Genomic DNA, 57,421 nt, shown 5'->3' on the forward strand with positions numbered 1-57,421 from the left:
TCCCCGGTGCCGAAGGCGCCGTGGTCGACGAACGAACACATCGGGGAATGCCCGAACACCCGCTTATACGTTTTCTGGGCCTGTTCTTTGGCCGATCCGGCGGTCACGGTCGTGGCATCGAGATCAACGATCACCAGCCCGCCATCGATGCTGCCCGCGGTGCCCTCCAACGGGCGGGCAATGCCCCACACCCGTTCCCGCGCCGCGGCGCGAGCCGCGCTGATCGCGGTACTGACCGCCTCGACATCGGTAGCCAGCCTGCTGATCACCCGCGAGATCGTCGGATCAGAGGCCACCTGCCCGTACAACTGTGGCTGAGCCCGGACTGTGGCCACATCGGCCACACAGTCACCACCGGTCGCCAAGGTGAGCGCCAGATCCAGCACGATCTTGGCCGGATCATGGACCGTCGCCGCGGTCCGCCACGGCGCCATCGCCGCGGTCAGCTCGGCTCCCAGGCCCGAGACCTGCACGGTTTTCGTCAGCAACACCCCGCCCGAGGTTGTCAGCACCGACTCAGTGCGCGTGGGGTCCACCGTCAACTCGGGATACACGTTATTCTTCACCTGCGAGGTGCCTTTCTTCTTGTGACTATTTGTTTGTGGTGAATCAATAATCACAAGGCAGACAGGCACTTTCGCGTATCACACGCCGAACACCAGCAAACTCCGTGAAATATCCAGGCTCAGGGGGCGGTGGGGGCCGCGCCCTCCGCAAGCTCCAGACGCTCCTCAGCTCAGGGGTCGGTGGGGCGCCCTTCACTCACGCCAGTCAGGGTACAAAGGGGCGCACTTCGCTCACGCCAGTGCGGCGTCGATCACTCTGTCGGCGCGCGGAATTGAGCACGCTTCCAGTCGCCGTTGATCTCATCGCGTTCGCGGACGGCGTCCCGGAACCCGACGGTCGCGGCCCGCTGCTGGAAGGCGTAGCCCTCGCGGGTGTGGCGGGAGATGCCGTCGAAGACCGTGCTGATCATCCCCGAATTCGCGACGCCCTGAGCCAGGAGCGCACTGTTGAGCGCCAATTTGGCCATCACGAGCTGATTGATCGGCATGCGGGCGATCCGCTCGAGCAATGCCTCCGTCCGGTCGTCGAGTTCGTCGGCCGGGGGCGCCTCGACGGCCAGCCCCCACTCGTGCGCCTGTTTTCCCGACAGGCAATCGCCGGCGAACAGCAGCCGTTTGGCGCGCTGATCGCCGAGCCGATGGGCCCACATCCCCGCGGCGGGGATGCCCCACACCCGGGTCGGCGGATAGCCGATCTTGGTGTCGTCGGCGCAGATGATCTGGTCGGCGTAGAGGGCGATGTCCGTGCCGCCGGCGACGGCGAACCCGTGCAGCTTGGCGACCGTCGGCTTGTTCGCGTGGAGCAGGCTGGCGAAACCGCGGTTGAACCTGCTCATCATCGCGTAGTCGATCATGGGATCCCAGGTGCGGCCCGGGTCGTGATTGCGTGCCTGCACAACGGGATCGAGGACAGTGCCGGTCCGTGGGTTGACGGCATGGGGATCGACGGCCTCGGACGGGTCGCCGCCGTTCTCGGCGAAGATCGACAGGTCGTATCCGCCGCAGAAACCCTTGCCCCGCCCGGATACGACGATCACGTGGACACCGGGGTCGAGGTCGGCGCGCTCCACCGCGTGCGACAGTTCGACGGGGGTGTCGACGGTGATCGCGTTGCCCTGATCCGGCCGGTTGAAGGTGATACGGGCGATCCGGCCGGTGACCTCGTAGGTGAGCGTGCGGTAGTCGACATCCGGCTCACGTCCGGCGCGGCCGGTGAACAACGAGTCCGGACCGCCGCGCAGGTCGTCGCGCCACGCGGCCGGCGGCGAGCCGGACGACCTCATCCACGGACGTTGTCCTGCACGGTCTTCGGCGTCACCCGTTCGATGATCGACGCCGTGTCGATCCCCGACGGCAGCGTGCCGAACACGTCCCCCCGGTCGTTGCCGAGCCGACTCGCGGCGAACGCATCGGCGACCGCCGGATGGCCGTACCGCACCAGCAGGGAGGCCTGGAGGAGCTGGGCCATGCGGCCGACGACCCGCCGGGCCCGGTACTGCATCGCGTCCAGGTCGCCCAGCTCCCGTCGGAGTTCGTCGGCCGCGGCGTCGAGGTGCCGGTCCGCCCCTGCCGCACTGTCGATCTCGTCGAGGAACACGGTCACCGTGTCGGGCTGTTTGGCCATCGCCCGCAACACATCGAGCGCAGCCACATTCCCCGACCCCTCCCAGATCGACATGAGCGGCGACTCCCGGAAGAGCCTCGGCATCCGTGACTCCTCCACATATCCGTTGCCGCCCAGGCACTCCAGCGATTCGGCGGCATGGATCGGGGCGCGTTTGCACACGTAGTACTTGCTGACCGCGAGCGAGATCCGCCGCAGCGCATCCGCCCGAGTGTCGCCTGCGGTCGCCTTGTCGGTCAGTTCCGCGAGCCACAGTGCCGTCATCGTGGCTCCTTCCGACTCGACCGCGAGATCGGCGAGCACGTTGCGCATCAGCGGTTGGTCGACGAGCGCGGCGCCGAAGGCCCGGCGGTGGGTGGCGTGATGGGCGGCCTGGGCGACGCCGACCCGCATGCCGGTCGCCGAGCCGAGGGTGCAGTCCAGGCGGGTCATGTTCACCATCTCGATGATCGTCGCCACCCCGCGGCCCTCGTCACCGACGAGCCACCCGACCGTGTCGTCGTACTCGACTTCGCTGCTCGCGTTGGAGTGGTTGCCCAGCTTGGCCTTCAGCCGCTGCAGCATAAAGGTATTGCGGGATCCGTCGGGCAGCACCCGCGGCACGAAGAAGCACGACAGACCTCCCGGCGCCTGCGCCAGCACCAGGAACACATCGCACATGGGTGCGGAGGTGAACCATTTGTGGCCGGTGATGCGGTACGTCCCGTCCGGTTGGACGACGGCTGTCGTGGTGTTCGCGCGAACGTCGGAGCCGCCCTGCTTCTCGGTCATCGACATTCCGGCGGTCAGCCCCGCTTTCGACAGCGGCGCCCGGAGACCGGGATCGTAGGTCGTCGAGACGAGCAGCGGCTCGTACAGCCCGGCGAGTTCGGGGTTGGCCCGCAGTGCCGGCACCACCCCGTAGGTCATCGACAACGGGCAGCCGTGCCCGGCGTCCACCGAACCCCACACGCTCGACTTCACCGCACGCTCGAAGTGCGCCGTCGGGCTCGGGTCCGACCATGCGGTACCACCGAGACCGAAACCGATACCCGTCCGCATGAGGTGGTGATAGGCGGGGTCGTAGGTGACCTCGTCCACCCGGTTGCCGTAGCGGTCGTGGGTCCGCAGTTCCGGCGGGTGGGACTCGGCGAGGTCGCCCCATCCGAGCGCTTCCGCACCACCGGCGAGACGGCCGATACGGTGCAGGTCGTCGAGCATGTGGTCGGCGCCCGCGCGGTGAACCGCCTCGGAGATGGCCGGATTGTCTGCGGCGTCGAAGTCGACGAGTTCGGGGACCTGATTGGTGACGACGTGGGTGGACATGGCGGAACCCGCTTCCTGGTGGAGGTCGTGATCCACGGTATTACATAATTCTGCTGTGCGCCAGAGTTTTGTAATATCCGTCGTGGCCGTCGAGCCGATCCCGCCCGATAGCATCGACGCCGTGCCCGGACGCGTGGACATTCCCAAGCTCACGGCGCGATCGGTCATCCTCAGCGCCCTCCTCGGCCTCGACTCCCCCGAGGCGTCGATCAACGGGCTCCTGGCCACGGCCACCGAGCTCGGGCTCCGCGAATCGACCGTGCGGGTGGCGCTGACGCGTCTGGTCGCGGCGGGAGACCTGGAACGCATCGACGGCAGATGCCGACTCTCGCCCCGCCTGGTCGAACGACAGCAGCGCCAGGATCGGGCGCTCCATCCGGCACGACGGGACTGGGACGGCAGCTGGGATCTCGCGATCGTGACGATCGGTTCGGAGAGCTCGACCGAACGGGCGCTGCTGCGCGACACGCTGCGGAAGGCCCGGCTCGGCGAGATCCGGGAGGGCGTCTGGGCCCGCCCGGCCAACCTCGACATCGAGCTCCCACCCGAACTGCGCCGTCGTCTGAGCCTCTTCCGCGCGGCTCCCGAGGAGGCGTCGACCGAACTGGCCGCACGACTGTTCACCCCGTCGACCTGGGCGGGGGCCGCAGACGAATTGCTCGACGCACTCGCCGCCGCGGCGACGGTCGCCGATCGATTCGAGGTCGCCGCTGCCATCGTGCGGCACATCCTCCGCGACCCGCTCCTGCCCGCGGAACTCCTCCCCGACGCCTGGCCCGGGGATCGGCTCCGCGAGGGTTACGAGGGCTTTCGCAGCGAGCTCACCGGACTCACCGCCCGGCACCTGTCACCCGACGGGGAGTGAGGAACCGGTCTCCGAACCCGACCGGCGCGGTCATGCGCTGCATCGGCCCGGTCCGGCCATCGGCGCACGAGGGTGTGCCCCGTCCGATCCGTTAGGCATGATGGATCCCGATGAACGCGCCCGACCCCGACCACAGCCACCCCGCCGACGCCGACGCACCGGCCAGCGGACCCCGCCGACCAGGCGCTTTCGCCCGCAACCCGGTCTTCGTGGTCCTGGGCGCGATCGTCGTCGGCGCACTCGTGGCCGGCGGGATCGCCTTCGCTGCGGGGGTCTTCGACGACAGCGGCAGCGTCGGCGGCAGCAACATCGGCGAGGGTGAGCGGTTGGTCGAGAACGCCTTCACCAAGTCGGTCGCGGGCGACTGTCTGGATTGGCCGGCCGGCAACCCCGGCCAGCCGGTCGATGTGCCGTGCGAGCAGAAACACCGCTTCGAGGTCGCGGGAGCCATCGACACCGCATTGATCCCCGGCGCGGAGTTCGGCGAAGACGCTCTCTGGCCCGGCGCCGAGCGGTTCGCGACGATCCGCGACGAACAGTGTCCGGTGATGGTGGACCAGTATCTCGCCGGGCGCCTCGACCCGCAGGGCCGCTTCGCCGTCGGGATGATGTACCCCTCCCAGGTGCAGTGGGACAAGGGCGCGCGTCAGCTGCGATGCGGGGTCCAGGAGAACGGCGCCGACGGCGCCCCGGTCCAGTTCTCCGGCCGGGTCGCCGACCAGAACCAGTCGTACGTCTGGCCCGAGGGCACCTGCGTCGGGATCGATCCCGAAACCCGCACCCCGACCGGTTTCGCGGTGAGTTGTGCTGAGCCGCATGCCTTCCAGACGACCGGGATCGTCGATCTGTCGGTCCGCTTCGGCGACCGGATGTCGAACAGGCCGTGGCCGCCGACCGGTGCGCAGAACAGCTACCTCGGCTCGATCTGCCCGGTGCAGGCCGAACGGTTCGTGGGCGGGCGCAAGCAGCTCGACGCGACCACGCTCAACGTCCAGTGGTCGGTGCTCAGCGAGCCGAGTTGGCTCGCCGGAAGCCGCAAGGTGGTGTGCTACCTCGGGCTACCCGACAAGCGCGGCGGCTTCGCGACCCTGGTGGGCGACGCCAAGGGCGGCGCGCTGCTGATCAACGGGCGCGCGCCGGTCGCACCCCCGGAGGCGCCCCCGGGCCGGGCCCTGCCGACGCCGGTGCCGCTCCCGCCGGGCATCGCGCCCAACCCCGCCGAAGCACCGGCCCCGGCGGGCTGACCCGATGGCCGTGTACATGTCCGACGACGAGTTCGACGGGCTGGTGTCCGACGCGCTGGACACCATCCCCGGCGAACTGACCGACGCGATGAACAACGTCGTGATCCTCGTCGAACCGCACAACCCGGAAGAACCCGGCATCCTCGGGCTGTATCACGGTGTGGCACTCACGATGCGGACCACCGACTACGGCGGATTCCTGCCCGACACCATCACCATCTACCGCGACCCCATCCTCGCGATGTGCCACTCGCGGGAGGAGGTCGTCCACGAGGTGGCGGTCACCGTCGTCCACGAGATCGCACACCACTTCGGCATCGACGACGAGTGGCTGCACGCCAACGGCTGGGGCTAGTGGTGTGGCCGGCGCCCCGATGCCGCCGACTCGATGTTTGACCTGCGGCGGAACGCGGTACGAGGGGTAGCAGATCGAGCAGCCCTCTATCTCAGGAGTACGTCCATGTCCTCAGACGCCATCGTCATCCTCCGGGACGACCACAAGCAGATCCGCAAACTGTTCCGTGACTTCAGGTCGCAGGGCGACAACGCCGTGAAAACCAAGGGCAAGATTGTCGACAAGATCATCGAGGCCCTCACCGTGCACACCTACATCGAGAACGAGGTGATGTACCCCGAGATCCGCAAGCGGGTCCCCGATCTCGAGGACGACATCCTCGAGTCCTACGAGGAGCACCACGTCGCCGACGTGCTCGTCGTCGAGTTGGCCGCTCTCTCACCGGACAACGAGCGGTTCGACGCCAAGACCACCGTCCTGATCGAGAACGTGGAGCACCACATCGAGGAGGAAGAGGACGAGTGGTTCCCGAAGGTCCGAGAGGCGCTGAGCCGCAAGGAACTCCGGGAGATCGGTGAGGAGATGCTGCGTCGCCGGGAGAAGGCTCCCCGACGCCCGTCGCAACCCTCGGCGCTGAAGAAGACGGTCGACGCCATCATCAAGTAACCCTTCGTGACGCTCGCAAGCTCGCTCCTCAGGGAACGGGGTGACGCTCGCAAGCTCGCTCCTCAGGGAACGGGGTGACGCTCGCAAGCTCGCTCCTCAGGGAACGGAGGGACGCCGTCAGCCCATCGGTTCGTCGACGAGCGGCTCGTCGGCGATCTCGAACGGGGCCGTCGTGGCGCCCCATCGCGTGCACACCCAGATGCCGTCGGAGTACTCGAGTTCGATGGAACCGGTGTTGCCGAGGTGGGTCGCCGCGGCGAACCGGGAGTCGATCCCGGCGAGCCGGGCGGCGATCAGGCGGATGGCCGCACCGTGACTCACCAGGAACACATCGCGCTGGTCCGGTCCGGTGAGGTACATGTCGGCGAGGTCCTCGACCGTCGGCAGGTACCGGTCGTAGACCATCGCGAGGGATTCGCCACCGGGGATGCGTGCGTCGAGGTCGCCGGCGTGCCAGCGGTGCATGATGTCCTGGAAGACCTCATGCGATTCGCGGTCGGAGCGGTCCTCGAGCTCGCCGGCCTGGACCTCGTGCACGCCGTCGATCGCCGCGGTCTCCACATCCCACACCGACCCGATCAGCTCGGCGGTCTGCCGGGCGCGGAGCGCGCGTGAACTGAGCAGCACCGCGTGCTGTTCCGGCACGTTCTCGAGACCGAACCGAACACCCTGTCGCGCACCGAAATCGGTGAGTGCGGCACCGGGCAGAGCGGTGTCGAGGCGACGCATGACGTTCGAGGTGGTCTCACCGTGACGGACCAGATGCAGCCGCGCCATCACTTCCCTCCCCGACGCATCGAGTCGACCCATGCAAGCGACTCGGTGTGGTCCGGCGGCGCGGAGCCGGTGGTGCGCACCGCGGGCCACGAGCCGAGGAACACCACCCGCTCGCATCGGCGGTGAAGGGCGGCAAGGGCTTCGGCGACGGCCGCATCGTCGATGTGTCCGACCGCGTCCAGGAAGAACCGGTACCGGCCGGTGATGCTGCGGCCCTGGGCCTCGTCACGCTGTGGGCGCGACTCGATCCGTGTGAGGTCGATTCCACGCGAAGCGAATTCGTTCATCGCCGCCATCAGGCTGCCCGGTTCGTTCGACAGCTCGAGGATGACCGAGGTCCTGTCGGCGCCGGTGCGGGGCAGCGGAACCCCGGGCCGGCCGAGCAGGAGGAACCGCGTGGTCGCCTCCCGCGCGTCGGCGACGCCGTCGGCGAGCACCACGAGTCCGGACAGGCGCGCCGCGAGCCCCGTGGTGACCGCGGCGTCCGCTTTCCCGGCTGCGACGTCCTGCGCGGCAGCGGCATTGGAGCTCGCGATCACGAACTCGGCGTTGCGGAAGAGCTCGCCGATCGACTGACGCACCTGCGCGGAGGCAACCGGGTAGGCGGCGATCGTGCGGACATCGGCCGCGGCCATCGGCGCGGTTGCGGCGATCGCGAACGAGATGTCGAGCACCGTCTCGGCGAAGGCCTGCACCCGACCGTCGGCGCCGTCGGCCATGGGCGGTACCAGCGCGTCCATCGTCGCCGGCACCGAACCCTCCAGCGAACTCTCGATCGGCACACAGCCGTAGTCGGCATCTCCGGTGCGGATCATGGCGATGGTGGCGGCCGGGCTCGACGCGGCGACCCGGTCGACCCCGCCCGACAGGTCGAGGCCGGCCGCGGACTGCTGTTCGGCGAGGACCGCGTCGAGCGCCATCTCGGTGAAGGTTCCGGGCGGGCCGAAGTAGGCGATCACAGGCACCACACGAGCCTAGTGGAACAGGCCTGCCGAGACCCTTTCGCGCATGTGTCCCAGGCTCTACGCAGGGGTGTCGAAACCATTGACGCGTACGCTCCCGGTATTTAGGTTAGGGTTACCTTTCATACGACCCGCGCCCCGCGACGCCGACCGGAGAGACTGTCATGACGAGAACGACGACCGACCGCCCCACGGATGCCGAGATGATCCAGACGGCTTGTCGTCGCGGCGGTTCCGCCATCCTGGCCGTCGAGGGTGCGGACGCCACCCCGATCGACGTCGTGCACCTCTTCGAGTCCCAGGCCTTCGTCCTCGTCCCCACCGACGGCGACGCGATGCGGACCGTCGACGGCGCCGAGGGCGTGCCCGCCATGCTCGAGGTCACCGACTGGGCACCCATCGACTTGCGTGAACGCGTGCGTTCGGTGATCTGGCTGAACGGCACGTTGCACGAGGTCCCGCGCAACCTGGAACGCGACCTGGCCATCGAGATCGCGGGCGAACACCCCGACGACGGTCTCCTCGACATCGGACACGGCGCGTCGATGATGCGCCTGCAGGTCGACACCGCGGTCATCGCGTCCTCGGACGGCGCGGCGTCGGTGTCGGCCACCGAGCTCGCCGACGCCGACCCCGACCCCTTCTGGGAGCACGAGGGCAGCTGGCTCGAACATCTCGACAGCGACCACGCCGACATCGTCGGACAACTGGTCCGCAAGCTTCCCGTCGAGCTGCGCACCGGACGGGTGCGGCCGCTCGGCCTCGATCGCTTCGGCATCCGGTTCCGCATCGAGGGACTCGACAGCGACTCCGACGTCCGCCTCCCGTTCGCGCGGCCGGTCTCCGACGTGTTCGAACTGTCCCGCGCGCTGCGGAATCTCGCGGGCTGCCCGTTCCTGAACTCGATGCCCGACTGACCCGGCTTCCGTAGCAACGCCGCCCGCGGATCACGCATCCGCACCACGGATCGCGGGGTCCTAGGCTGACCGGCATGGCCTTGCGCGAGTACCTCACACCGTCGCCCCACGGCATCCCGGTCGTCACCGACCGGACCGAACGACGCGGCATCATCGTCGAACTGGTCATCGTCGGTGTCCTCACATTCGCGTTCTCGGCGCTGTCCGCGGCACTCGCACTGCTCGAGGCGCAGCTCGCCGGCGGTATCGGCGAGACCACGGTCGCACTCAATCCCAGCCGCTCCGACCTCGGTCTCATCGACGCCGTCCGGCAGATCATGGGCGGCCTCCGACTGTTCGCCATCGCCGCCTTGGGGATATATCTGCTGTGGCGCAGCGGGATCGGACTGTCGCGCGTCGGCCTGGGTCGGTGGACCCCGCGCCGCGACATCCCCTCGGGACTGGTTCTCGCCGCCGTCATCGGTCTGCCCGGCCTGGGACTCGTCGCCGTGGCCCGGGCCCTGGGCCTCAATGCGAGCCTGGTGCCCAGCCAGGCCGACACCTGGTGGGAGTGGCCGGTTCTGGTGCTCATCGCGATCGGCAACGCCGCCGCCGAGGAGATCGTGGTGGTCGCGTACTTCATCACCCGGTTGCGACAACTCGGCGTGTCCGACAACGCGTCGCTCGCCGCCAGCGCGATCCTCCGCGGCGGCTATCACCTGTACCAGGGCTTCGGCGGCGGACTCGGGAATCTGGTCATGGGCGTGGTCTACGGGCGCTTCTTCCAGGTCACCGGCCGCATCTGGCCCCCCGTGATCGCCCACGCGGTCATCGATGTGGTCGCCTTCATCGGCTACGGACTGCTCCGCGACCATCTGTCCTGGGTCGGCTGAGAACCGAGACATCGTCGACCGTGCGGCCTTGCCCGTCGACTGTGCACTCCGACCGTGCGCCCCTACCGGCCACCATTGAACGGGGTGAGATGATTCGCTAGATTCGTCTCATGACCGTCGATGCGCCGTCCGACCCGACCGCCGAGCCGGCGAGCCTCCCTTTCCCGCGACGCCATCGAGCCGCCGAGTCCCGCGGCCGGCGCATCGGCAGACTGCTCAAGGTCTACAACCACCTCCGTGAACCCGGCGACGCCGAGCTCGCGGAGCTCGGGCGTCGGCTGCGCACACGGGACGAACCCGCCGCGGCGCTGGTTCGGGCCATGCGCCTCCCGCGGGACGCCGACGGCCGGGTCACGATGCGCCAGTTCGAGCGGGCCCTCGCCGGCGACATGCCCTCCGATGCGCCCGACGCCCTGCGCGACTTCTTCGCACTCGTCGAGAAGACACCGGACTGGGTCGATCCCGCTCTCTGCGACCGCGGCGCCGCCGTCTATCGGCGGTTCGGCCAGAACGCCAACGACGTCCTGCTCCAGCTCTCCCTGATCGGCGGCTACCGCTTCGGCGGTCCCGCCGACCTGCTGGTCGCGACCGGCGGCCTCACCGGGAACACGGTCATCCGACGACTCGGCGAGACGCAGACCTGGGCCATCGCGGTCGGCGAACCGGGCGGGATGGCACGCGACGGCGACGGCTGGCGACTCACCGTCCATGTGCGCCTCATGCACGCCCTGGTCAACGAGCGGTACGAGCACAACGGCCGCTGGGACATCGACCAGTGGGGTCTGCCGATCAACCAGTCCGACCTCGCCGCGACGCTGAACCTCTTCAGCGGCGCACTGATGATGGGGGTCCGCGCCCTCGGCGTCCCGGTGAGTCGTGACGACTCCCGCGCCCTCATGCACCTCTGGAAGTACGTCGGTTGGCTGATCGGCGTCGACGACGACTGGCTCTTCGACTCCGAACGCGACCAGCATCAGCTGAGTTATGCGGTCTTACTGGCGCAGCACGACGTGACCGACGCCGGCGCGGCCCTCACGACAGCGATCGTCGACGCCCAGAGCCGCTTGCACTACCGGTTGTTCCCCCGCCTCGCCGCGCGCTACACCCGCGCCCGCCTGCTGAGCATGCTGCAGGGCTTTCTCGGCGTGCGCGGCATGCGCGACCTCGGTCTCCGCCCCGCGGTGCCGTGGGCGTTCGGTCTCGCGTGGGTCCGCAACACTGTTGTCTACCAGGTCATCGCACGAACACCGGCCGGTCCGCGCTATCTGGAATGGACCGGCACCCGTTCCCGACGCCGCGCACTCTTCCGCCACTTCGGCCCGGACGCCCCCGAGATCGGATCGCTCGCGGAGCGTTGAGAAGCCGTATGACGCCGCGTCCGGATTCCGGGCTCGAGATCCCACGTTTTCCCAGGCCTCAGCCTGCACCCCTGTCCTAGCGGCGTTCGCCCCACCCGGACGCGAAGTGCCCCAACGGAAATTCACTGTCGCGCCACGGGTCCGGCGCCTACGGTTGACCGATGTCGACGACCGGGATGATCCGCGAATGGCACCACGACGAGGGCTGGGGTGTCATCGAGTCACCAGCGTTGTCCGGCACCGTCCACGTGTCCACCTTCGTCGTCCGTGTTCGGGCCGTTCAGAATCTCGACGAGCTGTCCCTGCCGGGCTTGCGTCCGGGGACCGTCGTCGACTTCGACCATGCGATAGCTGTGCCAGCGGAAAGCGGATGCCGATATGTGGCGCTCTCGGTCTGGCCGACCGAGGTGGCCCGGCCGGATCCGAAGCACAATGGCGTGTTCCGAACTGCACTGTGGCACAGCGTCGGTGACGCCGGACCGGACGGATTCACGACTATCGAGGAGACCGCCCTCACCGACACACCTACGTCACCGCCGGCTGCCCTCGGCCCGAACACCACCGGGACCGTTCGGTCGTGGAACGGCGAAGAGGGCTGGGGCGTACTCGCTTCCGACGCCACCCCGGGCGGGGCGTGGGCGTTCTACAGCGAGATCGTCGGTACCGGTTTCCGGGACCTGGTGCCGGGGCAGATCGTCGAATTCCAGTACGAGCGAGCGAGTCAGGACGGATACGACTACCGCGCGAACAACATCCGCGTCAGGTGAGGCGCCCGGGGCTGTGGTCGTCGTCGATGTCGTCGTCGTTGACCCGGCGCCCACCCGACCCGGTCACACGTGCGAGGAGATAGAGCACGAGTCCGACGACGATCAGGATGCCCGCGCGCAACCAGGTCGATGCGCTCTGCTGCGTCATCAGGACGATGCAGGAGATCACCGCGAGCACGGGCAGGATCGTCGGCGCCCGGAAGTGGTCGGTGTCCGTGCGGTCGCGGCGCAGGACGAGGACGGCGACGTTGGTGCTGACGAACACGAACAGCAGCAGGAGCACCACCGTCTCGGCGAGTGCCGCGACGGTCCCGGTTGCCGAGAGGATCATCGCGACGGCGGTGGTGGCGACAATCGCCGTCCACGGCGTCCGACGACCGGGCAGCACCTTCGCCAGCGCACCCGGCAGCAACCCGTCGCGGGCCATGCCGAAGGTCAGGCGCGACGCCATGATCATCGTGAGCAGCGCGCCGTTCGCGACGGCGATGAGCGCGATCAGGGAGAACAGCTGGTCAGGGATCCCGACATCGGCGATCGAGACGACCTCGAGCAACGGGCCCGACGACTCCACCAGGCGCTCCGGTGGCGCGACGACCGACACGGCGAGACCGACGAGGACGTAGACGACGCCGGCGGCGATCAGCGCACCGAACAGCGCCTTCGGATAGACCCGCCGCACGTCACGGACTTCTTCGGCCATGTTCGCGGAGGTCTCGAACCCGACGAACGAGTAGTAGGCGAGCAACGCCGCGCCCAGCACGGCGAGAGCCGGGGTCGTCTCGTCGGTGAACTCCAGCACCCGCTGCGGCTCACCGTCACCGCGACCCAGCACGATCCCGGCCAACACGACGACGAGCACGAGTCCGGAGACCTCCACCACGGTCATCACCACGTTGGCCCGCAGGGACTCGGTGATCCCGCGGGCGTTCAGCGCCGCGACGGCGAGCAGGAACACCAGCGCCGCCGCGGTGGTGGGCACGTCCAGAAAGACCTGCAGGTAGTCGCCAGCGAAGGCGAGCGCCAACCCGGCGGCGCTCGTCACACCGGCCGCCAGCATGCAGAACCCCACCAGGAACGAGATGAGCGGATGACGGTACGCGTGCCGCGCGAACACCGCCGCGCCGCCGGCCCGCGGGTACTTGGTGACGAGCTCCGCATACGACGCCGCGGTCAGCATCGCCAGCGCGAGGGCGAGCGCCAACGGCACCCAGATCGCTCCCCCGACCTCACCGGCGACCTCCCCGACGAGCGCATAGATGCCCGCACCGAGGACATCGCCCAGGATGAACAGGAACAGGAGTTTGCCGGTGATGGCGCGACGCAGCGGGGTGTGTCCGCCGTCGGCCCGGGCGTCATCGTTCCCGGCTTCCTGCGCCGTGGCGTCGGCGATGTGTTTGTCGGTCATGGCGTGTCCTGTACCCCGTTCGGTCCGGAACGAGACCTCATGGGGGCGGTTCGACGCCACGTCGGCAACCAATCGACCGACATCCGTCGCCACCGCCCATGCGTACATTGGTTGGGATGAACGAGCAGGACCCGCCGATCCTCCGGCGAGGTCGCCCTGGACCGCCGATGCCGCCCGGGCGGCCAGCGGGCCCGTCTCCGCGCCCGGGGCCACCACCCGGACAAGGCCACCGCCCGCCTCCCGGTGCCGTCGGCCCGTCCGCTCATCCGCAGGCCATGCCGCGGATCCCCGCCCGCGGTCCCGACCCGCGTCGGGCTCCGGGCCCCGGCCCCATCGGTCGGCCCCCGCATCCGTCCCCGGCCGATCGGCCGTCACCGGCGGCGCGGCCCGCTCCCGGCGGGTATGCGCCCACCCAGAAGCCGGAGCCGATCCCCGACGATCGGTCTCTTGGGCCTCGTCCGCCGCGTGGCGACCGCGACCGCGACCGGGCCGTCGGACGTCCGCCCGCGCCGCCGCGTCCGCCCGGTCCTCGCCGGCCCCGGCGCACGGGGCGCCGCGCGGTCCGGGTGGGCAAGATCCTCATGATCCTGCTGCTCGTCGTCGTCCTCGGGTCCGTCGGACTGCTGTTCTACTACGACTCCAGACTCGACCGCATCGACGCGCTGCGGGCCTATGCCGGACGCCCGTCGGACACCCCCGGTACCAACTGGCTCATCGTCGGCACCGACTCGCGCTCCGATCTCACCGAGGAACAACGCCGGGCACTCGCCACCGGTGACGCCGACGGATCCCGCACCGACACGATCATGCTCGTCCACAACCCGCCCGGTGGCGGCAAGGCGATCGTGGTGAGCATCCCGCGCGACCTGTACGTGGAGGTCCCAGGCCAGGGCAGTCTGAAGATCAACTCCTCGTTCAGCATCGGCGGTCCGGCGCTGCTCGTGCAGACCGTGGAGAACCTCACCGGAATCCACATCGACCATTTCGCCGAGATCGGTTTCGGCGGATTCGACACCCTCGTCGACTCGGTCGGCGGCGTCGACATGTGTATCGACCAACCGCTCAACGACCCCAAAGCCGGTCTGCGCCTGGCGGAGGGCTGTCACCGCCTCGACGGCCGGCAGGCTCTCGGGCTGGTCCGGACGCGCGCATTCCCGCGCGCCGACCTCGAACGAGTGGTCAATCAGCGGAAGTTCCTCGCCGCACTGGTGTCTCGGGCGACCAGTCCGTCGGTCCTGCTCAACCCGTTCCGCGTCTTCGGGTTCGTCGGCGGTGCCATCGACGCACTCACCGTCGATGAGCGAGATCACATCTGGAATCTCGCATCCCTCATGTTCGCGCTACGCGACCCCATCACGACGACGACGCCGGCCGGCGAGAGCACATTCACCGACGAAGGACTGGCGCTGCCCGTCAACGAGCAGACCGAGGAGTTCTTCGGCTATCTCCGCGCAGGTCAGCCCGTCCCCGACGAGCTTCTCGTCGACGCCGGCGGGCAGTCGTGACAGGGTCGCCGAACGCAGGCCAGACTTGCCTTACTTAGCCTGAACTTGCTGGTGAGAGCCATTTTTCGGCTCTACGATGGGTCGCATGTCCGAACACACCAAATTCCATCAACTGCTGCACGAGCAGATCAGCAACGAGTTCTACGCCTCGCAGCAGTACATCGCGGTCGCCACCTATTTCGACAACCACGACATGCCCCAGCTGGCAAAGCTCTTCTACCGCCAGGCCGTCGAAGAGCGCAATCACGCGATGATGATCGTGCAGTACTTCCTCGACCGCGACATGGAGGTCGAGATCCCCGGCATCCCGGCACCGAACAACCGGTTCGAGGACTACCGTGCGCCCATCGATCTCGCTCTCGCACAGGAGAAGACGGTGACCCAGCAGGTCGTCGACCTGGCGAAGTCGGCCCGCGACACCGGCGACTACCTCGGCGAGCAGTTCGTGCAGTGGTTCCTCAAGGAACAGGTCGAGGAGGTCGCGACCATGACGACCCTGCAGACCATCGCCGAACGCTGCAACGGGAACCTCTTCGACCTGGAGAACTTCGTCGAACGAGAGTTCAACGGCGAGAAGACATCCGACGCCACCGCACCGGTCGCGGCCGGCGGGAACATCTGACGGAGTTCCATCCGCCCCAATCCGAAAGAGCCGCGAAACCCCCGCTCCAGATCCGAGAGAACGACATAACCCTCGCTCCCTGAGGTGCGAGGAGCGCAAGCGACGAGCCACGAAGGGCTGGCGACGGACGTCACCACGCCCTTCGTGGCTCGCTTCGCTCGCACCTCAGGGAGCTGAAGAAGGTTCGCTTCGCTCGCACCTCAGGGAGCAGAAGAAGGCTCTCAGGGAGCAGAAACAGCGCGGTTACGGACCACGCCGGTCAGCGCAGCGTGACCTGGCGACCGCGAATGCCGTTGCGGGAGCTGCGCTGTTCGATCGTCAGCGGCGAGGTGTCGGCGAGTGCTTCGCCGAGGCGGCGATCGAGCTCGTTGAGACCGGCGTACCACTCTTCGTGGTGCATCTCGTTGTCGAGGTCGAAGACCGGCACGAGCAATCCGTGGGTGCGGAACGATCCGGCGAACCGCGAACCCTCGCCCATGGTCAGATGACCGGCGGCGTGGAGCCGGGCCATCGCCGACATCAGGTCGTCCTCCGGCTCAGGTCGGATCCAGCGCAGGTGCGCACGTTCGCCCGCATCGACCCACCAGGGCGCACCGGCGCCGCTGTCGACCTCGAGCCGCGCGGTCGGCAGCACCGAGTCGTTGGCGCGCTCGAACATGGCCGTGATCTCCGCCGGGACCTCGGTGCCCTCCACGAACCACCAGCCGAAGTCCTGGTGCACCGTGATGTCCAGAGTCGCGTCGGTCTTCACGACCTCGTCGAGACTGGGGGCCTCGTCGGCAGCTTCGAGGTCGAACTCACTGCCGGCGTCGGCGTGAGCGGCCCACGCGATGGCCGCGGCGAGTTCGACGGTCAGCGCCGAGCGATCGGGGTCGGTCTGCAGACCCACGAAACCCTCTGTCGCACCGTCGAGGTCGCGCGCGAGAGCAGGCACCGCGCCCGGCAGGATCGTCACGATCGAGACGTCGTTGCGGGAACCGGCCGGCTCGGTGAGCTCCAACCGCGCAGTCGCCGAGGCGACGAAGGTCCGCAGCGCGACGAAATCGCATTCGGACGCGAACCCGGCGAAGGGCCGGGGCGGCGGCGCCAGAGCTGCGGCCTGGCGTGCCTTACGTGCTGCGACGCGCTCGGCGCGATTGCTTCCCGGACGTGGTCCACTACCCCGTTTGCTCTTCTTGCCCATCGGTCCACTCTCTCACGTCGGCCCGCGGCGCCCGACAGGTCGTGCGGGCGGCAGCTCAGTCGACGGTGACCAGCCAGTCGCGCACCTTCGCCGGGTGGTTGGTGGCCAGCCATCGCACACCGAGATCGGCACACAGCTGGACGTCGACCTGCTCGTCGACGGTCCAGCAGTAGGTGACCCGACCGGCTGCGGCGGCGCGATCGACCAGGTCCGGGTACTGCCGCAGGGTCATCACCGACGGCCCGATGCCGGTCGCCCCGACGGCGGTCGCGGCGCCCCCACCCAGGACCCGGGCGGTGTCACCGAGCAGGATCGTCGGCAGCATCGGGGCGTGGCGTCGGATCCGCCAGACCCCGGCCGACGAGAACGAGATGACCACGGCGCGGCTGTGATCGGCCGACGGCGGCGTCGCTACCCCGAACTCGTGCAGCATCTCGAGGAGCTTCTGCTCGACGAGACTGCCGAACCGCACCGGATGCTTGGTCTCGATGAACAGGCGGACGGGTCGGCGCCAGTCCAGGGTCAGCGTGAGCAGCTCCCGCAGCGTCAGGATCGACGCGGGTCCACCAGCCGCATGCCAGCTCCCGAAGTCGAGCTCGCGCAGTTCGGCGAGCGTCATCTCGCTGACGATCCCCGAGCCGTCGGACGTCCGGTCGACGGTCCGGTCGTGCACGCACACGAGTTCGTGGTCGGCGGTCAACCGGACATCGCACTCGAGGCCGTCCGCACCCTGTGCGAGAGCCAGCTCGTAGGCGGCCAGGGTGTGTTCCGGACAGTCGCCCGACGCCCCGCGGTGCGCCACCACTGCCGGCTTGCCCGATCGGGAGACCTTTTCGGCCGCGCCCACGTTCACCCCTGAGTTCATCCGACCGCCACCCACCGTCTCGTCGGGACCGGGGCCGCCGCGGCGGCGGCGAACAGTGTCCGCACCCGGCGTGCCATCCAGAAGGCGAAGGCAGCCGAGACCGCTGCGCTGACGATGACCATCACCATCGCGTTCGCCCCGGTCTGCAGCGAGTCCGAGCGCCACGCGACGAGCCGGGCGATGATCGCCGCCCCGGCCGCCGCATTCACCACCACCCAGGCGACCCACAACTTGCGGAGTCGTCGGCCGACGAGGTCGGCATCGAGCGCGGGGTCCTGGCCGACCCGATGCACAGCGACCTCCTGCACCACCAGCGGCGCACCGATGAGGTTGACCAGCGGCAGGCCGGCGAGCGCGGCGACCCAACCGGGCCGGCGCGGGTCGACGAGACCGGCCGCGGCGTAGGTGTCCGCGCGCAACTCCAGGACCCAGCGCATGAAAGCCAGCGTCGCCAGGACGAATCCGAGGAATGCGACCACACCGACGAAGACGGTCAGCCAGTCGGACGCGACGATGAGGAATTCGGGCAGCGGACGGTCGCGGTTGACGACCAGCAGGAGGTAGCGCACGAGATGGACCAGTGCGGACGCGGCCAGCGCAGAGCCCGCCACGTTCAGGGCGAACTGCAGTCGGACACGCGAACTCTCGAGTTTCTGGTGCGCGGTGTCGACCTCCGCCGGTTCGTCATGCAGACCCCAGGTGGGTATGTAGACGTACCGGGGAATCAGTCGGGGGCCACGTCGGCCCGAGGGGCCGCGGCGAGCGGGAATCGCCTCGGGTGGGCGGCGGGCCACCCACCGGACGTTGCGACTGCGGTAGAGACGTCCGGCGGACACCGGGGCCGGGCCGGGACGAGACGGGACGTGCGGCGGGCGCACCGCGCCGGGCGCCGGCGATCGTGCCGGCGTCTGCCGGGCGGCCAGCGCCCGCGCGGCATCCTCGACGACGCTCAGCGGTCCGCCGCATCGGGGGCAGTGTTCACGGCCGGGACGGTGCGGTGCCTGGATTTGACACCGCGGGCACAGGTCGATCATCGGCCGGCGTCGCCCTCGGGTCGTGGATCACCGATCTCGACGGGCTTGCCGTGTTCCTGCCAGGCGAGCATGCCGCCGCGGACGCAGATCCCGTCGTAACCGACCTGCGCGAGGTACTGCAGCACGCGCATCGATCGGCCGCTGGAATGGCAGACCACGTACAGATCGTGATCGGGGTCGAGTTCGGCAAGGCGGCCGGGCACCTCGGCCAGCGGGATGTGCACGGCGCCCCGGATGTGACCGGACGCCCATTCGTCGTCCTCACGGACGTCGAGCATCACCGCGTCGGTCTGCCCGGTGAAGTCATCCGGAAGGTCGGTCACCGGCACCTGAGTGATGTCGCCCATGCTCACGTTTTCCATGGTGGCACAGAGACGGGCCGGGCGCGGCGGCAGCTCGACCGGACCACTGCCCGCGCGCCCCGCTGTCATCACCGAGACGGGTGTGGAGCAACGCGCTATGTAGACCTACATAAATTTATCCACATGTACGTCCTGGACATTTGTCCCTCGTTCGCGCACTGACCGTCTACTTGGGGATGAGACTGTGGAATTGTGGAAAAACGCTGGCCACCGGCCCGCGGCTTGTGACCGCGATCACTCGTTTAGCCGAATGTGCGCGTAGGAAATTCACGAAAGTGCACACGCCGGAACGTCGTGAACTCTTCCTTCGATGAACAGCACCTGTGGATAACGTGGGGACAATTCACAAGCAAAACCATGTGAACGGGCTGTGATCGGGCCTTTCAGTCCCGGTGGAGCAGCGACAGCCGCAACGACGGGGCGCGGTCGAATGCAGCCAGAATGCCGGTCGTCACGCTCTCCGCAAATCCGGCAACCGATGTCTGGCTTCCCACGAGTCTCATGAGCAGCGGCTTCGGCGTCTCCACGACGGTGATCTCGGCGTCGGGGTACCGCTCGGCGACGACCGAGCGCATCACGCCGATCCCGTCGACGACCCCGAGTTCCGCGGCGCGGTGACCGATCCACACGTCGCCGTTGAAGAGTTCCGCGTCGGAAGCGGTCAGCTTTTTACCGCGGCGCTGCCTGACCCACGCGATGAACGCCTCGTGCAGCTGTGCCTGCAATTCCTTCAGCCATTCGACGTCCTCGGGCTGTTCGGGCGAGAAGGTGTCGAGTCGCGCCTTGTTCTCGCCGGTCGTGTACAGCCTGCGCTGCACACCGAAGCGGTCGAGCACCGCCGAGAAACCGAAGCCCGACGACACGACCCCGATCGAGCCGACGATGGAGGTGTGGGCGGCGAAGATCTCGTCGGCCGCGCAGGCGATCCAGTAGCCGCCGGAGGCCGCGACGTCCTCACAGAACGCGAGGACCGGCACGCCCTTCTCCGCCGACAGCTGGCGGATGCGTTCGGCGATGTACTCCGACTGTGCCGGCGAGCCACCGGGCGAGTTGATGACGACCACGACGGCCCGCAATCGCTCCGTGGCGAATGCCTTCTTCAGAACCGGCTCGACGGACTCGGTGTTGACGCCGTGCTTGCCCATCCCCGCGATCCCGATCGGGCCGTCGAGACGGACGACCGCGACCTGCTCGGTCCGCGCCTTCGAGAATTTCTTCCCCACCGCCCCCAGCGGTCCTGCAGTCATCTGTCCGAGTGTAACGACGGCGACCCGCCTGCTGTTTTCCCACGCGCCGCGACAGTCCGCGACGTGGGACGCACCGTAGAATCTGCCGGGTGCAGGTGCGGTGGCTCAGCGCATTCCTCGACTTCCCCGCGGAGGTGTTCGGCAGCGAGGTGACCTTCTGGCGCGCGATCTCGGGCAGCACGGTCTCCCCGCCGCGGGGTGAGCACCGCGAGTTCGCCTCGCTGGAGCCCTTCTACGGCGACCCGCATCTGCGAGTCCAGCGGATCGACGACGGACCGGGTGGAGTCCACCTCGACATCCACACCGACGACCCGCACGCCGCCACCGCCGAGGCACAGGCACTCGGTGCGACCCTCGTCGTCGACGCCGGGACTCACCTCACCCTCCGGTCACCCGCCGGTTTCGTGTTCTGCCTCGTGCCGTGGGAGGGCGAATCGAAGCGGTCGCGGCCCATCCGTTGGCCCGGCGACACCATCAGCATCATCGACCAGCTGTGCATCGACATCCCCGCCGGCATGTTCGACGCCGAGGTCGACTTCTGGACCGGGTTCACCGGCTGGCCGACGAAGCCCCGGGGTCGGCCCGAGCTGGTCGCGCTTCGCCGCGACCCCGCGGTGACCCTAGGAATCCTGTTGCAGCGCAAGCAGGATGAGTCAGACAACGATGTGGCGACAGCGCACCTCGACATCGCCACGAATTCCGTCCCCGACGAGGTCGCACGGCACGAGGACTGGGGCGCCCGCGCGATCGAGCACTTCCCGCACTGGACGACGATGGCGGATCCGGTCGGTCGCCGCTACTGCATCACCTCGCGGAACCCGCGCACCGGCGATTGAGTCGCGGGCTCCTTCGATCCGGTCCGCAGACGTAGTGTGTCGTTGCGCTCGGCGCCACGATGTGCGACATCTGCCGGGCCCTGCCGCTCCGAGCTTCAGGTATCGACCAGGAATTCACGGAGCCGATCGACCTCGGCGTCGACCTCGCGCCGTTCGGCGGCGGTCACCGGACGCAGGTACTCGACCGCCGGAACGTCCTTGGCGTCGAGAGACCATGTCCCCGCGAGGAATCCGTCGAGGAACACGAATCCGGGCGACCGGCCATTGGGAGTCACGGTGCGCCGGTACATCTCCGGGTCGGCGACCCGGATTCGGTCGGCCTGGGCGCCGATCACGTGGTCGAAGGGGGCGATCAGCCGGGCCGGCGCCGGCGCATCCGGGTCGGCGAGGGCGAGACCGTCGAGGTCGTAGAGAACCTCGCCGTTCGGGCCGTCGAGCCGGACGAGCTCCCAGTCGGCCTCCAGCTTTTCGACGAGGGGTCGCAACCGGGTGAGCCCGGACCACGTCTGGATGGCCTTCACGGTTGCCGGGCCGAACCCGCGCAGATACATCCGGACGAGATCGGCACGGGCTTCGTCGTCGACGACGGCCGGCACGCCCGGGCCGGCCCACTCGTCGAACAGGCGGTACGTCGGAGCGCCCCGCCCGCGCCACAAACCACGCGGGGGGACCTGGACCAGTGGCAGCCCGCACCGTGCGATGGCGGTCAGGGTCGACGCATCTTCCGCCGGATGGCGGGCAACCAGTTCGCTCCCGAGGTCGGCGACGGCGAGTTCGCGACCCGCCAGAATCTCGGCGGCGGACCGCACGACCTGCGTCGGGTCGGCGTTCACCAGTCGCTGGGCGTGGATGTCGGTGAGTCCACGCCGCAGCGTGGGCTCGGCGAGTGGACGAATCCAGCGTGCGTCCTCGGCGTCGATCAGGAAGATCGTCGCGCGCAGCAGCGTCATGCGCACGACCTCGCGGTCGGTGAGCAGATCGTCCAGCTCGAGGGGATCGAAATCCGCGATCCGCGACCACAATCCGAAGAACGCCGCCCGCGGGTCCTGGGACTGCAGTCCGACGCAGCGGTCCAGAACCTCGATGGCGTCCTCCGCGACGCGGGTGAGCAGGTGCTGACGCTGCAGCAGGGTGCGATTCCACTGCCGCAGCGAGATCCGTTCGGTCACCGCGTGTCTCGTCGGGTCTGCGACCTGTGGGTACGGCGGCGCACCGCGACGTCAGGCCGGGTAGGCGACACCGGTCGCGGCATGGCAGCGGTATCCATGCGGATTCTTCGCCAGATACTGCTGGTGGTAGTCCTCGGCGTAGTAGAACCGTCCGTCGCCCGCCTGCGCCAGCGGTTTGATCTCGGTGGCGATCGCACCCTCGCCCGCAGCGTCGAGTGCGGTCTGGAAGGTTGCGGCGGTGCTGCGGACGACGTCAAGGTCCGCGTCGGTCAGGGCGTACACGGCTGACCGGTACTGGGTGCCGATGTCGTTGCCCTGACGCATCTCCTGCGTCGGGTCATGCGACTCCCAGAAGACCTTCAGCAGGCCTTCGAGATCGACGACGGCCGGATCGAAGACCACCAGCGCCGACTCGGTGTGACCGGTCCGCGCGGTGCAGGTCTCCTCATAGGTCGGGTTGGGCGTGTAACCGCCCGCGTATCCGACGGCAGTCGTGTACACACCGGGGACCTGCCAGAAGATCTCCTCGATCCCCCAGAAGCAGCCACCGGCCAGGACGATCGCGTCGAGGCCGTCGTCGAAGCGTCCGATGCCGTGTACGTGGGAGCCGTCGGCCTCGGCCCGACCCCGCATCGGCGTTCCGAGAACGAGGTGCTCGCCCGGGACCGTGATCTCGGACGAGCGGCCGGGCAGTGCAGCGTCGGCGGCGACGAGATCCTGTTTGCGTGAACCGGCGGCGAAGAGCTGGTCGAGCCATGACATGCGCCAAGTCTACGCGCGGTGGGATACGGCCCGGCGACGACGAGTTGAGCTGACCGTTCGAGTCTGTTTATGATGGCGGTCACATCCGTGGCACTGTGATACCGATCACTCGTACGCCATCGCGGCCCGTCCGCCAGCAGGGATGTGCAGCCGTTCCAGGGACGAGAGGCGACGATGGCGACGCACGCGACCGGAGATCTCCGACGCGCCCCCGGGCTCGGTCGGACCGCTCCAGGCGCCAACTACGACGTCGCGAGGAGTTGCCGCACAAGCGCCCTGACCATTCTCGCGCTCATCGCGGTCTTCATCCTGCTCATCCTCATCTGAACCCAGCCGCCTCGATGCGGCCTGGTCAACTCTCAGCCGACGCACTCTCGCGTCGTTGACATCTCAACCGCACTTGATGTTTCTTGGCGCGGGATTGTTGCAATCACCCATGCTCTGGGGAAGGCTGGAAGCATTCGCGTGGCGCCCGGCGGAGTCGTCGGAGCCATGCGTGGACAGGGAAACGAGTAGCACCTCAGAGAGGAACATCGTGGCTGAATACACCTTGCCGGATCTCGATTACGACTACGCGGCACTGGAACCGCACATCTCCGGCAGGATCATGGAGCTCCATCACAGCAAGCACCACGCCACCTACGTCAAGGGCGCGAACGACACCCTGGAGAAGCTGGCCGCGGCCCGCGACGACGACAGCATCGCCGGCAAGGTCTACGGACTCTCCGCCACCCTGTCGTTCCACCTGGGCGGTCACACCAACCACTCCATCTTCTGGAAGAACCTGTCGCCCAACGGCGGTGGCGAGCCCGACGGCGACCTCGCGGCCGCCCTCACCGAACAGTTCGGTGGCTTCGACAAGTTCAAGGCCCACTTCACCGCCGCCGCCACCACCCTGCAGGGTTCGGGCTGGGCGATCCTGGGTTACGACACCATCGGCGGCAAGCTCGTCATCCTGCAGCTGACCGACCAGAGCGGCAACATCCCTGCCGCGATCATCCCGGTCGTCATGCTGGACATGTGGGAGCACGCCTTCTACCTCGACTACCAGAACGTCAAGCCCGACTACGTCAAGGCGTGGTGGAACGTCGTGAACTGGGCCGACGCCAACGAGCGTCTCGCCCGCGCGAAGAGCCAGGGCAGCGGCCTGGTCGTCCCGGCCTGATCCCGGTTCGCCGAACCTCAACAGCGCCGGTCACCTTCGGGTGACCGGCGCTGTTTGTTGTTCGGGGCCACGTTCTCTGCTGCGAGCAAACCCCTGCTCCCCCGACGTGCGAGGCGAAGCCCCCCTGCTCCCTGATCCGAGAGTGCGACACATCCATTGCTCCCTGAGGTGCGAGGAGCGTTAGCGACGAGCCACGAAGGGTTTGGCGACGCATCTCACCAGGACCCTTCGTGACGGCCTCCGCAAGCTCCGGCCTCCTCAGGGAGCAGTGGGTGGGCCCGCTCCGAGACAACGAATTCCGTCGCGGTCCACGACGGCCGTCGGGCCGCAGATACTGAGGAGCGAGCTTACGAGTGTCGCCCTCAGAGAACGAGCGTGACCGTGATGGCGACCGCGCAGGCCAGGCCGATGACGATGAGCGCCACCACATCTGCGCGCCCGGGGCCGGCCTGATGGGCGGTCAGGCGGCCGGTGCCGCCGCGGGCGGTGATCGCCTCGGACATCTCGGCGCTGCGTCGGAGCGCCGACGACATCGCCGCGGTGATCAGATCCATGATCCCCATCTCCGCCGACGGATGGTCGCTGCGGCCCTTGGCCGTCGGCCGGAGGCGATGCGCCGCACGCAGCATGCGCAACTCCTCGATGAGCAGCGGAAGACCTCTGAGGCACAACGCGATCGCGACCGCCCACTCATCGACGGGCAGCCGGAGCCACCGCAGCGGGCGCATCAGCCGCGCCAGCGCCGGCGCCACGTCGGCCATGGGAGTGGTCCAGATGACGAGGATCGAACTGGCGACGAGGACGAGTGCCAAGGTGATCGCGCGTAGGAAGACCAGGGCGCCGGGGATGCCGGCGAACGACACGTTGAACGCGACACCGATGCCGATCAGACCCCAGAACCACCACGGCGGACGAGGTATGGCGCCCAACGGGATTCCCGCGACGAGGGCGGTGATCACCACCACCGCGGCGACCATGCCCAGCGCCGGCCACGAGGGCAGTACCCAGGTCATGATCCCGAGGATCAGCACGATCACGAGTTTGGTCCCCGCCCACAGCCGGTGCACGAACGAGTCGCCGGGAACCTGCCGCAGCGGGACGGTACGCATCGTCATCGGGTTCCTCCGTCCCAGCCGGGTGCCTGGTCGATCATCTGCTGCGAATCGGGCAGGAGACGCCCGTCGACCAGCCTGACGCGCCGGGTACACACCGACTCCAACGACTCGAAGTCGTGCGAGATGATCACGATGGTCATCCCGTCGGCGCGGAGCCGGGCCAGCAGTGCGACGATCTCCTCGCGTGCCGGCGGATCGAGACCGGCCAGCGGCTCGTCCAGGACCAGCAGGTCGGGATGGCGCGCGATGAGACCGGCCAGCACGACACGCCGCATCTGTCCACCCGACAGCGCGTCGACCTTGGTGACCGCCATCCGGCGCGGCAACCCGACGAGTTCGAGGACCCGGGCGACCTCGGCGGTGCCCACTTTTTCCCCACCGGCCGCCATGATCTCGTCGGCGACGGTGACCTTCTGCAGTTGCAGACGCGCGTGCTGGAATCCGAGTCCGACCGCGCCGACCCGCTCCGTCATCGGCGTTCCGGCGTCGAAACCCGCTCCGGGAGTGATCTTCTCGTGGATGTCCAGCAGACGGCAGGTACCGGTCCCGGGCGGGAGCAGGCCGGCCATGATCCACGCGAGTGTCGTCTTGCCCGATCCGTTGCCGCCGACGACGAGGAGTCCCTCGCCGCGGTAGACCGTCAGCGAGATGTCCTGCAGGGCAACGACCTCCCACGGTGAGCCCGGCAGGTGCGCGTAACCCACCTGGTCGAGCACGAGGAGCGGCCCGCCGATCCGCGAGGTCGGTGCGGGCGGGGGCGACGGGCGCGGGTTCGGCGCGCCCAGGTCGGCGTCGGGACCCGGCATCCAGTCGGGCGCGTGCGGCACGAGGCGTCCCCCGGCCAGGTGGATCACCCGATCGGCCGCCGCCGCCTCGCTGCCGCGGTGCGTCACCAGGACGACGGCGATCCCCCGGCGTGCCGGGAGGCCCGCCAGCAGCGCCAGCAATTGTCCCCGGCCTTCCGGGTCGACCATGGACGTCACCTCGTCGGCGATGAGGAGCTGCGGATCACGGGCGAGCGCCGCGGCGATCGCGAGCCGCTGCTGCTGACCGCCGGACAGGTCCGTGGTCTCCCGGTCACCGAGTCCGGCGAGACCGACCTCGTCGAGCAGTGCTTCGACGTCGACGTCGACGCCGGGCGGCAGACCCCAGACGACATCGTCGGCGACGCGGGAACCCAGCATCTGTATCTCTGGACGCTGCAGGACGAGCGCGGTCCCGCCGTGCGCGCCCAGACCGGGCAGGCCCGGCCGGTGGACCACACCGGTGGACGGGTCACGCCCGGCCAGGATCTTCGCCAGCGTCGACTTCCCGGAACCGTTGGCGCCGACGACGGCGACGAACTCACCGGGATCGATCCGCAGGTCGATGTCGTGCAGCACCGGGCGCGCCTCCGGTGCGTAGGCGAACCCGACGCGTTCGAAGACCAGCGGAAGCGGCGCGATGCCCGGATCGTGGGCCGCGGCGACCACCGCGGCCGGGGCGAACCCCGACGGGACGGCGTCGAGTGTGTCCTCGCTCGGCACGTCCCGCAGCCTGCTGATCACGGAACCGAGGATCCACCACGCGACGAGCAGCGAGATCGCGGTGCCGAGGGTTCCCGACACCCAGACCCACACCCACCAGTCGTCGGCGATGCTCCGGCTCATGGCGTCGAGCCCATCGGCGACGCCGCCGGTCGGGCCCCATCCGTGCAGCCACTTCGCGACGCCGTGGATGGAGTTGGTCATCGCCTCGATCGTCAGCTCACGCAGCGGCACCAGGATCAGGAGGATCAGCACGGAGATCCCACCGAGCACCGGCGAGGCGACCAGCGTGGCGACCCCGAGCACACCGATCCCCCGGCCCCGGCGCTTGATGTCGCCGACCAGGCCGCCGACCAGCGCGGATCCGAGGACGGTTGCCATCGCGCCGGTGCCCGCCATCGCGAACGCGACCGCGGTGGTGGCGACCGTGGCGGTGACCAGGGCCCGCGGCCGCGTACGCGCCGCGATGAGTGCGAGCGGCACCGGGGCGAGCAGTCCGGCGGCCTGGGCCAGTGGGATGACCGACGCGATGACCACCGCCGCGACGGTCAGTCCGCCGAAGATCGCGACGGACGCGAACTCCATGGGTCGCAGCGGGGGCGAGTTCTTCACCGGTCCAGTGTGCCTGGTGTCGTCGCCCCCACCGGCGGGGACAGTGCTCCGCGACCACCGCTGTCGTTCGTTCGCATGTTAAAGATCCATCACAACACGGTGTTTCGAGTTGTCGACGCCTCGCCACCGGTGGAAGGTCTTCTCACCAGGGTCGGCCGTCGGTCCCCAGTCCGTGGATCACCCGAGGTCGTGCCCGGGTCGGAGGAGGACATGATGCAATCGATTCCGATCGGCCTCACACCGTTCCAGCACGAGGGCACGCTGAACGGCATTCTCATCTCGGGCCGCTGGCCGGAGTCGACGCTCGAGTGGACGCAGACGCTGGTGGCCTCGGTCCGGATCGCCTGCCGGCCGGGTTTCCTGCCCACGACGACGATCTTCGGCGTGGTCGAGCAGCGTCCGGAGCAGGGTGAGGCGGACACCGTCGGGATGATGGTCGCGATCGGCAATGTCGTCGACGACAGCTTCGTCGAGGCGGGCCGCTTCCTGAACAATCCGCCGGCGCTGGTCATGCTGCATCCCCCGTCGCAGACGCGCCCGTCCCTGCCCGAGTGTTCCCAGGTCGCCTCCGGGTGCGTGCTGCTGCCCGGACTCCCCGAACTCGGGCTCGAACACCGGGCGGGATGGGCCGAGGCGGAGGCCGACGGCACGGTGGTCAACCTCCGCAATCAGGTGGGTATCGACCCCAACGCCGACCCCGACACCGCGGTGCTGGCCATGCTTCTCGCAGCGTAGGGCGGGGCGGCCGCCCGAAGGCCGTACGACGGGTCACCGACCGCGGATACGGGTCCCCGAACATCTGATTTTGATGTCCCTACCTGCGGAAATACGGGTCTTCGACGAGTTGCGTCCGCGAGTTAGCGCTGACTAACCTGGCGTCCGTGATTGCCGCCCTGCTCCTCAGCTTCGGCGTGATCTTCGTGGCCGAACTCGGTGACAAGTCACAGCTGATGGCGATGACCTACGCCCTGCGCTATCGCTGGTGGGTCATCCTCCTCGCGATCACTGTGGCCACAACCGCAGTGCACGCGGTCTCGGTGTTCTTCGGCCACTTCCTCGGTCTGTCGATACCCACCACGCTCCTGACGATCCTCGCCGGCCTGGCGATGCTTGTCTTCGGCCTCTGGACGCTGCGCGGAGACCGGCTCGACGACGAGGAGTCCAACCGGGCGACCCGCGTCGGCGCCTCGGTGTTCTTCGCCGTCATGTCGGCGTTCTTCCTCGCCGAACTGGGCGACAAGACCATGCTCGCGACCATCACGCTGGCCACCGACAACGACTGGCTCGGGGTCTGGATCGGGTCCACGCTCGGCATGGTCGCCGCCGACGCTCTCGCCATCGGCGTGGGTGTGCTCCTCGGCCGCCACCTCCCCGAGCGCGTCATCGCGATCGGCGCGGCAGTTCTCTTCTTCGCGTTCGCGGCCTCGCTCATCACCGACGGTCTGATCGGTGCGTCGGTGCCCGTGATCGCCGGCACGCTCAGTGCAGTCGTGATCATCACCGGGATCGGCATCGTGCTGATCCGCCGGGAGAACCGCCTCCGTTCCGACGAGGGCGTCCGAGCGCTCGTTCGGTAATTCAGGGGGTCTTTCGCGGTTGGTGCGAGCCGTCTGACTATCGTGAAACTGCAGCACGAGCCGGAGCGGCGTCGCCGACGACGGCGGCGCGGCCGGCAGGAGAACGGGTCGGGTACCGCGAAAGGATCACCTCACACATGGACGTTTCAGGCGCTTCCGTACTGGTCACCGGCGGGGCCTCCGGCCTCGGTGCGGCCACCGCACGGCGTTTCGCCGCAGCCGGCGCCCAGGTCTTCGGCCTCGACCTGCAGGCCTCGATCGACAAGGCCGCGCCCACCGACGGAGTCACGCTGGTCGCGGCCGACGTCACCGACGAGACCCAGGTCCAGGCCGTCATCGACACCATCGCCGAGTCCGGGACACCGCTGCGTGTCGCGGTCAACTGCGCCGGCGTCGGCTGGGCCGCACGGATACTCGGCAAGAAGGGACCGCACGAGCTCGACCTCTTCCGCAAGGTCATCGACATCAACCTGGTCGGCACCTTCAACGTCATGCGACTGGCCGCCAACCGCATGCAGGAAGAGTCCACCATCGACGGCGACGGTCAGCGCGGCGTCATCATCAACACCGCATCGGTGGCCGCGTTCGAAGGCCAGATCGGTCAGATCGCCTACGCGGCGTCGAAGGGTGGTGTGCACGCGATGACCATCTCGGCGGCTCGCGACCTCGCACGCGTCGGCGTGCGCGTGTGCACCATCGCCCCCGGCACCATCAGCACGCCGATGCTGGCTGGTGTCACCCCCGAGTTCCAGAAGACCCTCGCCGAGGGCATCCCGTTTCCGCAACGTCTCGGCGAGCCCGACGAGTACGCGCAATTGGCGGAATTCATCGTCGCGCACAACTACCTCAACGGAGAGACCATCCGCATGGACGGCGCGATCCGGATGGCGCCGCGCTAGTCCGACCGACTCGTTGGATTCACCTGAGGCGACTTCGCCTGTTCGAGGGCCGGCCGGCGCGTCACCGGTCGGCCGGCTCCTCGACCAACTGCACGGCGTCGAGCGCCCGGGCCAGTCTGATCAACGGCACGGCATCAGCTTCGAGACTCTCGCCATCGGCCGGCGCCAGGTCTCGGACGGCACCGCCGTCACCCTCACGCGGATCGTGTCCGGCCACGGCGGCCCGCAACAGCCTCGCCTGCACCTCGGGTTCGGCATACCCGAACACCGCCGGGACCCGAGGACTCAACTGCGTCAACGCGTCTCGGGTCTCGACGACGCGCCGATGCAATCGGGTGGTCGGTGTCAGCCGGCCGGCATCCGGTAGCACCACTTCGGGGACCGCGTCGGTCACCAGTCGCCACAGGGGCACGAGTTCGGCGTCGAGGCGTCGACGACGCCGGTTGGCCGCGACCGACTGAACCCGCGCGTAGACCATCGGATAGCTGATCCCCATCAGGAACGTGACGACGCCGACGATGGCGACGGCCCGATTCGTCGTCAGGAGCCACGGCGACCGAACGACGTTCGTCGCGGACACGATCACGAACACGATCTGACAGACCGCGCCGACCGCGAGACACGTCAGACCCGTCATCAGAAGGCCAAGGGACACACGGAGATAGCCGTCCGCCGTCGCATAGAACTTGCGGACGCTGTTGACGCAGGCGACGAAGCCGTAGGCGAGGTAGCCGCTGGCGATCAGCATGAACAGCGCGAAACCCCAGTTCTGGACGGTCCATTCGTCGATGGTCGCGGTCCGGATCTCGACCGGGATGACCAGCATGGTCACCTGCAGCCCGACGAGTGCCACGACGAGGGGCAACGCCTCCCATCCGGCCCGGCGTTCGCGCGTGACCTTGCCGGGGAAGAAGAACACCACCACGAGCGCCGCGACCCCGATCGCGAGGAGCGCGTAGAACGCCACCCTCGACAGGCCGGTGAAACCGACCTCGTTGAGCACGTCGGCGACCGAGTCGTCGACGACGACGAATGCGAGGGTCAGCGCCGCCACGGCGATCATCATCGCCAGCGGCTGCAACCCCCATCCCGCACGGCGGATCTGATCGAGGCGCCAACAGAACGCGAGGGCGAAGACGACCGCGGCGACGGCGTTGACCGCGCCGATCCCGACGTCCACCCCGGAGGCCAGCAGATTGACCGTCGGGCCCCCGCCCGCGACAGTGATCACGCCCAACAGGGACTCACATTCTTCCCGGTGCCGCAACCGACCGGCGTGTCACAGCCATCCGCGATGACCCCCCAACAGTTTCTGGAGTCCACGCAGTTCGCCGTGCGACGCGGTGCTCCCGACGCCGGTGCCGGCGTCCTCGGCCCAGCCGAGAATCAACGAGGCGAGCATCTCGGCTTCCCACTCGGCGTCGTCGGAGTAGCACGTGCGCCGGAGCGCGGCTGCCGACTCGTCCTGCGTCAGGGCGGCGATCCCCGCCGCCGAGGCCTCACCGAGGATCTGATGGCCGGCGATCAGATGGCCGAACTCGTGGACGACGATCTGGTTGCGGTGCAAGCGTGAGGTGTGGGCCTGGTGGAAGAAGTAGTCCGCGTCGGTCGCGGCCAGCCAGATGCCGTTGGGAACCCCCGCGGGCAATGCATGCTCGATCAACCGGATGGGCCGACCGCGACGGTCACCGTACCGTTCGCAGAGTTGAGCCACGTCGAGGGGCAGATCGAGATCGAGCCCCTTCAGCTCGGCGCGGCACAACGCGCGCAATGCGCGCTCGGATCGACGCATGAGCTCATCGAATCACAAGCGCGTACCACGCCGGAATACAGCCGCGGCGATCGACTTCGCTGGCCTGTCCGGGCCGACACCCCTCGGTCCGGAACGAATGGCTCCGCGAACGCCTCACCGGCGGTCAGTCGTCGCTGTGGTCTCCGACGACGCGAAGCCGCGAATCGGCCGACGGCTTGGTGTCGCTCAGACCGGCCGCGATCACGTCCGGCGGATCCTTGGGCAGACCCTGCTGCTCGCGCAGCACCTTGATCAGCTCGTTCACCACCGTGACCGAATCACTCGACAACCCGGCCAGGCGGAAGGCCGCCAGCTGGACGTTCGTGTCGGCCTGCAACCGCATCAGATCGATCTCGTCGCGGGTACGCTGCGCGGCCCGATCCTCGAGAAAGTAGTGCACGTCGACCCCGAAAGCGGCCGCGATGCCCTCCACCGTGCGGAACGAGGGAGACTTGGCCTTCCCCGATCGCAGTTGGCTCAGATACGACTCGCCGAGTCGGAACCCCCGCTCGGTCGATCGCGCCGCGATCGCCTTCGCGCTGTACGCCCTACCGTTCGGACCAGGAACCGTCCGGAACAGTTCCTCGAGCCGCCGGGCGAACAGCCCGGGGTCGAGAGCATCCGCGTCCGTCGTCCTCGAACGATCGGAGTCGGTGCGTCCGGTGTCGCCCATAGGCTTCTCCGCCCCTCCTGAAGTCATGACAATCTTCTCCGAAACGCAAAATTTGAATTTGCAAGCATTAAAGTCCGCTGTACACGGCCGTTGCAACGATCGGTACGATCAGAAAGTACCGGACCGCCGCGCTCTGCGCGTATCACCTGTGAAGATGGTGTAACGATCGATAGTGTGGCGTTCTTCACATTCATGGGGGTCATGGGTTGCCGACGCGGAACCGTCAGATGAACATTCGGGTTCGGCCCGCGGTGCGCGTCGATCCGCCGCATGGTGTCAGCGACGATGTTTCACCCCCTCGACTGTACGCCTGACGAACGATGAGCCACCGTCTCCCGACCCCCCGCGGCGCCCGTGCCAAGCCGCGTGGTCTCGCCGTCCTTCTGATCGCTCTCGCGGCGATCCTCTTCATCGTCGTCGCGCCCGGAGTTGCGTCGACAGCCCCACCCGGCCCCGATGCGCCAGGCGCCGACTGGGCGGGTGACACCGACTCCGACTCCGACTCCGACTCCGACAGCGATCCCGATGACACGGACGAAGTCGACGACACCGACACCGACACACCCGCGGGCTCGGCGACCGATGACCCCGAGACGACCGAACCCGAAACCACGGACCCCGAGACCACCGATCCCGAAACCACGGACGAGTCCTCCGCACCGTCCCATCCCACGGACTGCGGTTGTGGATCGTCGCCCATGCCAGGGACGTCGGACACGACGAGCGAGACCACCAGCACGACCACGACCACGACCACGACCACGACCACGACCAGTACCGACGATCCGGATCCGTCGGCGTCCGGGCGCGAGACCACGTCCGGGAGCGATGGCGACGGTGACGACCCGTCCCGCGGCACCCGCCGGGAGGAGGACGCTCCCTCGGCGTCCGATGGCGATGTGAGCGGGTCCGACCCGGCCGGGGGCCCCGCGAACACCGGTCCGGCCGTCGCCGACGTACCGTCGGTCGCCCTTCCTGGTGGAGGTGGTTCGACCGGGCCGACTCCGGACTCCGGCCCCGCGAGCGGGCCGGACACCGATCGTCGTTCTCCCCAGCCCGCCACCGACGTCGAATCCGACGGCACCGACACCTCGCAGACGGTTGCGGGTGCCGCGGGTCCGCCGGTCGATCCGCCGCAGGCATCCCCCGGTGTGCCGGGGGACTCGACGTTGACGTCGGTGCGGAAGTTCGTCCTCGGCGTGGCGCCGGGAGCACTGTTGCTGCTCGGCGCCGTCGCCCTGCTCGGCAGCGGGTCGTTCCTCGACTCGTTGCGCTCGATGCGTCCCTGACACGCGGCGACGAGACGTTCGACCCAGCGGTCGGCTGCGGTCGTCAGCTCGCCCGGAACCGGTCGAGCAGATCCCGCTCGTGGGGCACCTGCGCGGCCGCGCCGTCGGTCATCCACTCGCGCAACACTTTTGTGGCACGGACATCGTCTTCGTTGTATTCGAGAAGTCGCCGGCGCTGCCCGTCGTCGGGGCGCCCGCCCCCGAGCGCGACAGCCGCCCGGTACCACTCCATCGACGCCTCGCCGCTCGCGTCGTCGTCGCGCCACGAGAACCCCGCGACCGGCGCCACTCGTTTCAAGCCCTTGCCCCGCGGGCAGATGAAGTTCTCGCCGACCGCCTCGTAGATGTCCACCCATTCCGACGATGCGATGAAGGCCTGGACCTCGGCGCGCGCCGGGATGCCCGGCTCGCCGGCAAACCGGTCGGCCGAGCCCAGCAGCCATCGGTTCTCCGCCTGCTGGGAGTAGCAGTAGGCCGCGAACGTCTTCCCGGCCTCGCGGGCGGCGGCGCGTTCGGCCATGAGCCATCCCCAGAACTCGGCGAACGACCGCGCTTCGTCGCGCGTGGGCAGCGGGTCCCAGGTGACGAACGGGCGGTACTCGACGGGCACTTCAGGATCGGTGGTGTCGGTGCGCAGTGTCCCCCACAGATACGCCCCGTGCTCGCCGTAGCTCTCCATGTCGACGTCGATCTCGATGTCGGCGCGGTGGACCCGCGGCGAGTCGACGCGCCGGACGAGCTCGGTGCCGGTGAGCCAGGCGATCGCGTTGATGATCGCGTCGCCGAACCGGACGCCGCCCGGCCAGCCCTCCGGTGGGGCCCCGCGCTGTGCGGCCAGTTCGTCGATCGTCGTGATCCCTGCGTCGATCAGGACCGAACCCTGGTTGCCGCTCGCCACGAGACTGACGTCGCGCTTCTCCTCGAGCTCCGGTCCGCAGCGCACCCACCACGGGCACGAACGGCATTCGCTGATCCGGCGGGGCTCGGTGGGGACCTTCCCGCCCGCGACCGCGAGCCGATGCTCGAGGATCGCCGAGTAGTCCCCGAGCATCGCCCCGGTGTCCAGGACGACGATGCAGTCCGCGTCCACGCCGATCACGCCGCCGCGCAACTCCGTCGTGTCGGTCGACGACGCCCTGCCGATCTCCACGAGCATGGCGGTGAGATGAGCCAGCCGGAGGTTGTCCCGTCGGTTCGGCCGGCCGGTCCGATACGGGTCGGGGCTCGGTGCCCACATCCAGAACGGACTGGTCACCAGGCTGGGCGCACGCCCGTCCGGTTCCGGCGTCGATTTCGCCGGCTGGCTGACCCGGTGATTGACGACGATGACCGGTGTGTAGCCGTCCCCCACCCGCACCAGCAGTTCGGAATGGCCACGGCGCCCGTGCTCCCGGTCGGTCGGCAGGGTCGCGTTCCAGATCCACGACGCCCCGGCGTCGCAGGCACGCAGCGTGGCCGCGGCGCGCTCAGCGGTGCTCGCATCGGCGTCGACGACCACGAACGCGCCCGGCTGATCGCTGTGTACCCCGCGGAGCAGCTCGCGGATCGCCGCCCGATGGTCGGCCGCGGCCTCCTTGCGACGCTGCACGCCAGGCGGATCGGGTTCGTCGGCGGGACGTCTGTCGTGCGCGAAGTCGAGGGCGACCCGGTGCTCGCAACCGGCGAGGTCGCGCGGCGACAACACGACAGGGACCACGCCATCCCTTTCCGGGCTCGAACGGACGGACACGTGGTCGGATACAACCACATGTCATGCTTGTACTTGTTATCACGCGCGCCTGACGTCGGGAGCGAAGCGAGCGGGGCCACGAAGTGCGGCGCCGGACGCGATCGAGCGAGCCGGTCGACACCGGCGCCGGGAGCGGAACGAGAGCAGGCCGGGGGTCGACTGCGGTCTTCTCGGCAGCAGCGAAAGGGCATTCGATGGGATTGTTCTCCTCCGACGGTACGACTCGTGCTCAGCGCAAGGCAGAGGCCAAGGCTCTCAAGGCGAAAGCCAAGCTGGAGGCCAAGTTCGACGCCAAGTCGCGGCGCAAGGAACAAAAGGCCCGGCGCAAGAACGAGCACAAGTACTTCCAGAAGGAGATGAAGGCCGAGCGCAAGACCGCCAAGCAGCTCGCCAAGTCCCAGACGAAGGTGAGCAAGGCCGAGGCGAAGAAGTTCGCCGTCGAGGCGCAGGCCGCGGCCGACGCGAAGGCTCTCAGCCCGGCCAGCGTGAAGCGCTACCTCACCGTCGCCCGGCTCGTGGCACCGATCGCCGCACCCGTCGTCTACCGGGCCGCGGTCGCCGGACGCGAACAGCTCTCCACACTGCAGGCGAACCGCGCGGGGGTCTCACCGGAGGTGTTGCGCCAGTTCAGCGGTCACGGAGCGACCCTGTCCGCGCGGATCGCGACCACCCGTACGGCACTGGAGAAGGTCGTCGCGCAGGACACCAGCTCCGACTCCACGGATTTCGTCGCGGCGATGACCAAGCGCCTCGACAATCTGGACGTCGCGGTGCAGACCGCCGAGACGATGTCGGCCGGTCAGCGCCGCACCGCCCACAAGTCCATCGCCGACGAACTCGAAGCCGTCGACGCCGACATCCTCGCACGGCTCGGGGTCCGTTCCTGACCCACGGTCCGAGCCGGGTCCTCGCCGCGCCGGTGGGCGGCGGCCGCTTGGGTGAGATCGGCGAGCGATCAGCGGTACGTGTGGAAACAGGCTGCGGGATCCGGTCGCCGGTGCCCGGTTCCGGGGCACACCATTAGGATGGGTGCGAACGTGTCGCGCGGCGCAGCAGTTGCCGGGCGCCTGCCGGACACTTGCGAGGGAGCGCCGTATGACCGACCCGGATCCGAACGCCACGCCGTCCGCCGGTGAGTCGAACCAAGACGAGCAGGCGCTGTTCCCGATTGCCGCACCGGAAGAGTCCGCCTCCGGGCCCGACGCCGCACCCGCCGCGCCGGTAGCGAAGAAGGCCTCGCCGGAGACGGCGGCCGCCGAATCCGGCGGCGACAAGCTCCCGCCGAAGAAGGCGGCGAAGAAGAGCCCCGCGAAAAAGGCGCCGGCCAAGAAGAGCCCCGCGAAAAAGGCCGCCGGGGCCGCACCGGCGAAGAGGTCGGCAGCCAAGAAGGCGCCGCCGAAGTCGGCGCCGCCCGCCCCGGAGCCAGTGGATCCGCCGACTCCGACCCCGGAACCCGAAGCGCCTCAGGTGTCGTCGGCCACGACCCCGGCGTCGCCCCCCGAGCCGCCGGTGACGCACTCCCCGAAGCCGGCCCCGACCGCGTCCTCGGCCCCCGCGCCCGCCGATCCCACGCCCGCGCACCCGCCGGTCGATGTGGTCGCCGAATCAGACGCCGCCCGTGCGACTTTCGCGCAGTTGCGATCGGGTTCGCCCACCGAACCCCCGACCACCAATCTCACGCCCGCGTATGCCGGGCTCGCAGCTGTGGTCGCGCTGATCGTCTTCGTCGTGTTACGCCGAGTCCTGCGCTGACGGTCCCGCCGCCGACGGGGCGGTGGTCGACCCGTTCGCCGGGGCGAGATCGCCGACCCGGTCGAGAACCGCGGCGACAACGTCGTCGGCGTGCGCTTCGGGCAGCCAATGGTCGGCACCGCGCAACGCGATGAACTCGTACTTCGCGTCGACCCACCCCGAACACAGGCGGGCCGCCTCCTCGCCGATCGCCGGGTCCGCGTCGCCCCACACGAACGTGGTCGGGACGCGGACCCGCCGGGGCGCGGATCGCCTGTCGGGGAGCGGCATCGCGCGATACCAACCCAGCGCGCCGGGAAGGGCGCCGTAGTCACCGATCTCACGGGCGATCCGCGACGCGAACGGTTGCGGAAGTCCCATCCGCTCCCCGAAGTCCGGTTGTGTTCGCATCGCCCAGCCGAGGAACTTCTCGGGCAGGACCGGAATCTGGAAGGCGGCCATGTACCAGGACCGGAAGATCTGTCCGTGGCGCATCGAGCGCAGGAAGGCCCCTGGGTGCGGAACAGACAGGGCGGTAAGCGTCTTCACCCGATCGGGATGGTGCGCGGCGACCGCCCACCCGACGAGTGCGCCCCAGTCGTGGCCGACGACGTGGGCTCGTACGAGGCCTGCGGCGTCGAGCAAGGCGAGCACGTCCGCGGTCAGTTCGCTCTGCACGTAGTCCCGTCGGCGTGCGGGGCGAGCACCGGGCGAGTACCCACGCTGGTCCGGTGCGAGGGTCCTGAACCCGTTGTCGTGCAAGATTTCCGCGACCAGTTCCCAGCACGAGGCCCGCTGGGGGAACCCGTGCAACAGCACGATCGGTTCACCGTCGATCGGACCTTCGTCGGTGACGTCGAAGGTGTGGGGTCCGCGGTCGAACCGGGTGATGCGCGTCGTCATCGATGACCTTTCTGTGTCCGATTCACACCATGGCGATCACGCGCGCCGGACCGCCGGTACCACCGGCGAACTTCGGTGCGCCGACGATCACGGTCGAGCCATGGGCCGGAACGGCTTCCAGGTTCGCCATGGCCTCGACCGCGTAGCGCCCACTGCCGAGGATCGCCGTGTGGGCACCGGTGGCCCCGCGGACGTCGACGCTGAGCGTGTCGGTCCCGATGGCCACGGCTCCCCTCTCGGCCACGAGCATCCCGACCGCGGCCGGCGAGAAGCCGGCGGCATCCGCACCGCCGGTTCGTGGTTGCCACCCGGTGTGCAGCGCGATCAGCGCGCCCCGCGGGATCGGGCCGTTCCTCGACTCCCACTCGGCGACATCGCGTTCGGTCAACTCGGCACGCCGGTCTCGGCGTGCCCTGGACTCGATGCTGATGACCACGAGCGGCGCGACGAGGTCGGCCGGGTCGATACGGTCGACGCTGATCCCGCCGCCGATCTTGTGCGCCGGTGCATCGACGTGGGTGCCGGTGTGTTCGGCGAACGAGACCCAGTTCGTCGAGAAGCCCGAATCACGCCCTCGCACACGAGACGTCGGAACCGTCACCATCGGCGGGTTGCCCGGCCACACCGGGAACGACGGCGACAACGTGTGCGTGAGGTCGACGACCCGGCCCGCCGGCGCGCGACCCGGCGCTCCGCGGGACGGAGCCGCCAGCCCGGTGCCTGCCGCCACCGATGCCGAGATCCCGGTTGCCACACCGGCCGCCACGCGCAGCGCCGTGCGACGAGACATCCGGCGGGCTTCGTCGTGGACGTACTCGACGATCGCGTCGTCGCACACGATCAGCCGTCCGAACGCACGCGCAGGATACGGTCCGAGCCCTCGCCGTCGCTGGTCGTCAGGACCAGCGAACCGTCGGGCGCGACGGCCACGCCACGCAAGCGGCCGTGCGCGCCCTGCAGCGCCTGCGTCTCCGACACCACCCGCCGGCCGTCGTCGGAGAGTTTCAGGAACACCAGTCGTTTGCCTTTGAGCGCCGTCAGCACGACGCCGCCGTTGTATGCGCCCCAACCGGTTTCGGGCAGGAATGCGATCCCCGGCAGAGCGATCGTCTCGTTGCCCGAACTCCAGACCGGACCGATCGCACCGGGGACCCGGACCGGATCGGTCATCGGCACCGATTCGTCGTAGATGATCGGTGTGCGATCGGGCCTGTAGCCGTAGTTGCCCCCGGCGACGATGCGATTCAGCTCGTCGTCGCGGCTCGTGCCCTGCTCGATGGCGTACACGCGACCGGTGCCGGGCTGGACCGCCACGCCCTGTACGTTGCGATGCCCGAGGCTGTAGATCGGACTGCGCGGGTTCGGGTTACCCGGGGCCGGGGTGCCGTCGAGGTTGATGTGCAGCACCTTGCCGCCCAGGGACGTCCGCGATTGCGGAATCCACGGGGTGGCGTTGTCACCGGTACCGACCCAGAGGCTGTCGCCGGTGGCCGCCAGACCGCAACCGCCGTGCCGACCCGACGCGTTGACCGGAATGCCGCTCAGCACAGTTCGTTCGCGGGCCATCTGAGTCCAGTCGGCGCCCACCCGCCAGGACACGACCTGGATGGTCTGACCGGTCTGCGGGAACTCGATGGGGATGTTCGACAACGATCCCGGGACCCCGGGTGCGCCGGGCACGGTCGACTCCGCCTGGCACGAGTACACGCGGCGGGTCTGTTCGAACCGCGGATCGATGGCGAGACCCATCAGCCCGGACTCGCCCTGCGCGAAGATGCGCGACAGGTCGGCGCGCACGTTGACGCGCTGCCCGCCCGGCCGCACCGCGACGAACCGGCCCGAGCGTTCGCCGGTCAGCACCGTTCCGTCGGGGGCGACGACGACGCCCCACGGGATGCTCAGTCCGTCGGCGACGGTCGTCACCCGCAGCCCGGGTGCCGCGTCGGCGGCGGGCGCGGACACCAGGGCGCCGACGAGCGCAGCCGAGACGGCCGCGGTCAGCACCCCCAGACGCGTCCGACGGGATCGGGTTACGGGGTCTCTGCGCAGGCGGGGGCTCCGAGTCACAGGGCCTACCGTAACCACGCTCACACCGATGCGGCAGTGCAACGCGCGTCTCGGCTCCAGAGAACCCGCGCCTGATCGCTGATCCGACGAGTCCAAGTCGCGGGACCCTTCGTGGCTCGTCGCTAGCGCTCCTCGCACCTCAGGGAGCAGACGGAGCACCCCACAGACCAACGGCTTTGCTGTTCTTTCGGATCAGGGAGCGGAGTACGCGCGCGTCGGGATCTGTTTTTCAGCGCCCCGGCAGGTACTTCAGCGCGCGGACGGCGGTCGGCGTAATGGCGCGGTAGATGCTCGTCGGGACCACCGGCATGCGGTCGATGCCGATGAACCGCTGCTCGGCGATGGTTTGCGGCTCGGTGTACTTCAGGAGGCCCTCCTCACCGTGGCGGCGTCCCATGCCGGAGATACCCATGCCGCCCATCGGGGCCGCCGTCGACGCCCACGCCGCGGCGTAACCCTCGTTGATGTTCACCGTCCCGGCGCGCAGTTGCTCGGCGACTTCCTGCGCCTCGGCGCTGCTACCGGCGAAGACGCTGGCGTTGAGGCCGTAGTCGGTGTCGTTGGCGAGCTTGATCGCCTCGTCGGTGGAGTCCACCGGGTAGATCGAGACGACCGGTCCGAAGGTCTCGTTCGCGAAACACACCATGTCGTCGTTGACGTCGGTGAGGACCGTCGGCTCGAAGAAGAAGGGGCCCAGGTCCGCGCGACGCTTGCCGCCGGCGAGCACCTTCGCGCCCTTGGCGACCGCGTCCTCGACGTGCGCTTCGGCGGTGTCGATCTGGGCGGCCGAGGCCAAGGAACCCATGTCGGCGCTGAAATCGTAGGAGGCCGACAGCTTCATCGTGGAGACATACGCGGCGAACCGCTCGGCGAAGTCGTCGGCGATCTTCTTGTCGACGTAGATCCGTTCGATCGAGATGCACAGCTGCCCGGAGTTGGAGTACGACGCGCGCGCCGCGCCGCGCACGGCGTTGGCGATGTCGGCACTCGCGGTGACGACCATCGGGTTCTTGCCGCCGAGTTCGGCCGAGAAGCCGATGAGCCGACGCCCGGCCTGTTCGGCGAGGGTGGCCCCGGTCTCCGAGGAGCCGGTGAACATCACGTAGTCGGTGCTGGCCATGATTGCTTGCCCGACAACGCTTCCCGGCCCGGGCACCACGGCGTACAGCTCACGCGGCAGACCCGCCTCGTACAGCAACTCGGCCAGGGCCAGCGCGCAGTACGGCGTCTGGCTGTCCGGCTTGATCACGACGCCGTTGCCGGCGATCAGGGCGGCCACCGCATCGGACACGGCCAGTGTCAGCGGGTAGTTCCACGGGCTGATGATGCCGACCACACCCTTGGGCAGGTAGCGCACGCGCACGCTGGTCGCGCCCGGAAGCATGCCCTTGACCTTGCGATCGGCGAGCAGCTTGGGCCCGTTCGTCGCGTAGTGCCGCGCGGTGATCGAGACGTCGATGACCTCTTCTTGCGCGTAGATGCGCGCCTTGCCGGTCTCGGCCTGCGCGATGTCCATCAGCGACGCCGCGTTGCGGTGGACCAGGTCGGAGAAGCGGTCGATGATCGCGGCGCGGTCGGCCGGCGTGCGGGCCGCCCATCCCTCCTGCGCCTGGCGGGCCCGAGCGACCGCCACCTCGAGATCGTCGGCGGTGGCGACCGGGATGGTCGCCATCTCCGTCCCGCTGAACGCCTCGAGGACGGGGCGCGTGGGACGACTCGCGGCGTCGTCGATGGCGACGAGCGCACCCAGGCGAGCGAAATAGTCGGCGGTGGGCTTCGGCATGGCGGTGCTCCTCAGCGCTGTGCGGGTGTCCGGTCTTCGATGTGGATCGTGGTCTCCGGTCGGGGCTCTACTGGTTGTCTCCAGCGGCGACGAGCACGATGCCGTCGTCGTCGGAGTAGACGATGTCGCCGGGGGTGAAGGTCTCGCCGCCGATGGTCAGCGGGACGTCGCGCTCGCCGGCGCCGGTCTTGGTCGACTTGCGCGGGTTGGTACCCAGGGCCTTGACCCCGATCGCCATCCCGCCGATGGTCTTGGCGTCGCGGATGGCGCCGTTGACGATGATCCCCACCCAGCCGTTGGAGCGGCCGAGTTCGGCGATGAGGTCTCCGACCAGTGCGGTGTGGACCGACGCGTCGCCGTCGACGACGAGCACCCCGCCGGGGTTGGATTCACCCAGAACCGACTTCAGCAGGGCGTTGTCCTGGAAGCACTTGACCGTCGACACGCGTCCGACGAACTCCCGGTTTCCGCCGAACTGCGTGAACTGGGTGTCGCAGCTACGGACGTCGGCGCCGATCTCGTCGACGAGGTCGGCCGTCGGGGTGAAGGTCAGCTCGCTCATGCCGAACAGTTTAGGTGTAACCGCAAGTAGCTGGTTACTCGCGGGTAGGGATGGGCCGCACCCCGCCGATGATCTCGGCGACGTCGTCCGGGCGCTCCGACACGAGGAAGTGCCGCGCCCTCGGGAGTACCGCGATCTCATCAGCGTTCAACACCTCGGCGTACCGTCGCTGCTTCCATTCCCAGAAGTGGCGCCACCCCGGGAGCCTGGACGACGCCACGACGACGATCACCGGGACGTCCGGCATCGGCTCGGACCGTCGCAGACTCCGCAACGTCTGGTTCATCGACCCGAACGCGGCGTTCTCGACGAGAAGGGCCAGGAGGTAGGGCGGCTGCCCGAAGACGCGCGTACTCCATCGGCGCTGCTGCTCGCCTCGACCCTCCGGTGGCGCGGGCACGACGCGGCTCCACACCTGGAAACTCGGCCAGCGACGTATCCCGACGCGGCTCGTCACCGCGCGCGCCGCACCGACCACCCGATGGGCGTTGCCCACCCGGAACGACAGCGGGACGATCCGCCACGGGAACAAGACGAATGACCCGTCGAGGATGACGACACCCGCGGTCCGCTCGGGATATCGGCGTGCGAACGCCTCCACATACAGCGACGCCAGCGAATGCCCCACGACGACAACCGGTTCGGCGATACCCCGAGCGTCGAGCACCGCGGCCATCCGCTCCACCTCGCCCAGCAGCGACGGATGGTGACGCCGACCGATGGGATCGGACAGCCCGTAACCCGGGCGGTCGTACCGCACGACCCGCCACGACGAGACGAGCCGCGCGACAAGCGGATCGAGGTCGAACCAGTTGCTCCCGAGCGCCGCCATGAGCAGCAGCGGCGGACCCGCCCCCTCGTCGAGCACGTGGAGCCGATGCTCCCCGACCGTCACGAACTCACCGGGTGAATCCAGACCCGCGTCGGGTGTCGTCTCGTGCACGCGTCCAGTGTGCCCGCGCGGATGGCGCGGCGTCGCCGGACGGCACGACGCGCTCACAGCCGATCCGTCAGCGGTCGTCCTGCGCGTCCAGGCAGCTCCGCAGCCGTCTCAGGCCGTCCCGGATGCGGGATTTCGTGGTGGGCAGGGGTGTGTCGGTGCGCGCCGCCACCTCGGGATAGGTGAGTCCTCCGAAGTACGACATCTCGAGGCTTCCTCGTTGCAGTTCCGTGAGATGTCCGAGGCAGGTGTGCACTGCGCTCACCTCCACCGACCGCAGCACCGCTTCGAGCGGAAGATCCTGCGTCATCTCGGGCTCGGCGGCCCGGACGCCGTACTCCGACAACCGCTCGGTCTGCATGTCCTCGGTACGGACCCGGTCGACGGCGCGCCGGTGCGCGATCGTCATCATCCACGTGATCACCGATCCGCGGGTCGGGTCGTAGTCGGCCGCCCGCTGCCAGTACTGCAGGTAGGCCTCCTGGACGATCTCCTCGGCGTAGTGCCGATCACGCACCACCCGGACGGCCAGACCGTAGATCCGCGAACTGGTCAGGTCATAGAAGCGCGTGAACGCCGCTCGGTCCCCTGCGGCCACCAGAGCCAGCAGGTCGCGTAGGACCTGCGATTCTCCCCCGCCCCCATGATCCGCATTCGCGGTGGCGTCGCTCTCCCTCGGCGCCACGGTTTCAGGTATTGCCGGGTCGAGGACGAGGCACGGGAAGGCTCAGTGGCTGCCTGGGAGTCGCCGTGAACCAGATGAGGGTCGGGTGCATGTCAGCGACGGTCCGCCCGACGGTCCTGGTGTACGAGCTCTTCGACAACCATTCCGGTACCTCTCGTCAGACGTCGGGGGTCGATGAGTAGGTCGTTGGACCCTAGCGCGTCGTTACACATTGTGTTCGGTTGTAGCCCGTTGGGAGGACAGCAGGCCCTTCGAAGGGCCAGGACCATTCAACGACGGCGGAGTGGTACCCAAAACCTCTCCGCGGTGAACTACACATGACATCCGCTTGCCCGGAATCGGCCCGCACACCTAGCGGTCGGGGTAGGAATACGCGGTGGCCACCTTTCGCCAGCCGGGCCCGGTGCCGGCCGAGATGCTGCGCACAGGCGCACTCGCCGTGCGCGGTGCAATCCGACCACGCCCACCAGACCTGCGACTCATCGACGCGATTGAGGACGCCAGGCTCCCCGACAGCGAGGTGACGGTCCGGGTGCGCGCGCTGCCCCAGGTCGCACGACGGGTGCCGCTCGCCGGCCTCGTCGAGGGAGCTCGTACCCTGCGTCGCGCGTCGTCGGCGATGACGACCTTCGTGGTCGAGCACCCCGAGGCCACGTTCTTGGTCGATCCCGGCTTCTGCCGCGACGCCCACCACCGCGTCCTGCCCGAATTGCCGACGATCTTGCGCCCGCTGATCACCCCGCCGCGGTCGACGGTCAGCACCGCCGACGGTCTCGAGCTGCGGCCGCTGCACCGCTCCCCCGACTTCGCCCTGCCGACGCACGCTCACTGGGATCACGTGTGCGGCCTGCTGGACCTGCCCGGCCTGCCGGTGTGGCTACCTCGGCCCGAACGCGAATGGATACTGGCGGGCACGCGACCACCGGTCGGCGGGGTGCGGGCGGCTCTGACCGACGGCCGACCGATCCTCGACTACGAACTCGACGGCCCGCCCGTGTCCACATTCGTCGCGAGCCACGACCTGTTCGGCGACGGCTCCGTGGTCGTCGTCGACCTCGGCGGGCACACCCCCGGGAGCGTCGGCGTCCTGGCCCGCACGTCCTCCGGCCCGGTCCTGCTCGCCGGCGATGCGGCCTGGCACTTCGAGCAGGTGGCGCGCCTGCGCCAGAAGCCGAGCATCCCCGGCGAATTCGTCGACGACGACCGCGACGCGGCGTTCGCGACGCTGCACCGGCTCCACCTGGCCCGCCACACCGTGCGCGTGATCCCCACCCACGACCACGACGCCGTCGGAGCACTCTGCGGCTGAGGTGAACTGGGGGGCGGGCTCACACGTGAAGAAGTCACACGCATGGACCTGTCCCGTGCGACACCTCAACTGCCACCTCGGGTCAGGAGGGTTTCGGCGAGCGGTGGCCGGATCAGAATCAGAGGCCCTGATTCGAATCCCCGCCTCGATTGTCCCCGCCGCCTCCGTTGTCCCCGCCGGTTTCGCAGACGGCCGCGACATCTCGGGGCGTGTTCCCGGGAGTGCGGTAGGTCTGGACGGCCCACGCGACCTTCTTTTTCGTCACAGGAGACAGCACCTCGGTCCGCCGGATGCCGACCGCGAAACACCCACCGGTCATTACGAGTTTCTGGAGTTCCCCTCCATCGAGCCACCTGCCGATCCCGCTGTACGGCAGATCCGTTCCGGCAAGAGCCGGCACGATCCCGGTACGCGCGATGTCACGCGTCTGCGCCGCATTGAAGAGCGTATTGAACTCCATACGGACACCGACGTTGGGCCAGAACCAGTTCTGGTAAATCGTCGGGAACGAGCTGAAACCCGCTCCCGCAGGGGTACTCAGGCCGTGACCCTCGCCAACGGGTGCCGCCCCGGCCACACCGCCGTAGAGTCCCACACCCGACCCCGTCAGCATCACGGCCGACGCGGCGATCGAAACCACAACTCTCCGCGCACTTTTCATCTCTCTGAGCCTCCAGGTCAGCTAATCATGAGACAAGTTGCGCTGCACAGCGTCTTCAGCGTCGCACAGATTACGAATGGTGTACATCACGCTTAGGAACGCTCATCACCAAGCCATGCGAGACGACGTCAGGCGTCCTGCGGTTTCGCCAGCGGGAACGCGAGCGACTCGCGGATCGACTGTCCGGTGATGAGCATGACCACCCGGTCGACACCGACACCCAGACCTCCGGTCGGCGGCATCGCGTATTCCAGTGCCTGCAGGAAGTCCTCGTCGAGTTCCATGGCCTCGGGATCACCGTCGGCGGCCAGGATCGACTGTTCGGTGAGGCGTGCCCGCTGCTCCACCGGATCGGTGAGTTCGGTGTAGGCCGTACCGAGTTCGACGCCCCAGGCGACGAGGTCCCACCGCTCGGCGACGCCCGGCTTGCTCCGGTGTGCGCGCGTGAGGGGTGACGTCGACGTCGGGAAGTCGGTGTAGAAGGTCGGGAAGGTGGTGCGATCCTCACCGAGGTGCTCGTACAGTTCCAGGACGATCTGCCCGGCGTCCCAGTCGGGCCGGTGATTGATCTCCAGGCGGTCACACACCGCGCGCAATTCCTCGACGGAGGTCTCCGGCGTGATCTCCTGCTCCGCGCCCTCCGAGACCACCTGATGAACGGTCTTGACCGGCCACTCCCCGGAGATGTCGACGCGCTCTTCGTTTCCGTCGGCATCGGTGCGCACGATGACCGGTTCCCCGTAGGCCGCCGTCGCCGCGTACTGGATCATCTCGCGCGTCAGGTCGAGCATCTTGAGGTAATCACTGTGCGCCTCATAGGCTTCCAGACTCGTGAACTCGGGGTTGTGGCTGAAGTCGACACCCTCGTTGCGGAAGTTGCGGCCGATCTCGAAGACCTTCTCGACACCTCCGACACACAGTCGCTTGAGGTAGAGCTCCGGGGCGATCCGCAGATACAGGTCGAGGTTGTAGGCGTTGATGTGCGTCTGGAACGGGGTGGCGTTCGCGCCGCCGTGGATCTGCTGCAGGATCGGTGTCTCGACCTCGAGAAAGCCACGAGCGCCGAGGAAGTCACGCAACGACTTCACCACGAGACTGCGGGTCGCCAGCGACTTGCGCGTCTGCTCGTTGATGGCGAGGTCGACATAGCGCTGCCGGACACGCGCTTCCGGATCGGTGAGACCGGCCCACTTGTCGGGCAGCGGGCGCAGGCATTTGCCGTTGATCCGCCAGGCATCGATCAGGATCGACAGCTCGCCCTTACGACTCGTGCCGACGACGCCGCGGGCCTGGATCAGATCCCCGAGGTCGACGTCGGTACCGAAATCGGGTGTGCCCGGGATGATCCGGGAATCCTCGACCAGCACCTGCACCTCGCCGGACCAGTCGTGGACGTCGGCGAACACCACCTTGCCGAAGTCCCGAAGTCGCGTCACACGTCCGGCGACGGTGACGACGGTTCCCTCGGGTTCGGCCTTGGCCGCCGCGATCGTATGCGTGGGTTGATCGGCCGGCGGGTACGGATCGAAGCCGCGCTCGACGAGCCGGTCCATCTTCTCGAGCCGGACGCGCACCTGTTCCGGCCGGTGGACGATCGCGCCCTCGGGTGTGGCTGCCTCGGCGTCGAGCTCGGCGATGAGCGCGGGCGCGTTGACGCCGGGCGGGATCGACGGCGGCCCCTGCGTGTAGTGCTTGGCCCGTCCGAAGCGCGGCAACGTGATGAAACCCTCGGTCACGATCGCGGCGAGGCCCACCCGGGGCAGGATCCGACTGTCCTCGAAGCACAGGTAGCGCGACTGCCAGTCCGGCAGATACTTCGCATTCGACTTGTACAGCGACTCCATCTGGAAGAACCGCGAGCCGAACATGAGGATCGAGTAGCCCATCCGCATCACGGGCCCGGCCCCGATCTGGGGACCCTGCTCGAAGAACGCCCGGAACGCCGCGAAGTTCAGCGAGACCTCGGTGATACCCAGTTGCTCGGAGTTGCGGCACAATTCGGCGACCATGGTCTCCACGACGCCGTTGGGTCCGTGCCGGTCACGACGCATCAGGTCGAGCGAGACGCCGCGGCGCCCCCACGGCACGAACGACAGCATGCCGACGACCCGCTCGTCGGGGGTGCCCTCGCCCATCACGGCCTCGACCAGCAGGCAGTCGCCGTCGGCGGGATCGCCGATGCGCGAGAGCGCCATCGCGAAGCCGCGTTCCTCGTCGGTGTCGCGCCAGTCGTCGGCGCGCGCGACGATCTGCGCCATCTCGGTGTCGCCGATCTCGTTGTGCCGTCGGATGCGGACACCGACCCCGGCACGGCGGGTGCGGGTCACGGCCTGGCGCACCGCCTTCATGGCCGGCCCGCTGAGGCTGAACTCGCGCGTGTGCAGGATGGCCTCGTCGCCGATGTTGAGCGAGACGAAACCGGCGGCGTCGAAGGCGGCCGCGCCACGCGGGCTCGACCCCATGGATGCCGGATGCCACCCGTATTTCTCGCACAGGGTGAGGAATTCGGCGATGGCATCCGGCCACGACTCCGGATCGCCGATCGGGTCACCTCCCGCCAGTCCGACGCCGACCTCCACCCGGTAGGTGATCGCTGCCCGACCATCGGGCGAGAAGACGACGGCCTTGTCGCGACGGGTCGAGAAGTACGCGAGCGAATCGTCGTCGTTGAATCGCGTGATCAGCGCCCGGATGAGCGCCTCGTCCTCGGCGGTGATGAGCCAGCGCAGCCGTTGCGACCGGAACAGCACGACGGCCGCGGCGATCAGCGCCAAGGCGCCGAACAGTCCCAGCAGGCCGTTGACGAACAGGTGGGTGTGCCGGCCGTCGAACGAGGCATCCTGGTCGATGGCGCCGAACGCCACGACCCGGTTGAACGCGTACGGCAACCGGTCGCCTCGGGTCAGCGTGTGCGGGAACGCCCACACCAGGGCCCAGCCCAGCAGCGTCGCGATCGCCAGTCCGGCGATCAGGGTGCCGAACGCCGCCAGGACGGCGCCTTTGCGGACCCGTGTGTAGAACTGGCGGTACGTCGACAGCAGGAACATCAGGGCAAGCGCGTCGATGAACAGTCCGAGGTAGATGTTCGTGCGGTCCCACCGCGTCACGCCCAGGTCGTCGGCCAGCGACGGCACGAGATAGAGCGCGTTGGTCGCCATGAACAGGATCAGGTAGATGACGCTGATCCACCAGGCGATCCGCTTGCGGGCCGAGAGCGCGACGGCGATGAGGGCGAGCACGAACGCCCAGGCGAAGCTGGTGTCGGGGAGGGTGATGATGTAGTCGTCGACGTAGCGGCGGGGGTCGTGGATCAGATGCCGGATCGCCGGGAAGAGGCTGGACAGCAACGCGATTGCCGCCAGGACACCGACGATCGTGCCGGCGATGTGCGGGGCTCGGGACCCGAACCCGGAGGGCCGTCGGATCTTGTCGAGCAGCGCGAGGGACCTGCGGTCGGCCGCGGTGGGCGTCCGCGGTCCCACGTCGCGGTGCTCGCCGGGATTCTCGGGGTCGACCGGCGCGAGGGGGGTGTCGGTGGCCATGCGTAAAAGGTAGTCGGGATGAGAGGTATGTCCCGGCACTCCACGCGGATTGGCCCCGCCCGGCACAGATCGTCTTGCGTCCCCGACGGCCGAGGTGGCCCGGCGGGCGGTGGACCGGCATGATCGAAGCCGTGTACGACGTGATGATCCGGGACGACTCCATCCGACTCGGCCAATTCCTCAAACTCGCCAACCTGATCGAGTCAGGGGCCGAGGCCAAGGAGGTGATCGCCGACGGTCTGGTCACCGTGAACGACGAGGTGGAGACCAGGCGCGGCCGTCAGCTGACGATCGGCGATGTGGTGTCGGTCGGCGGGATGAGCGTGCGAGTCGTCGCCGAGGGAGACGTGCCACCTGCCCTCTGATCCGAAGAAGCGTCCCCCATTGCTCCCTGAGGTGCGAGGAGCGATAGCGACGAGCCTCGAAGGGCGCTAGGACCGGACGCCGAACCGTCTGAGCTCGGCGGGTGTGATGAGTCGTTCCGCTTCGGCGGGGAACATCGTCGTGGAACCGCGGCGGCCTCCGAGTCGCCAGCCGGTCAGCGAGTTCAACAGAGAGCCCCGGCGGGGCGAGTGAAATGTGTCAGCCAACTTCATGACCAATCACTTCCTGATACTTCACATTCGTTACAACGGACTGGAACTTTGTTTTACTGTAGCGGCTGTTCCCGGTCGTGTCGCCGGACTTTCCAGTGGCTTTCGCCACGCCCCCGCGACTGCCGACACGTGTGAATCCCGCAGCTCCGGTTCCCGAAACGGCGAGTGCCGCACACGACGGCTAGATCGATCGTCGCACGAGAACTGTTACCTCGCGCGTAGCGACGCGCCCCTCACCTGCATGAATGACCCGGGCGGGCAGGCGACCACTCGCCCACCGCGGTTGCCGTCGAACGACCGAAGCCGCCGACCCGGGAATCGGGCCGGCGGCTTCGGTGTGATGGACGACGATGGCGGTCAGTGCGCCTCTCGGCAAACAGGCCGCTCGAAGCGGCAAAGGGTGGGACCCGGGGCATTGAGTCCGTCACCGTCGCGGGGTACAACCGCGCTTCCGCACGAGGTATTCCACGGGTCGTCCCACTCTCCCGGCCCGCTATCCCGCGGCACTGGCGCGGCGTCGGCGGACCCGCTTCACGACGAACCAGGCGACCATGAGAACCAGCACGGCGATCACGATGTTGCTCAGCACGCCACTCCACCGTTCGAGTGCGGGGGCGATCGCCGGACCGAAGCCGAAGCCGATCCCGATCCACAGCGCGTTCCACACCCCCGACCCCAGCGTCGTGTACGCGGTGAAGCGCCAGAACGGCATCTTCTCGATGCCCGCCGGGATGGAGACGAACGACCGGACGAGGGGCACGCACCGACCGAGGAGAACCGCCATTCCGCCCCAGCGGACGAAGTACTCCTCCGCCTTGTCGAAGTCGTCGTAGTCGAGCAGCGGCATCCGGCCGACGAGTCGCCGGGTGCGATCGCGGCCCAGAGCCGCACCGATCCAGTACCAGAGCCAGGCCCCGACGAGCGACCCGATGGTCGCCGCGGCCCAGGCGAGCCAGACGTTCATGCGGCCCTCGTAGGCGAGGAAGCCGGCGCCGGGAAGAACGGCTTCGGACGGAATGGGCGGCAGGAAGGTCTCGAGGAGGATCGCCACCCCGACACCCAGCTCGCCGAGCGTGTCCATGAGGTCGAGAATCCAGCCGATGAAACCGCTGTGACCCTGCGACGGGTCGGTCTGGGCGAGTACGGCGGCGAGCTGCGTTGGCAAGGAATGTGTCCGTCTGTCCGAGGGCGGGCGGCTGGTCCCCGGCTTCGGTGACCACTTCGGCCGCCACTCTAGTCGGACGTCCGATTCATCCGGTTCTCGTGCAGGTCAGCCGACCGGCGCCGTCAGGCGAGGCCGGCGAGGAACCGGTTGGCCCACTGCACCGCAGTCACGCCGGGACGGACCTCGAAGTCCCGGTAGGTGCCGTGCGACCCGGACTGGAGGAATTGGTTGAACGACCTGATCTGCTCGCGAGCGCGCGCGTCACCGAGCTCCTGCGCGATCTCGCCGGGGCCGCCGAGGGTGAGCAGTTCGGAGAAGATCGCGCCCGCCTCGGCCTGGTACTGCACGATCTGGCTCGGCGTCGGGTCGCTGGTCTCGGCGAGGTAGCCGACGATCCGAGTCACGTAGTAGTCGCGGGGCACGTTGCAGTAGACGTCGGTGGGTTCGCAGAGGGTGAACGCCCTGGGCAGGACCCACCCCATGCCGTCGAGGCGTGGTCCGCCACTGCCCTCACCCCTCAGGGCGGGGCCGATGAGATTGTCCCGCTTGGACCGCCGCGGATCCGCGATCAGCACGACCCCCGCGACCTGGCTCGGACGGATCGCGGCGCGACCGGTGCCGATCTCGGATGCGAGGTCACCGGCGGCGTCGGCGCCCTGGCTGTAGCCGACGAGCGCGATCCGGGTACCGGGGCATCGTCGGAGCATCTGAAGGGCGAGCCCCGTGGTGTTGGCAACCGCCTGCGCCTTGGACTTGCCGTAGATCGCCTTCTCCCACGGGAACGCCGTGGCGTCGTAGCCGACGTACTGCACGCGGGTTTCCGGTCCGAGCCCGGCGGTGATCTCCCCAAGCACACCCGGGCTGGCGCCGTTGGACCAGGTCCCGGGGACCGCGAGCACGTAGATCTCCGGGCACCCCCGAGGCGCGGCGGTCGCCGTCGGGACGGCGAACACACCGCCGGCCAGGAGCGCACACAGCAGGGCACATACAGTCGTGACGATCCGACGCATGGTCCGTTCCCTTCGTACCGGCCGAGGAGGCAGCTTCACCGCCGAGTCTAGGTCGGACGTCCGGCGGGCGTGTTGCCGCCTGCGGAACTCCCGTGGAACGACGGATCTGCCTACGCAGAACTCCCGCCCACCCTGAGCGGGTGAGCGGGAGTCGAGTACTGCTGAGTGCGACGCGCGATCAGCGCTGCGCGACCTGTGTGGGCACGATCGGTGCGGGCAGGTCCGACGCCCCGGTGAGGAACGCGTCGGCGGCCGCGGCGGCCGAGCGCCCCTCGGCGATGGCCCACACGATGAGCGACTGTCCGCGCCCGGCGTCGCCGGCGACGAAGACACCCGGCTGACCGACGGCAGCGAAGTTGCCGTCGCGCTTGACGTTTCCGCGGGGGTCGTACTCGACGCCCATCTTGTCGAGGAGGTCCTCGCGCTCGGGTCCGACGAAGCCCATGGCGAGCAGCACCAGGTCCGCCTCGAGTTCGAAGTCCGAGCCCTCGACCTTCTCGAAGCGGCCGTCGCGCATCACGACCTCGTGCGCCTTGAGCCCGGTGAGCTTGCCGTCCTCACCGACGAACTGCTCGGTGTTGACCGAGAAGACGCGCTCGCCGCCCTCTTCGTGGGCGGACGACACGCGGTACACGAGCGGGTAGGTCGGCCACGGGGTCGACTCGGCACGCTCGATCGGCGGCTTCGGCATGATCTCGAACTGGTGGACGATCTCCGCGCCCTGGCGCAGCGAGGTGCCCAGGCAGTCGGCGCCGGTGTCGCCACCGCCGATGATGATGACCTTCTTGCCCTTGGCCGAGATCTGGCCCTCGACCTCGTCGCCGAGCTGCACCCGGTTGGCCTGCGGCAGGAACTCCATGGCCTGGTGGATGCCGTCGAGCTCACGCCCGGGGATCGGCAGATCGCGACCGATGGTCGAACCGTTGGCGAGGATCACCGCGTCGAAGTCGGCGCGCAGCTGCTCGACGGTGACGTCGACACCAACGTTGACGCCGGTGCGGAAGACGGTGCCCTCGGCCTCCATCTGCGCGAGACGACGGTCGATGTGGCGCTTCTCCATCTTGAACTCGGGGATGCCGTAACGGAGCAGGCCACCGATGCGGTCGGCCCGTTCGAACAGCGTCACGTCGTGTCCGGCACGCGTGAGCTGCTGCGCCGCAGCGAGTCCCGCGGGCCCGGAGCCGACGACGGCCACCGACTTGCCGGTCTTCTCCGACGGCATGACCGGGGTCACCCAGCCGTTGTCGAAGGCGTTGTCGATGATCTCGACCTCGACCTGCTTGATGGTGACCGGCGGCTGGTTGATCCCCAGCACGCACGACGCCTCGCACGGAGCCGGGCACAGGCGGCCGGTGAACTCCGGGAAGTTGTTCGTCGCGTGCAGACGTTCGATGCCGTCGCGCCACTGGTCCTTGTACACCAGGTCGTTCCACTCGGGAATCAAGTTGCCCAGCGGGCAGCCGTTGTGGCAGAACGGGATACCGCAGTCCATGCAGCGGCTCGCCTGCGTCTTCAGATGGCCCTTGTCGAAGTCGGTGTAGACCTCTTTCCAGTCCAGCAGACGCAGTTCCACCGGGCGGCGGTCGGGCAGCTCCCGCTCGGGGTGCTTGAGGAATCCTCTGGGATCAGCCACGTGCGGCCTCCATGATCGCTTCGTTCACGTCTCGCCCGGTCTTCTCCGCCTCGGAGATGGCCAGCAACACACGCTTGTAGTCGCGCGGCATGACCTTGGCGAACTTGGTCTGGGCGGTGTCCCAATCGCCGAGCAGCGCTGCCGCGACCGGGGATTCGGTCTCGGCGCGGTGCTCTTCGATGATCGTGGCGAGGAACTCGATGTCCTCGTCCTCGAGCGGCTCGAGGTCGACGAGCTCGGTGTTGAGGTTGTCGGCCAGCTTGCCCTCGGGGTCGAAGACGAACGCCATACCGCCGGACATGCCCGCCGCGAAGTTGCGGCCGGTCTCGCCGAGGACGACGACGCGTCCACCCGTCATGTACTCACAGCCGTGGTCGCCCACACCCTCGACCACCGCGGTGACGCCCGAGTTGCGAACGCAGAAGCGCTCACCCACGATGCCGCGCAGGAAGATCTTGCCCGCAGTGGCACCGAAGCCGATCACGTTGCCGGCGATGATGTTGTGCTCGGCGACGAAGTCGTCCGGCGCGTTGCGTGCCGGACGGACCACGAGGCGACCGCCCGAGAGACCCTTGCCGACGAAGTCGTTGGCGTCGCCCTCGAGGCGCAGCGTGATGCCCTTGGGAACAAAGGCACCGAAGCTGTTGCCGGCCGATCCGGTGAAGTCGACGATGATCGTCCCGTCGGGAAGACCCTGTGCGCCATAGGCCTTGGTGACCTCATGGCCCAGCATGGTGCCGACTGTGCGGTTCACGTTGGTGATCTTCGAGGTGAAGGACACCCGCGTGCCGTGGTCGATGGCCTCGCGGCTCTGCGCGATGAGCTGCTGGTCGAGCGCCTTGTCCAGGCCGTGGTCCTGCACGCCGGAGCAGTACAGGTCCTGGTTCATGAACGGCGACTCGGGCATCGCCAGGATCGACGACAGGTCGAGCTTGCCCGCCTTCTCCGACTTCCAGTGCGCGAGCGCCTTGGTCGTGTCGAGCGCCTCGACGTGACCGACGGCCTCCTGCAGGGTGCGGAAGCCCAGGCGCGCCAGCAGTTCCCGGACCTCTTCGGCGATGTACAGGAAGAAGTTCTCGACGAACTCCGGCTTGCCCGCGAAACGCTCGCGCAGCAGCGGGTTCTGGGTGGCGACACCCACCGGGCACGTGTCGAGGTGACACACCCGCATCATGATGCAACCCGCGACCACCAGCGGCGCGGTGGCGAAACCGAACTCCTCGCCACCCAGCAGGGCGGCGACCACGACGTCGCGACCGGTCTTGAGCTGGCCGTCGACCTGCACGACGATCCGGTCGCGGAGTCCGTTGAGCAGCAGGGTCTGCTGGGTCTCGGCCAGGCCGATCTCCCACGGCGCACCGGCGTGCTTGACCGAGGTCAACGGCGTTGCGCCGGTACCGCCGTCGTGCCCTGAGATGAGGACGACGTCGGCGTGCGCCTTCGAGACACCGGCCGCGACGGTGCCGACGCCCACCTCGGAGACCAGCTTCACGTGGATGCGGGCCTGCGGGTTGGCGTTCTTCAGGTCGTGGATCAGCTGCGCGAGATCCTCGATCGAGTAGATGTCGTGGTGCGGGGGCGGCGAGATGAGGCCGACGCCCGGCGTCGATCCACGGACCTCGGCGACCCACGGGTACACCTTGTGCGGCGGCAGCTGCCCGCCCTCACCCGGCTTCGCACCCTGCGCCATCTTGATCTGGATGTCGGTGCAGTTCGACAGGTAGTGCGAGGTGACGCCGAAACGGCCCGACGCGACCTGCTTGATCGCGCTGCGACGCCAGTCACCGTTCTCGTCGTGATGGAAGCGCCGCGGATCCTCGCCACCTTCACCGGAATTCGAGCGACCACCGAGCCGGTTCATGGCGATCGCGAGGGTTTCGTGCGCCTCCGCGGAGATCGAACCGAAGCTCATCGCGCCGGTCGAGAACCGCTTCACGATCTCGCGGGCCGGTTCGACCTTCTCGATCGGAATCGGGTCGCGGTCACCGAAATTGAAGTCGAACAGGCCCCGCAGCGACGCCATCTGGCGGGACTGGTCGTCCACCAGCTTCGTGTATTCCTTGAACACCTGGTACTGGCCGGTGCGCGTGGAGTGCTGGAGCTTGAAGACGGTGTCCGGGTTGAACAGGTGGTACTCGCCTTCGCGGCGCCACTGGTACTCGCCGCCGACCTCGAGCTCGCGGTGGGCGCGCTCGGACGGGCGATCGGAGAATGCCAGCGCGTGGCGGGTCGCGACGTCGGCGGCGATCTCGTCGAGACCGATGCCGTCGAGCTGGCTGTTGAGCCCGGTGAAGAACTCGTCGACGGTCTCCTGCGAGATACCGATGACCTGGAAGAGCTGTGCACCGGTGTACGAGGCGAGGGTCGAGATGCCCATCTTGCTCATCACCTTCAGCACGCCCTTGCCGGCGGCCTTGATGTAGTTCTTCTGCGCGGTGGCGAAGTCGAGGTTGCCGAGCACACCGCGCTCGGTCATGTCCTCGATCGATTCGAAGGCCATGTACGGATTCACCGCTGCCGCACCGAAACCGACGAGTGCGGCCACGTGATGGACCTCGCGGCAGTCACCCGACTCGACGATGAGACCGGCCTGGGTGCGCTTGCGTTCCCGCACCAGGTGGTGGTGCACCGCAGCCGTCAGCAGCAGCGACGGGATGGGTGCGTAGGTCTCGTCCGACTCGCGGTCGGACAGGATCACCAGGTTCACGCCGCCGTCGATCGCGGCGCTGACCTTCGCACGCACCTCGTCGAGGGCCTTGCGCAGACCGGCGCCACCCTCGGCCACCGGGTAGAGGCCGTGGATGTGGACGCTGCGGAAACCGGGCAGCGCGTCGTTGGAGTTGATCTCCACCAGTTTCGCGAGCGTGTCGTTGTCGAGGACCGGCGACGGCAGCTCGATCTGACGGCACGACTCGGGGCCGGGGTGCAACAGGTCGGCCTCGGTGCCGATGGTGCCGCCGACGCTGGTCACGATCTCTTCGCGGATCGCATCGAGCGGCGGGTTGGTCACCTGGGCGAACAGCTGCTGGAAGTAGTCGAACAGCATGCGCGGACGCTTGGACAGCACCGCGATCGGGGTGTCGGTACCCATCGAGCCGAGTGCCTCGGCACCGGTCTTCGCCATCGGCGCGACCAGCAGGTCGAGTTCCTCACGGGTGTAGCCGAACACCTGCTGGCGCAACGCGACCCGGTCGTGCGGCATGTGCTGATGCGGCGGCGCCTCGATGTCGTCGACCGCGACCAGTCCCT

53 protein-coding genes (1 of these 53 cut by a window edge) are annotated in these 57,421 nt (G+C 68.5%); 21 read left to right on the forward strand and 32 right to left on the reverse strand.

The features are described from left to right. The 3 genes from ACFUEJ_RS15050 to ACFUEJ_RS15060 all read right to left on the reverse strand — a co-directional run. The coding region (locus tag ACFUEJ_RS15050) for a transposase (RefSeq protein WP_388030278.1) at nt 1-635 on the reverse strand (635 nt) is incomplete at its 3' end. A gap of 182 nt (nt 636-817) precedes the next feature. Further along, on the reverse strand, nt 818-1,849 hold the full coding sequence (locus ACFUEJ_RS15055) for a crotonase/enoyl-CoA hydratase family protein (RefSeq protein ID WP_338856510.1): 1,032 nt from the start codon (nt 1,847-1,849) through the stop codon (nt 818-820). Further along, nucleotides 1,846-3,495, reverse strand: coding sequence for an acyl-CoA dehydrogenase family protein (locus ACFUEJ_RS15060; RefSeq protein ID WP_338856509.1), 1,650 nt, complete (start codon nt 3,493-3,495; stop codon nt 1,846-1,848). The genes ACFUEJ_RS15055 and ACFUEJ_RS15060 overlap by 4 nt, the downstream gene beginning before the upstream one ends. A 121-nt stretch (nt 3,496-3,616) precedes the next feature. On the opposite strand from ACFUEJ_RS15060, the gene ACFUEJ_RS15065 reads away from it, so the two are divergent. The 4 genes from ACFUEJ_RS15065 to ACFUEJ_RS15080 all read left to right on the forward strand — a co-directional run bounded on the left by ACFUEJ_RS15065 (nt 3,617) and on the right by ACFUEJ_RS15080 (nt 6,565). Beyond that, nucleotides 3,617-4,360: a PaaX family transcriptional regulator C-terminal domain-containing protein gene (locus ACFUEJ_RS15065; protein ID WP_259936823.1), complete on the forward strand. Its 744-nt coding sequence runs from the start codon at nt 3,617-3,619 to the stop codon at nt 4,358-4,360. 110 nt (nt 4,361-4,470) lie between these two features. Further along, the gene (locus tag ACFUEJ_RS15070; RefSeq protein WP_259936822.1) at nt 4,471-5,604 is read left to right on the forward strand and encodes a septum formation family protein; all 1,134 of its coding nucleotides are present in this window, start codon (nt 4,471-4,473) and stop codon (nt 5,602-5,604) included. Between the two features lie 4 nt (nt 5,605-5,608). Then, a complete protein-coding gene (locus ACFUEJ_RS15075; RefSeq protein WP_058250909.1) occupies nt 5,609-5,959 on the forward strand; it encodes a metallopeptidase family protein in 351 nt (116 codons plus the stop codon). Nucleotides 5,960-6,064: 105 nt separating this feature from the next. Next, nucleotides 6,065-6,565 (forward strand): hemerythrin domain-containing protein, encoded by a 501-nt coding sequence (locus tag ACFUEJ_RS15080; RefSeq protein ID WP_338856507.1) that lies wholly within the window; start codon nt 6,065-6,067, stop codon nt 6,563-6,565. 117 nt (nt 6,566-6,682) lie between these two features. On the opposite strand, the gene ACFUEJ_RS15085 is transcribed toward ACFUEJ_RS15080, so the two are convergent. Together ACFUEJ_RS15085 and pheA are read right to left on the reverse strand one after the other, a co-directional pair. Continuing rightward, a complete protein-coding gene (locus tag ACFUEJ_RS15085; protein ID WP_058253726.1) occupies nt 6,683-7,342 on the reverse strand; it encodes a histidine phosphatase family protein in 660 nt (219 codons plus the stop codon). Continuing rightward, on the reverse strand, nt 7,342-8,310 hold the full coding sequence (gene pheA, locus ACFUEJ_RS15090; protein WP_388030285.1) for a prephenate dehydratase: 969 nt from the start codon (nt 8,308-8,310) through the stop codon (nt 7,342-7,344). Before pheA ends, ACFUEJ_RS15085 begins: the two co-directional genes overlap by 1 nt. Nucleotides 8,311-8,468: 158 nt before the next feature. Between pheA and ACFUEJ_RS15095 the strand changes: the two genes are divergently transcribed. The 4 genes from ACFUEJ_RS15095 (at nt 8,469) to ACFUEJ_RS15110 (ending at nt 12,218) form a co-directional block, all read left to right on the forward strand. After that, entirely contained in the window at nt 8,469-9,221 is a 753-nt protein-coding gene (locus tag ACFUEJ_RS15095; RefSeq protein ID WP_247450898.1) for a DUF2470 domain-containing protein, read from the forward strand. Between the two features lie 74 nt (nt 9,222-9,295). Beyond that, a complete protein-coding gene (locus ACFUEJ_RS15100; RefSeq protein WP_247450897.1) occupies nt 9,296-10,093 on the forward strand; it encodes a CPBP family intramembrane glutamic endopeptidase in 798 nt (265 codons plus the stop codon). Nucleotides 10,094-10,203: 110 nt separating this feature from the next. Further along, nucleotides 10,204-11,451, forward strand: a complete 1,248-nt coding sequence (locus ACFUEJ_RS15105) for an oxygenase MpaB family protein (RefSeq protein ID WP_247450895.1) — start codon at nt 10,204-10,206, stop codon at nt 11,449-11,451. A gap of 161 nt (nt 11,452-11,612) precedes the next feature. Then, nucleotides 11,613-12,218, forward strand: coding sequence for a cold-shock protein (locus tag ACFUEJ_RS15110; RefSeq protein WP_247450894.1), 606 nt, complete (start codon nt 11,613-11,615; stop codon nt 12,216-12,218). Here the strand turns inward: ACFUEJ_RS15110 and ACFUEJ_RS15115 are convergent. Further along, nucleotides 12,211-13,623 (reverse strand): APC family permease, encoded by a 1,413-nt coding sequence (locus tag ACFUEJ_RS15115; protein ID WP_388030290.1) that lies wholly within the window; start codon nt 13,621-13,623, stop codon nt 12,211-12,213. The two genes, ACFUEJ_RS15110 and ACFUEJ_RS15115, sit on opposite strands and share 8 nt — an antisense overlap. A 581-nt stretch (nt 13,624-14,204) precedes the next feature. Between ACFUEJ_RS15115 and ACFUEJ_RS15120 the strand changes: the two genes are divergently transcribed. Beyond that, complete coding sequence (locus tag ACFUEJ_RS15120) at nt 14,205-15,128, forward strand: LCP family protein (protein ID WP_388030370.1); 924 nt, start codon at nt 14,205-14,207, stop codon at nt 15,126-15,128. 85 nt (nt 15,129-15,213) lie between these two features. Then, nucleotides 15,214-15,750 carry a ferritin gene (locus ACFUEJ_RS15125; RefSeq protein ID WP_388030293.1) on the forward strand — a complete coding sequence of 179 codons (537 nt, stop codon included), beginning with the start codon at nt 15,214-15,216 and terminating at the stop codon, nt 15,748-15,750. A gap of 259 nt (nt 15,751-16,009) precedes the next feature. Here ACFUEJ_RS15125 and ACFUEJ_RS15130 read toward each other — a convergent pair whose 3' ends face one another. The 5 genes from ACFUEJ_RS15130 to ACFUEJ_RS15150 form a co-directional block, all read right to left on the reverse strand. Then, nucleotides 16,010-16,933, reverse strand: coding sequence for a DUF5926 family protein (locus tag ACFUEJ_RS15130; RefSeq protein WP_388030296.1), 924 nt, complete (start codon nt 16,931-16,933; stop codon nt 16,010-16,012). Between the two features lie 55 nt (nt 16,934-16,988). Continuing rightward, nucleotides 16,989-17,798, reverse strand: coding sequence for a glycerophosphodiester phosphodiesterase family protein (locus tag ACFUEJ_RS15135; RefSeq protein ID WP_058253733.1), 810 nt, complete (start codon nt 17,796-17,798; stop codon nt 16,989-16,991). Then, nucleotides 17,795-18,832: a DUF4328 domain-containing protein gene (locus ACFUEJ_RS15140; RefSeq protein WP_388030300.1), complete on the reverse strand. Its 1,038-nt coding sequence runs from the start codon at nt 18,830-18,832 to the stop codon at nt 17,795-17,797. Before ACFUEJ_RS15140 ends, ACFUEJ_RS15135 begins: the two co-directional genes overlap by 4 nt. Then, nucleotides 18,829-19,179 (reverse strand): rhodanese-like domain-containing protein, encoded by a 351-nt coding sequence (locus ACFUEJ_RS15145; RefSeq protein ID WP_058253732.1) that lies wholly within the window; start codon nt 19,177-19,179, stop codon nt 18,829-18,831. The genes ACFUEJ_RS15140 and ACFUEJ_RS15145 overlap by 4 nt, the downstream gene beginning before the upstream one ends. Before the next feature lie 398 nt (nt 19,180-19,577). Continuing rightward, a complete protein-coding gene (locus tag ACFUEJ_RS15150) occupies nt 19,578-20,441 on the reverse strand; it encodes a S49 family peptidase (RefSeq protein ID WP_078111893.1) in 864 nt (287 codons plus the stop codon). 89 nt (nt 20,442-20,530) lie between these two features. On the opposite strand from ACFUEJ_RS15150, the gene ACFUEJ_RS15155 reads away from it, so the two are divergent. Continuing rightward, a complete protein-coding gene (locus ACFUEJ_RS15155; protein ID WP_078111894.1) occupies nt 20,531-21,277 on the forward strand; it encodes a VOC family protein in 747 nt (248 codons plus the stop codon). Between the two features lie 95 nt (nt 21,278-21,372). On the opposite strand, the gene ACFUEJ_RS15160 is transcribed toward ACFUEJ_RS15155, so the two are convergent. Both ACFUEJ_RS15160 and msrA read right to left on the reverse strand, forming a co-directional pair. Then, nucleotides 21,373-22,446 (reverse strand): winged helix DNA-binding domain-containing protein, encoded by a 1,074-nt coding sequence (locus ACFUEJ_RS15160; protein ID WP_388030303.1) that lies wholly within the window; start codon nt 22,444-22,446, stop codon nt 21,373-21,375. A gap of 51 nt (nt 22,447-22,497) precedes the next feature. Next, a complete protein-coding gene (gene msrA, locus ACFUEJ_RS15165) occupies nt 22,498-23,208 on the reverse strand; it encodes a peptide-methionine (S)-S-oxide reductase MsrA (RefSeq protein ID WP_065631282.1) in 711 nt (236 codons plus the stop codon). 174 nt (nt 23,209-23,382) lie between these two features. Between msrA and ACFUEJ_RS15170 the strand changes: the two genes are divergently transcribed. Then, the gene (locus ACFUEJ_RS15170; protein ID WP_175401143.1) at nt 23,383-23,535 is read left to right on the forward strand and encodes a hypothetical protein; all 153 of its coding nucleotides are present in this window, start codon (nt 23,383-23,385) and stop codon (nt 23,533-23,535) included. A gap of 208 nt (nt 23,536-23,743) precedes the next feature. Beyond that, nucleotides 23,744-24,373 carry a superoxide dismutase gene (locus tag ACFUEJ_RS15175; RefSeq protein ID WP_004021423.1) on the forward strand — a complete coding sequence of 210 codons (630 nt, stop codon included), beginning with the start codon at nt 23,744-23,746 and terminating at the stop codon, nt 24,371-24,373. Between the two features lie 362 nt (nt 24,374-24,735). Here the strand turns inward: ACFUEJ_RS15175 and ACFUEJ_RS15180 are convergent, their stop codons facing one another. Then, on the reverse strand, nt 24,736-25,488 hold the full coding sequence (locus tag ACFUEJ_RS15180) for an energy-coupling factor transporter transmembrane protein EcfT (RefSeq protein WP_065631284.1): 753 nt from the start codon (nt 25,486-25,488) through the stop codon (nt 24,736-24,738). Next, complete coding sequence (locus tag ACFUEJ_RS15185; protein ID WP_197414703.1) at nt 25,485-27,626, reverse strand: ABC transporter ATP-binding protein; 2,142 nt, start codon at nt 27,624-27,626, stop codon at nt 25,485-25,487. Before ACFUEJ_RS15185 ends, ACFUEJ_RS15180 begins: the two co-directional genes overlap by 4 nt. Before the next feature lie 213 nt (nt 27,627-27,839). Here ACFUEJ_RS15185 and ACFUEJ_RS15190 point away from each other — a divergent pair, with 213 nt between their 5' ends. The 3 genes from ACFUEJ_RS15190 (at nt 27,840) to ACFUEJ_RS15200 (ending at nt 30,102) form a co-directional block, all read left to right on the forward strand. After that, nucleotides 27,840-28,361, forward strand: a complete 522-nt coding sequence (locus ACFUEJ_RS15190; protein WP_058253731.1) for a hypothetical protein — start codon at nt 27,840-27,842, stop codon at nt 28,359-28,361. 146 nt (nt 28,362-28,507) lie between these two features. Continuing rightward, nucleotides 28,508-29,203 carry a TMEM165/GDT1 family protein gene (locus ACFUEJ_RS15195; protein ID WP_388030308.1) on the forward strand — a complete coding sequence of 232 codons (696 nt, stop codon included), beginning with the start codon at nt 28,508-28,510 and terminating at the stop codon, nt 29,201-29,203. Nucleotides 29,204-29,340: 137 nt separating this feature from the next. Further along, a complete protein-coding gene (locus ACFUEJ_RS15200; protein WP_137809851.1) occupies nt 29,341-30,102 on the forward strand; it encodes an SDR family NAD(P)-dependent oxidoreductase in 762 nt (253 codons plus the stop codon). 61 nt (nt 30,103-30,163) lie between these two features. Here ACFUEJ_RS15200 and ACFUEJ_RS15205 read toward each other — a convergent pair whose 3' ends face one another. From ACFUEJ_RS15205 to ACFUEJ_RS15215, 3 genes are all read right to left on the reverse strand, one after another. Beyond that, on the reverse strand, nt 30,164-31,339 hold the full coding sequence (locus tag ACFUEJ_RS15205; protein ID WP_388030310.1) for an MAB_1171c family putative transporter: 1,176 nt from the start codon (nt 31,337-31,339) through the stop codon (nt 30,164-30,166). A 42-nt stretch (nt 31,340-31,381) separates the two neighbouring features. After that, nucleotides 31,382-31,894, reverse strand: a complete 513-nt coding sequence (locus tag ACFUEJ_RS15210; RefSeq protein WP_058253708.1) for a hypothetical protein — start codon at nt 31,892-31,894, stop codon at nt 31,382-31,384. Nucleotides 31,895-32,018: 124 nt separating this feature from the next. Then, entirely contained in the window at nt 32,019-32,594 is a 576-nt protein-coding gene (locus ACFUEJ_RS15215) for a helix-turn-helix transcriptional regulator (RefSeq protein WP_058253707.1), read from the reverse strand. Nucleotides 32,595-32,887: 293 nt separating this feature from the next. Here ACFUEJ_RS15215 and ACFUEJ_RS15220 point away from each other — a divergent pair, with 293 nt between their 5' ends. Next, nucleotides 32,888-33,856, forward strand: a complete 969-nt coding sequence (locus tag ACFUEJ_RS15220; protein WP_388030313.1) for a hypothetical protein — start codon at nt 32,888-32,890, stop codon at nt 33,854-33,856. Between the two features lie 43 nt (nt 33,857-33,899). Here the strand turns inward: ACFUEJ_RS15220 and ACFUEJ_RS15225 are convergent, their stop codons facing one another. Further along, nucleotides 33,900-35,552, reverse strand: coding sequence for a TM0106 family RecB-like putative nuclease (locus ACFUEJ_RS15225; protein ID WP_388030316.1), 1,653 nt, complete (start codon nt 35,550-35,552; stop codon nt 33,900-33,902). Nucleotides 35,553-35,779: 227 nt separating this feature from the next. On the opposite strand from ACFUEJ_RS15225, the gene ACFUEJ_RS15230 reads away from it, so the two are divergent. Together ACFUEJ_RS15230 and ACFUEJ_RS15235 are read left to right on the forward strand one after the other, a co-directional pair. Next, nucleotides 35,780-36,472 (forward strand): DUF6474 family protein, encoded by a 693-nt coding sequence (locus ACFUEJ_RS15230; protein WP_065631292.1) that lies wholly within the window; start codon nt 35,780-35,782, stop codon nt 36,470-36,472. Between the two features lie 208 nt (nt 36,473-36,680). Then, nucleotides 36,681-37,337, forward strand: a complete 657-nt coding sequence (locus ACFUEJ_RS15235; protein WP_388030319.1) for a hypothetical protein — start codon at nt 36,681-36,683, stop codon at nt 37,335-37,337. Here the strand turns inward: ACFUEJ_RS15235 and ACFUEJ_RS15240 are convergent. From ACFUEJ_RS15240 to sigK, 7 genes are all read right to left on the reverse strand, one after another. After that, on the reverse strand, nt 37,317-38,219 hold the full coding sequence (locus ACFUEJ_RS15240; protein WP_065631294.1) for an alpha/beta fold hydrolase: 903 nt from the start codon (nt 38,217-38,219) through the stop codon (nt 37,317-37,319). The two genes, ACFUEJ_RS15235 and ACFUEJ_RS15240, sit on opposite strands and share 21 nt — an antisense overlap. Nucleotides 38,220-38,241: 22 nt before the next feature. Continuing rightward, nucleotides 38,242-39,057, reverse strand: a complete 816-nt coding sequence (locus ACFUEJ_RS15245; RefSeq protein ID WP_388030321.1) for a cyclase family protein — start codon at nt 39,055-39,057, stop codon at nt 38,242-38,244. A gap of 2 nt (nt 39,058-39,059) precedes the next feature. Further along, nucleotides 39,060-40,223 (reverse strand): PQQ-dependent sugar dehydrogenase, encoded by a 1,164-nt coding sequence (locus tag ACFUEJ_RS15250; RefSeq protein WP_388030324.1) that lies wholly within the window; start codon nt 40,221-40,223, stop codon nt 39,060-39,062. A 292-nt stretch (nt 40,224-40,515) separates the two neighbouring features. Further along, nucleotides 40,516-42,069, reverse strand: a complete 1,554-nt coding sequence (locus ACFUEJ_RS15255) for a succinic semialdehyde dehydrogenase (protein ID WP_259937639.1) — start codon at nt 42,067-42,069, stop codon at nt 40,516-40,518. A gap of 67 nt (nt 42,070-42,136) precedes the next feature. Then, entirely contained in the window at nt 42,137-42,631 is a 495-nt protein-coding gene (gene rraA / locus ACFUEJ_RS15260; protein WP_226512069.1) for a ribonuclease E activity regulator RraA, read from the reverse strand. Between the two features lie 34 nt (nt 42,632-42,665). Next, entirely contained in the window at nt 42,666-43,574 is a 909-nt protein-coding gene (locus ACFUEJ_RS15265) for an alpha/beta fold hydrolase (protein ID WP_065631298.1), read from the reverse strand. Between the two features lie 67 nt (nt 43,575-43,641). Next, entirely contained in the window at nt 43,642-44,256 is a 615-nt protein-coding gene (gene sigK / locus ACFUEJ_RS15270) for an ECF RNA polymerase sigma factor SigK (protein WP_065631299.1), read from the reverse strand. Nucleotides 44,257-44,632: 376 nt separating this feature from the next. Here sigK and ACFUEJ_RS15275 point away from each other — a divergent pair, with 376 nt between their 5' ends. Then, a complete protein-coding gene (locus ACFUEJ_RS15275; protein WP_254661270.1) occupies nt 44,633-45,565 on the forward strand; it encodes an MBL fold metallo-hydrolase in 933 nt (310 codons plus the stop codon). A gap of 118 nt (nt 45,566-45,683) precedes the next feature. Here the strand turns inward: ACFUEJ_RS15275 and ACFUEJ_RS15280 are convergent, their stop codons facing one another. After that, a complete protein-coding gene (locus ACFUEJ_RS15280; RefSeq protein WP_388030328.1) occupies nt 45,684-46,205 on the reverse strand; it encodes a hypothetical protein in 522 nt (173 codons plus the stop codon). Nucleotides 46,206-46,354: 149 nt separating this feature from the next. Continuing rightward, nucleotides 46,355-49,768, reverse strand: a complete 3,414-nt coding sequence (gene lysX, locus ACFUEJ_RS15285; RefSeq protein WP_388030331.1) for a bifunctional lysylphosphatidylglycerol synthetase/lysine--tRNA ligase LysX — start codon at nt 49,766-49,768, stop codon at nt 46,355-46,357. Nucleotides 49,769-49,887: 119 nt separating this feature from the next. Here lysX and ACFUEJ_RS15290 point away from each other — a divergent pair, with 119 nt between their 5' ends. Next, on the forward strand, nt 49,888-50,133 hold the full coding sequence (locus ACFUEJ_RS15290; RefSeq protein WP_388030334.1) for an RNA-binding S4 domain-containing protein: 246 nt from the start codon (nt 49,888-49,890) through the stop codon (nt 50,131-50,133). 724 nt (nt 50,134-50,857) lie between these two features. Here ACFUEJ_RS15290 and ACFUEJ_RS15295 read toward each other — a convergent pair. The 4 genes from ACFUEJ_RS15295 to gltB form a co-directional block, all read right to left on the reverse strand. Further along, a complete protein-coding gene (locus ACFUEJ_RS15295; protein ID WP_058253696.1) occupies nt 50,858-51,529 on the reverse strand; it encodes a DedA family protein in 672 nt (223 codons plus the stop codon). A 122-nt stretch (nt 51,530-51,651) separates the two neighbouring features. Further along, nucleotides 51,652-52,539: a cutinase family protein gene (locus ACFUEJ_RS15300; RefSeq protein ID WP_165629247.1), complete on the reverse strand. Its 888-nt coding sequence runs from the start codon at nt 52,537-52,539 to the stop codon at nt 51,652-51,654. 178 nt (nt 52,540-52,717) lie between these two features. Next, complete coding sequence (locus ACFUEJ_RS15305; RefSeq protein ID WP_165629248.1) at nt 52,718-54,172, reverse strand: glutamate synthase subunit beta; 1,455 nt, start codon at nt 54,170-54,172, stop codon at nt 52,718-52,720. Continuing rightward, nucleotides 54,165-57,421, reverse strand: the 3' portion of a protein-coding gene (gene gltB / locus ACFUEJ_RS15310; RefSeq protein WP_165629249.1) for a glutamate synthase large subunit. Its footprint extends 1,327 nt past the window's final position; 3,257 of the gene's 4,584 nt are visible here — the last part of the coding sequence; the start codon falls outside the window, past its right edge — the gene reads right to left on this strand; its stop codon occupies nt 54,165-54,167. Before gltB ends, ACFUEJ_RS15305 begins: the two co-directional genes overlap by 8 nt.

Source organism: Gordonia sp. NPDC057258 (assembly GCF_042668985.1).
In the GTDB taxonomy this organism is placed as follows: domain Bacteria; phylum Actinomycetota; class Actinomycetes; order Mycobacteriales; family Mycobacteriaceae; genus Gordonia; species Gordonia hongkongensis.

Bases quoted from the DNA above. Each gene is read 5' to 3' on its own strand.
- ACFUEJ_RS15180 (WP_065631284.1), bottom strand. From the start codon at position 25,488: ATGACGATGCGTACCGTCCCGCTGCGGCAGGTTCCCGGCGACTCGTTC.
- ACFUEJ_RS15120 (WP_388030370.1), top strand. From the start codon at position 14,205: ATGATCCTGCTGCTCGTCGTCGTCCTCGGGTCCGTCGGACTGCTGTTC.
- ACFUEJ_RS15210 (WP_058253708.1), bottom strand. From the start codon at position 31,894: ATGCGTCGATCCGAGCGCGCATTGCGCGCGTTGTGCCGCGCCGAGCTG.
- ACFUEJ_RS15145 (WP_058253732.1), bottom strand. From the start codon at position 19,179: ATGGGCGACATCACTCAGGTGCCGGTGACCGACCTTCCGGATGACTTC.
- ACFUEJ_RS15290 (WP_388030334.1), top strand. From the start codon at position 49,888: ATGATCGAAGCCGTGTACGACGTGATGATCCGGGACGACTCCATCCGA.
- ACFUEJ_RS15140 (WP_388030300.1), bottom strand. From the start codon at position 18,832: ATGATCGACCTGTGCCCGCGGTGTCAAATCCAGGCACCGCACCGTCCC.
- ACFUEJ_RS15135 (WP_058253733.1), bottom strand. From the start codon at position 17,798: ATGAACTCAGGGGTGAACGTGGGCGCGGCCGAAAAGGTCTCCCGATCG.
- ACFUEJ_RS15230 (WP_065631292.1), top strand. From the start codon at position 35,780: ATGGGATTGTTCTCCTCCGACGGTACGACTCGTGCTCAGCGCAAGGCA.
- rraA (WP_226512069.1), bottom strand. From the start codon at position 42,631: ATGAGCGAGCTGACCTTCACCCCGACGGCCGACCTCGTCGACGAGATC.
- lysX (WP_388030331.1), bottom strand. From the start codon at position 49,768: ATGGCCACCGACACCCCCCTCGCGCCGGTCGACCCCGAGAATCCCGGC.
- ACFUEJ_RS15110 (WP_247450894.1), top strand. From the start codon at position 11,613: ATGTCGACGACCGGGATGATCCGCGAATGGCACCACGACGAGGGCTGG.
- ACFUEJ_RS15115 (WP_388030290.1), bottom strand. From the start codon at position 13,623: ATGACCGACAAACACATCGCCGACGCCACGGCGCAGGAAGCCGGGAAC.
- ACFUEJ_RS15080 (WP_338856507.1), top strand. From the start codon at position 6,065: ATGTCCTCAGACGCCATCGTCATCCTCCGGGACGACCACAAGCAGATC.
- ACFUEJ_RS15220 (WP_388030313.1), top strand. From the start codon at position 32,888: ATGAGCCACCGTCTCCCGACCCCCCGCGGCGCCCGTGCCAAGCCGCGT.
- ACFUEJ_RS15095 (WP_247450898.1), top strand. From the start codon at position 8,469: ATGACGAGAACGACGACCGACCGCCCCACGGATGCCGAGATGATCCAG.
- ACFUEJ_RS15100 (WP_247450897.1), top strand. From the start codon at position 9,296: ATGGCCTTGCGCGAGTACCTCACACCGTCGCCCCACGGCATCCCGGTC.
- ACFUEJ_RS15240 (WP_065631294.1), bottom strand. From the start codon at position 38,219: ATGACGACGCGCATCACCCGGTTCGACCGCGGACCCCACACCTTCGAC.
- ACFUEJ_RS15300 (WP_165629247.1), bottom strand. From the start codon at position 52,539: ATGCGTCGGATCGTCACGACTGTATGTGCCCTGCTGTGTGCGCTCCTG.
- ACFUEJ_RS15235 (WP_388030319.1), top strand. From the start codon at position 36,681: ATGACCGACCCGGATCCGAACGCCACGCCGTCCGCCGGTGAGTCGAAC.
- ACFUEJ_RS15055 (WP_338856510.1), bottom strand. From the start codon at position 1,849: ATGAGGTCGTCCGGCTCGCCGCCGGCCGCGTGGCGCGACGACCTGCGC.
- ACFUEJ_RS15130 (WP_388030296.1), bottom strand. From the start codon at position 16,933: ATGGGCAAGAAGAGCAAACGGGGTAGTGGACCACGTCCGGGAAGCAAT.
- ACFUEJ_RS15255 (WP_259937639.1), bottom strand. From the start codon at position 42,069: ATGCCGAAGCCCACCGCCGACTATTTCGCTCGCCTGGGTGCGCTCGTC.
- ACFUEJ_RS15215 (WP_058253707.1), bottom strand. From the start codon at position 32,594: ATGACTTCAGGAGGGGCGGAGAAGCCTATGGGCGACACCGGACGCACC.
- ACFUEJ_RS15170 (WP_175401143.1), top strand. From the start codon at position 23,383: ATGGCGACGCACGCGACCGGAGATCTCCGACGCGCCCCCGGGCTCGGT.
- ACFUEJ_RS15200 (WP_137809851.1), top strand. From the start codon at position 29,341: ATGGACGTTTCAGGCGCTTCCGTACTGGTCACCGGCGGGGCCTCCGGC.
- ACFUEJ_RS15150 (WP_078111893.1), bottom strand. From the start codon at position 20,441: ATGACTGCAGGACCGCTGGGGGCGGTGGGGAAGAAATTCTCGAAGGCG.
- ACFUEJ_RS15190 (WP_058253731.1), top strand. From the start codon at position 27,840: ATGCAATCGATTCCGATCGGCCTCACACCGTTCCAGCACGAGGGCACG.
- ACFUEJ_RS15075 (WP_058250909.1), top strand. From the start codon at position 5,609: ATGGCCGTGTACATGTCCGACGACGAGTTCGACGGGCTGGTGTCCGAC.
- msrA (WP_065631282.1), bottom strand. From the start codon at position 23,208: ATGTCATGGCTCGACCAGCTCTTCGCCGCCGGTTCACGCAAACAGGAT.
- ACFUEJ_RS15105 (WP_247450895.1), top strand. From the start codon at position 10,204: ATGACCGTCGATGCGCCGTCCGACCCGACCGCCGAGCCGGCGAGCCTC.
- ACFUEJ_RS15070 (WP_259936822.1), top strand. From the start codon at position 4,471: ATGAACGCGCCCGACCCCGACCACAGCCACCCCGCCGACGCCGACGCA.
- ACFUEJ_RS15085 (WP_058253726.1), bottom strand. From the start codon at position 7,342: ATGGCGCGGCTGCATCTGGTCCGTCACGGTGAGACCACCTCGAACGTC.
- ACFUEJ_RS15060 (WP_338856509.1), bottom strand. From the start codon at position 3,495: ATGTCCACCCACGTCGTCACCAATCAGGTCCCCGAACTCGTCGACTTC.
- ACFUEJ_RS15125 (WP_388030293.1), top strand. From the start codon at position 15,214: ATGTCCGAACACACCAAATTCCATCAACTGCTGCACGAGCAGATCAGC.